45 protein-coding genes and 1 tRNA gene (1 of these 46 cut by a window edge) are annotated in these 57,671 nt (G+C 40.3%); 33 read left to right on the top strand and 13 right to left on the bottom strand.

Translation table 11 applies throughout. From position 1 onward, the window contains the following. The 5 genes from PREBIDRAFT_RS06630 to PREBIDRAFT_RS06605 all read left to right on the top strand — a co-directional run. Positions 1–411, top strand: the end of a protein-coding gene (locus PREBIDRAFT_RS06630; protein WP_004335910.1) for a helix-turn-helix transcriptional regulator. 516 nt of this gene lie to the left of the window's left edge; only the last 411 of its 927 coding nucleotides appear in the window; the start codon falls outside the window, past its left edge; its stop codon occupies positions 409–411. A gap of 109 nt (positions 412–520) precedes the next feature. Then, entirely contained in the window at positions 521–1,798 is a 1,278-nt protein-coding gene (locus PREBIDRAFT_RS06625; protein ID WP_004335911.1) for an SGNH/GDSL hydrolase family protein, read from the top strand. Between the two features lie 748 nt (positions 1,799–2,546). Next, a complete protein-coding gene (gpmI, locus tag PREBIDRAFT_RS06615; protein ID WP_004337482.1) occupies positions 2,547–4,064 on the top strand; it encodes a 2,3-bisphosphoglycerate-independent phosphoglycerate mutase in 1,518 nt (505 codons plus the stop codon). A gap of 74 nt (positions 4,065–4,138) precedes the next feature. Then, positions 4,139–4,804, top strand: coding sequence for a uracil-DNA glycosylase (gene ung, locus PREBIDRAFT_RS06610; RefSeq protein WP_004339530.1), 666 nt, complete (start codon positions 4,139–4,141; stop codon positions 4,802–4,804). Further along, a complete protein-coding gene (locus PREBIDRAFT_RS06605) occupies positions 4,804–5,397 on the top strand; it encodes a DUF3109 family protein (RefSeq protein ID WP_004337480.1) in 594 nt (197 codons plus the stop codon). Before ung ends, PREBIDRAFT_RS06605 begins: the two co-directional genes overlap by 1 nt. Positions 5,398–5,553: 156 nt before the next feature. Here the strand turns inward: PREBIDRAFT_RS06605 and PREBIDRAFT_RS06600 are convergent, their stop codons facing one another. The 4 genes from PREBIDRAFT_RS06600 to PREBIDRAFT_RS06585 all read right to left on the bottom strand — a co-directional run bounded on the left by PREBIDRAFT_RS06600 (position 5,554) and on the right by PREBIDRAFT_RS06585 (position 9,037). Further along, positions 5,554–6,432, bottom strand: coding sequence for an AraC family transcriptional regulator (locus tag PREBIDRAFT_RS06600; protein ID WP_004337479.1), 879 nt, complete (start codon positions 6,430–6,432; stop codon positions 5,554–5,556). A gap of 130 nt (positions 6,433–6,562) precedes the next feature. Continuing rightward, positions 6,563–8,533 carry a DNA topoisomerase (ATP-hydrolyzing) subunit B gene (gene gyrB / locus PREBIDRAFT_RS06595; protein ID WP_004337478.1) on the bottom strand — a complete coding sequence of 657 codons (1,971 nt, stop codon included), beginning with the start codon at positions 8,531–8,533 and terminating at the stop codon, positions 6,563–6,565. 153 nt (positions 8,534–8,686) lie between these two features. Next, entirely contained in the window at positions 8,687–8,941 is a 255-nt protein-coding gene (gene rpsT / locus PREBIDRAFT_RS06590) for a 30S ribosomal protein S20 (RefSeq protein WP_004337477.1), read from the bottom strand. 24 nt (positions 8,942–8,965) lie between these two features. Next, positions 8,966–9,037 (bottom strand) — tRNA-Glu (locus PREBIDRAFT_RS06585). Between the two features lie 112 nt (positions 9,038–9,149). Between PREBIDRAFT_RS06585 and recO the strand changes: the two genes are divergently transcribed. The 3 genes from recO to PREBIDRAFT_RS06570 all read left to right on the top strand — a co-directional run bounded on the left by recO (position 9,150) and on the right by PREBIDRAFT_RS06570 (position 15,626). Further along, positions 9,150–9,875: a DNA repair protein RecO gene (recO, locus tag PREBIDRAFT_RS06580; protein ID WP_004337476.1), complete on the top strand. Its 726-nt coding sequence runs from the start codon at positions 9,150–9,152 to the stop codon at positions 9,873–9,875. A gap of 433 nt (positions 9,876–10,308) precedes the next feature. After that, positions 10,309–12,477, top strand: coding sequence for a helix-turn-helix domain-containing protein (locus tag PREBIDRAFT_RS06575; protein WP_004337474.1), 2,169 nt, complete (start codon positions 10,309–10,311; stop codon positions 12,475–12,477). A 959-nt stretch (positions 12,478–13,436) separates the two neighbouring features. Next, complete coding sequence (locus PREBIDRAFT_RS06570; protein ID WP_004337473.1) at positions 13,437–15,626, top strand: glutamine synthetase III family protein; 2,190 nt, start codon at positions 13,437–13,439, stop codon at positions 15,624–15,626. Between the two features lie 66 nt (positions 15,627–15,692). On the opposite strand, the gene PREBIDRAFT_RS06565 is transcribed toward PREBIDRAFT_RS06570, so the two are convergent. From PREBIDRAFT_RS06565 to PREBIDRAFT_RS06540, 6 genes are all read right to left on the bottom strand, one after another. Beyond that, entirely contained in the window at positions 15,693–16,724 is a 1,032-nt protein-coding gene (locus tag PREBIDRAFT_RS06565; protein WP_004337472.1) for a M28 family peptidase, read from the bottom strand. Positions 16,725–16,759: 35 nt separating this feature from the next. Beyond that, entirely contained in the window at positions 16,760–18,616 is a 1,857-nt protein-coding gene (locus tag PREBIDRAFT_RS06560; protein WP_004337471.1) for a fused gamma-glutamyl-gamma-aminobutyrate hydrolase/peptidase, read from the bottom strand. Positions 18,617–18,725: 109 nt separating this feature from the next. After that, positions 18,726–19,202 carry an Lrp/AsnC family transcriptional regulator gene (locus PREBIDRAFT_RS06555; protein ID WP_004337470.1) on the bottom strand — a complete coding sequence of 159 codons (477 nt, stop codon included), beginning with the start codon at positions 19,200–19,202 and terminating at the stop codon, positions 18,726–18,728. Between the two features lie 402 nt (positions 19,203–19,604). After that, positions 19,605–20,570, bottom strand: coding sequence for an FKBP-type peptidyl-prolyl cis-trans isomerase (locus PREBIDRAFT_RS06550; RefSeq protein WP_004337469.1), 966 nt, complete (start codon positions 20,568–20,570; stop codon positions 19,605–19,607). 85 nt (positions 20,571–20,655) lie between these two features. Continuing rightward, positions 20,656–21,567, bottom strand: a complete 912-nt coding sequence (locus tag PREBIDRAFT_RS06545; protein WP_004337468.1) for an FKBP-type peptidyl-prolyl cis-trans isomerase — start codon at positions 21,565–21,567, stop codon at positions 20,656–20,658. Positions 21,568–21,601: 34 nt separating this feature from the next. After that, positions 21,602–22,207 carry an FKBP-type peptidyl-prolyl cis-trans isomerase gene (locus tag PREBIDRAFT_RS06540; RefSeq protein WP_004337467.1) on the bottom strand — a complete coding sequence of 202 codons (606 nt, stop codon included), beginning with the start codon at positions 22,205–22,207 and terminating at the stop codon, positions 21,602–21,604. A gap of 146 nt (positions 22,208–22,353) precedes the next feature. On the opposite strand from PREBIDRAFT_RS06540, the gene PREBIDRAFT_RS06535 reads away from it, so the two are divergent. The 8 genes from PREBIDRAFT_RS06535 (at position 22,354) to tnpC (ending at position 29,994) form a co-directional block, all read left to right on the top strand. Next, positions 22,354–22,974, top strand: coding sequence for a glutathione peroxidase (locus PREBIDRAFT_RS06535; protein WP_004337466.1), 621 nt, complete (start codon positions 22,354–22,356; stop codon positions 22,972–22,974). Between the two features lie 439 nt (positions 22,975–23,413). Continuing rightward, a complete protein-coding gene (locus tag PREBIDRAFT_RS06530) occupies positions 23,414–24,025 on the top strand; it encodes a hypothetical protein (RefSeq protein WP_004337465.1) in 612 nt (203 codons plus the stop codon). Positions 24,026–24,032: 7 nt separating this feature from the next. Continuing rightward, positions 24,033–24,578, top strand: coding sequence for a cob(I)yrinic acid a,c-diamide adenosyltransferase (locus PREBIDRAFT_RS06525; protein ID WP_004337464.1), 546 nt, complete (start codon positions 24,033–24,035; stop codon positions 24,576–24,578). Between the two features lie 57 nt (positions 24,579–24,635). Then, a complete protein-coding gene (locus tag PREBIDRAFT_RS06520) occupies positions 24,636–24,857 on the top strand; it encodes a DUF2795 domain-containing protein (RefSeq protein ID WP_004337463.1) in 222 nt (73 codons plus the stop codon). A gap of 110 nt (positions 24,858–24,967) precedes the next feature. Beyond that, positions 24,968–25,576, top strand: a complete 609-nt coding sequence (locus tag PREBIDRAFT_RS06515) for a porin family protein (RefSeq protein WP_004337460.1) — start codon at positions 24,968–24,970, stop codon at positions 25,574–25,576. A 54-nt stretch (positions 25,577–25,630) separates the two neighbouring features. After that, positions 25,631–27,928 (top strand): replication restart helicase PriA, encoded by a 2,298-nt coding sequence (gene priA / locus PREBIDRAFT_RS06510; RefSeq protein ID WP_004337459.1) that lies wholly within the window; start codon positions 25,631–25,633, stop codon positions 27,926–27,928. An 83-nt stretch (positions 27,929–28,011) separates the two neighbouring features. Continuing rightward, positions 28,012–28,356, top strand: a complete 345-nt coding sequence (gene tnpB / locus PREBIDRAFT_RS11135; protein ID WP_004339067.1) for an IS66 family insertion sequence element accessory protein TnpB — start codon at positions 28,012–28,014, stop codon at positions 28,354–28,356. Positions 28,357–28,419: 63 nt separating this feature from the next. After that, positions 28,420–29,994, top strand: a complete 1,575-nt coding sequence (tnpC, locus tag PREBIDRAFT_RS06500) for an IS66 family transposase (RefSeq protein WP_004339069.1) — start codon at positions 28,420–28,422, stop codon at positions 29,992–29,994. 215 nt (positions 29,995–30,209) lie between these two features. Here tnpC and PREBIDRAFT_RS06495 read toward each other — a convergent pair whose 3' ends face one another. Both PREBIDRAFT_RS06495 and PREBIDRAFT_RS06490 read right to left on the bottom strand, forming a co-directional pair. Then, on the bottom strand, positions 30,210–31,733 hold the full coding sequence (locus PREBIDRAFT_RS06495; protein ID WP_004336807.1) for a hypothetical protein: 1,524 nt from the start codon (positions 31,731–31,733) through the stop codon (positions 30,210–30,212). Between the two features lie 225 nt (positions 31,734–31,958). Then, entirely contained in the window at positions 31,959–34,034 is a 2,076-nt protein-coding gene (locus tag PREBIDRAFT_RS06490) for an HD family phosphohydrolase (RefSeq protein ID WP_004336808.1), read from the bottom strand. A 106-nt stretch (positions 34,035–34,140) separates the two neighbouring features. On the opposite strand from PREBIDRAFT_RS06490, the gene gltX reads away from it, so the two are divergent. The 5 genes from gltX (at position 34,141) to PREBIDRAFT_RS06465 (ending at position 40,171) form a co-directional block, all read left to right on the top strand. After that, complete coding sequence (gltX, locus tag PREBIDRAFT_RS06485) at positions 34,141–35,658, top strand: glutamate--tRNA ligase (RefSeq protein WP_004336809.1); 1,518 nt, start codon at positions 34,141–34,143, stop codon at positions 35,656–35,658. Positions 35,659–35,690: 32 nt separating this feature from the next. Beyond that, positions 35,691–36,926 carry a 3-deoxy-D-manno-octulosonic acid transferase gene (locus PREBIDRAFT_RS06480; protein ID WP_036875509.1) on the top strand — a complete coding sequence of 412 codons (1,236 nt, stop codon included), beginning with the start codon at positions 35,691–35,693 and terminating at the stop codon, positions 36,924–36,926. Beyond that, the gene (locus PREBIDRAFT_RS06475) at positions 36,923–37,438 is read left to right on the top strand and encodes a zinc ribbon domain-containing protein (protein WP_004336811.1); all 516 of its coding nucleotides are present in this window, start codon (positions 36,923–36,925) and stop codon (positions 37,436–37,438) included. Before PREBIDRAFT_RS06480 ends, PREBIDRAFT_RS06475 begins: the two co-directional genes overlap by 4 nt. 99 nt (positions 37,439–37,537) lie before the next feature. Beyond that, on the top strand, positions 37,538–38,626 hold the full coding sequence (gene trpS, locus PREBIDRAFT_RS06470) for a tryptophan--tRNA ligase (protein ID WP_004336812.1): 1,089 nt from the start codon (positions 37,538–37,540) through the stop codon (positions 38,624–38,626). Positions 38,627–39,016: 390 nt separating this feature from the next. Continuing rightward, positions 39,017–40,171, top strand: coding sequence for a DUF4369 domain-containing protein (locus tag PREBIDRAFT_RS06465; RefSeq protein ID WP_004336813.1), 1,155 nt, complete (start codon positions 39,017–39,019; stop codon positions 40,169–40,171). Positions 40,172–40,360: 189 nt separating this feature from the next. Here PREBIDRAFT_RS06465 and PREBIDRAFT_RS06460 read toward each other — a convergent pair whose 3' ends face one another. Continuing rightward, entirely contained in the window at positions 40,361–41,185 is an 825-nt protein-coding gene (locus PREBIDRAFT_RS06460) for an alpha/beta hydrolase (RefSeq protein WP_004336814.1), read from the bottom strand. A 279-nt stretch (positions 41,186–41,464) separates the two neighbouring features. On the opposite strand from PREBIDRAFT_RS06460, the gene PREBIDRAFT_RS06455 reads away from it, so the two are divergent. The 12 genes from PREBIDRAFT_RS06455 (at position 41,465) to PREBIDRAFT_RS06400 (ending at position 57,504) form a co-directional block, all read left to right on the top strand. Next, the gene (locus tag PREBIDRAFT_RS06455; protein ID WP_004336815.1) at positions 41,465–42,004 is read left to right on the top strand and encodes an NUDIX domain-containing protein; all 540 of its coding nucleotides are present in this window, start codon (positions 41,465–41,467) and stop codon (positions 42,002–42,004) included. Between the two features lie 77 nt (positions 42,005–42,081). Continuing rightward, positions 42,082–44,430: a type I DNA topoisomerase gene (gene topA, locus PREBIDRAFT_RS06450; protein WP_004336816.1), complete on the top strand. Its 2,349-nt coding sequence runs from the start codon at positions 42,082–42,084 to the stop codon at positions 44,428–44,430. A gap of 23 nt (positions 44,431–44,453) precedes the next feature. Further along, positions 44,454–45,035 carry a shikimate kinase gene (locus PREBIDRAFT_RS06445; RefSeq protein WP_004336817.1) on the top strand — a complete coding sequence of 194 codons (582 nt, stop codon included), beginning with the start codon at positions 44,454–44,456 and terminating at the stop codon, positions 45,033–45,035. Positions 45,036–45,086: 51 nt separating this feature from the next. After that, a complete protein-coding gene (gene speA, locus PREBIDRAFT_RS06440; RefSeq protein ID WP_004336818.1) occupies positions 45,087–46,979 on the top strand; it encodes a biosynthetic arginine decarboxylase in 1,893 nt (630 codons plus the stop codon). Positions 46,980–47,137: 158 nt separating this feature from the next. Continuing rightward, positions 47,138–47,650: an RNA polymerase sigma factor gene (locus PREBIDRAFT_RS06435; protein ID WP_004336819.1), complete on the top strand. Its 513-nt coding sequence runs from the start codon at positions 47,138–47,140 to the stop codon at positions 47,648–47,650. After that, positions 47,640–48,119, top strand: coding sequence for a hypothetical protein (locus PREBIDRAFT_RS06430; RefSeq protein ID WP_004336820.1), 480 nt, complete (start codon positions 47,640–47,642; stop codon positions 48,117–48,119). Before PREBIDRAFT_RS06435 ends, PREBIDRAFT_RS06430 begins: the two co-directional genes overlap by 11 nt. A 686-nt stretch (positions 48,120–48,805) precedes the next feature. Then, on the top strand, positions 48,806–48,991 hold the full coding sequence (locus PREBIDRAFT_RS06425) for a hypothetical protein (protein ID WP_004339517.1): 186 nt from the start codon (positions 48,806–48,808) through the stop codon (positions 48,989–48,991). Between the two features lie 120 nt (positions 48,992–49,111). Then, a complete protein-coding gene (locus PREBIDRAFT_RS06420; protein WP_004336821.1) occupies positions 49,112–52,204 on the top strand; it encodes a SusC/RagA family TonB-linked outer membrane protein in 3,093 nt (1,030 codons plus the stop codon). An 18-nt stretch (positions 52,205–52,222) separates the two neighbouring features. Beyond that, complete coding sequence (locus tag PREBIDRAFT_RS06415) at positions 52,223–53,827, top strand: SusD/RagB family nutrient-binding outer membrane lipoprotein (protein ID WP_004336822.1); 1,605 nt, start codon at positions 52,223–52,225, stop codon at positions 53,825–53,827. Positions 53,828–53,863: 36 nt separating this feature from the next. Then, a complete protein-coding gene (locus tag PREBIDRAFT_RS06410) occupies positions 53,864–54,958 on the top strand; it encodes a glycoside hydrolase family 18 (RefSeq protein ID WP_004336823.1) in 1,095 nt (364 codons plus the stop codon). A 16-nt stretch (positions 54,959–54,974) separates the two neighbouring features. Then, positions 54,975–56,135 carry a DUF1735 and LamG domain-containing protein gene (locus PREBIDRAFT_RS06405; protein WP_230584225.1) on the top strand — a complete coding sequence of 387 codons (1,161 nt, stop codon included), beginning with the start codon at positions 54,975–54,977 and terminating at the stop codon, positions 56,133–56,135. A 10-nt stretch (positions 56,136–56,145) separates the two neighbouring features. Beyond that, complete coding sequence (locus PREBIDRAFT_RS06400) at positions 56,146–57,504, top strand: discoidin domain-containing protein (protein ID WP_004336825.1); 1,359 nt, start codon at positions 56,146–56,148, stop codon at positions 57,502–57,504. Positions 57,505–57,671: the final 167 nt, after the last annotated feature.

Here is a 57,671-nt window from a genome sequence, read left to right as displayed (position 1 = left end):
TGTTATGAACTCCGATCAAAGATGAACAAAACCTTTAAAGTGGCTAGAATGAAAGGGGTGGAGCTACTAGATACTCCATGGCTATGCGAAGAAATGCACAAAGAAATATTTACCGACATCTTTATGTTTAGTAGTGAAGAACGCCATCTAGTTACTTTACGCATGGGCAGATTAGCTTTCAATCTTTTTATGGAAGAATATCCCCAAGGTGGACGATTTATCGAAAAAGAAGATGAGAGCCATTGGCGGCTAACCCTCGAAGTATGCGACTATCGTGGCATTGGACGCTTTGTATTAGGATTAAGCAAAGATATAGAAATACTTGGAAACGACGAATTTATTAAGTATATACGTGAAGAAATCATGCAAATGGAGCAAAACTTCTTTAGGGCTATAGATGAAAAGGAATAAATGACACTATGCTGTTATTATACCTAAAGATTGTTAAGTACACCAAACCACGAAAATAAAAATAATACTTTTGCACTACATTTAGAAAAAAAAAGAAATTAGAACAAAAATGCTTTATAGAAAGTTTTTAACGGTATTATTGCTATGTATAACAATTGCTAGCTATGCACAACAAAAAGCAAGATGGATAGGAACATGGGCTTGCGCACAACAACCTGTTGATAAACATTTTATGCCCTACAATAACCAAATGACAAATAGATCGGTGCGCCAAATTGTAAAGGTAAGCATTGGTGGTAGGCTTATACGGCTACTACTGAGCAACGAATTGTCGGCTGAACCTTTAGAAATAACAAGTATCTACGTAGCAAAAGCAAAAGAAGAATACAAAATAGAGCCACTGACAGCTCGTTACTTCTCGTTTCATGGAAAAAAAGGAGTGCATATAGCAGCAGGCAGAGCTATTTTTACAGATGCTTTAAAGTTTGATCTGAAACCATTAGAAAAACTTTCTATTACCATTAATTATCGTAAGGCTCCCAAGAGCCCTACTGTACACATGGGATCACGCACCACATCATATATCCTTAAAGGCACTTCTAACCCGATGACCAACTTTGCTTCAGCCTTAAAGGAGAATCATTGGTTCAATATCTCATCTATAGAAGTATATGATAAAGATGTGGCTGCCATAGCCATTCTTGGCAATAGCATCACCGATGGCAAGGGAAGTACTATCAATGCACAAGATCGTTGGCCCGATAGAATGTCGGAAACACTCAACAATACTAAAGAATACAATCTGCTAAAATCGGGAAGAATGGGGATCCTCAACCTAGGTATAGGCAATAATCGCATACTCTCTGTAGGGCTAGGAATACCCGGAAAAGACCGATTTAATCGAGATATTTTGACACAACATGGGTTATCTTCCGTTATTATCTTCGAAGCTATCAATGATATTGGTACATCTAAAAATCCCGAAGAAACAGCTCAACTACTCATAAGAGAATATGAAAAGATGATCATAAAAGTGCATGAGCGTGGCTTAAAGGTATATGGTGGAACGATAACTCCCTTCAAAGGTTGCAAAGGATATTACACAGAGGAGCGAGAAAAGTGTCGTAAAACGGTAAACGAGTGGATAAGAAGCAGTGGAAAATACGATGGAATCATCGATTTTGACCAACTCCTTTGCGATCCAGCCTCACCAGAACAGCTCCGCAAGGATCTCCACATAGGCGATTGGCTTCACCCCAATGCCGCAGGATATAAGCTAATGGGCGAATATGCTGCTAAGAAAATATTACAGTTTGAGGAGAACAAAAAGACGGAAGTAACACACATAAAAAAAATAAAAGATAAGCCCTTATTAAGCAATAGATAATGTTTTGATAGATAAAAGATAAGCTATTAAAAGGTAAAACATATTCTTTTGGCTAGAAAAATAATTTATTTTTATACTATTTTTAATTTATTTTTGTGTTAAAAATAAATTATTTTTCGCATCAAAAGATAAACTTTTGATATACAATAGGTTATCGTTTACAAATTAAAATATTATATTTTACTCCTAGGAAGCTTATATTATGATAATATTCCCATTTACATTCTCTCCTAAAAATCCACTGAAAGCTAAACAAAAACAACGTATATAAATCGTGGTTAACAGCTATAGAAAGTTATCTAGCAGCTTTATAATTCCTTTGGTTATAAGTAAATCCTTAATGTATATGATACGATATAAGACAAGAAAAAGAAAGCCTTCGATCTTTCAAAATATGAATGTTTCCTTTGCCATATTATGCCTTTTCAGTAACTTTGCATAAGATAGGTTGCACTCGGCAATTTACAAGTAAACTTGTATTGCCCTCATTGGCACTATCTTTGCATAAGATAGGCTGCACTCGGCAATTTACAAGTAAACTTGTATTGCCCTCATTGGCACTATCTTTGCATAAGATAGGCTGCACTCGGCAATTTACAAGTAAACTTATATTGCCCTCGTTGGCACTATCTTTGCATAAGATAGGCTGCACTCGGCAATTTACAAGTAAACTTGTATTGCCCTCGTTGGCACTATCTTTGTACACACAACAACATAGAGGTTTAAAACAAAAAATAGAAAAAGAATTATGGCAAAGAAAGCTTTATTGATGATCCTAGATGGTTGGGGTAACGGCTTGCATGGCAAGGGCGATGTTATTTATAATACTCCAACTCCTTATCTCGATTATTTAAACGCAGTTAGCGCACATTCAGAGCTACAAGCTTCAGGCGAAAACGTTGGTTTACCTAACGGACAGATGGGTAACTCAGAGGTGGGACACTTGAATATTGGCGCTGGTCGTGTAGTTTATCAGGATCTCGTAAAGATCAATAAGGCATGCGAGAGCGGTGAAATCTTGAAAAATCAAGAAATTATTAACGCTTATAGCTATGCACAAAAGACAGGTAAGAAGCTCCATTTGATGGGTCTTACTTCTACAGGTGGTGTTCACTCTTCAATGGATCACTTGTGTAAGTTGATCGAAATTGGCAAGGAATACGGTTTGAAAGATGTTTATGTACACTGCTTCATGGATGGTCGTGATACCGATCCAAAGAGCGGTGCTGGCTTTTTGGGTGATGTTCAGAAAGTTTGCGATGCGAATGGTGCCCACATAGCTTCTGTTATTGGTCGTTTCTACGCAATGGATCGCGATAAACGTTGGGATCGTGTGAAAGAAGCATACGACTTATTGACCGCTGCAAAAGGTAAGTCTGCTACCGATATGGTAAAGGCTGTAGAAGAAAGCTATGCAGAAGGTGTTACCGATGAGTTTATCAAAGCCATCACAAACAGTGGTGTGAATGGTAAGATAGAGGAAGGCGATGTAGTGATTTTCTTCAACTATCGTAACGACCGTGCAAAGGAATTGACACAGGTATTGAGCCAAACAGATATGGAAGCAGAGGGTATGAAAACCATTAAAGACTTGCAATACTACTGTATGACTCCATACGATGCTAGCTTCCAAAACGTTCACATTCTTTATCCAAAGGAGAATGTAACAAACACACTAGGCGAATACCTAAGCACTCTAGGCAAAAAGCAACTACATACCGCAGAGACGGAGAAATATGCTCACGTTACATTCTTCTTTAACGGTGGTCGCGAGCAACCATACGAGGGTGAAGATCGCATCTTGGTGCCTTCACCAAAGGTGGCTACTTACGACTTGAAGCCTGAAATGAGTGCTTACGAAGTAAAGGATAAACTGGTAGGAGCCATTAACACTCAGGAGTACGACTTTATCGTTGTCAACTTCGCTAATGGTGATATGGTAGGTCATACAGGTATCTACAACGCTATAGCAAAAGCTGTTTGTGCTGTGGACAACTGTGTAAAGGAAGTAATCGAAGCTGCTAAGGCTAACGATTACGAGGCTATTATCATTGCCGATCACGGTAATGCGGACAATGCTATCAATGAGGATGGTACGCCAAACACTGCTCACTCACTAAACCCAGTACCATTCATTTACGTTACAGACAACAATTCTGCAAAGGTTAAGAATGGTCGATTGGCTGACGTTGCTCCTTCTATCCTACACATTATGGGACTAGAACAACCAGCAGATATGACTGGTGAGAACCTAATTGAAGATTAATTTATGATTATAAGAACCCGCTTAGAGCTACGGCGCTGAGCGGGTTTATTATTTCTAATCTAACCTTTATGGCTATGGATGTTAAGATAGAACCGTCATGGAAAACTATTTTGAAAGAAGAGTTTTCAAAAGATTACTTCCTTAAATTAACAGTAAGCATTAAGCAAGAGTACGCTTCTCATACTTGTTATCCTCCAGGAAAGCTTATTTTTAATGCGTTTAATCTCTGTCCTTTTAATGAAGTGAAGGTGGTAATCATCGGACAAGATCCCTACCATGAACCTGAACAAGCAATGGGACTCAGCTTCTCTGTACCCGAAAAAACTACCATTCCACCGTCATTGGTAAACATCTATAAGGAAATTGCAGACGATCTTGGCAAGCCTATTCCTACTTCTGGAAACCTCACTAGGTGGGCAGAGCAAGGGGTTCTATTATTAAATGCTACCTTAACAGTACGCGCTCACGAAGCAAATAGTCATCAAAAACTAGGTTGGGGAATATTTACCGATGCGGTGATACAAGCATTAAGCAGAGAAAAAGATCATTTAGTATTTATGCTTTGGGGTGGTTTTGCTCGTTCGAAAAAAGTATTTATCGACACCACAAAACATTATGTACTAGAAAGTGTGCACCCTTCACCACTGTCGGCAAATCGTGGTGGATGGTTTGGACAGCACCAGTTTACACGCTGTAATCAGTATTTGGAGCAACAAGGAATAGTAAAAATAGACTGGTAATGGGTGAGAAGAAGTTTGATCAGATTGTAATGGTAGGCAATGTCTATGTTTCGCCCGACCTTTTTACCGTAAAGTTCTGTTGCGATTTAGATAAATGTCATGGAGTATGTTGCATTGAAGGACAGTCAGGAGCACCTATTACTCTCGATGAAATCATGGAAATCGAGAATGTAGTTGATGATATTTGGGGAAACCTTTCAGCATCAGGACAGGCTGTAATTGACAAACAGGGGGTGGCTTATACTGATATTGATGGCGATATTGTAACAAGTATTGTAAATGGAAAAGACTGTGTTTTCACTTGTTATGATAAGGGTTGTTGCCTCTGCTCACTAGAAAAAGCATTTAGGGCGGGGGTAACAGGGTTTGTTAAACCTATCTCTTGCGCGCTTTACCCCATTCGAGAGAAAGACTTTAAAAATGGTACTTTTGGCATTAACTATCATCATTGGGATATTTGTAAAGATGCTATAACCAAGGGAGAAGCACTAAACCTACCGTTATATAAGTTTCTTAAAGAACCTCTTACTAGGCGTTTCGGAGAGCAATGGTATAAAGAACTTTGCGCTGTTGCTGACCAAGTCTTGAAGTAAAACTTACCAATAAAGCACTAAAAAAGAAAAATGGTGATCATTCTTTTAAACGAATAATCACCATTTTTTATCGATTTCATCGAAGAAATACGCACATTCCTAGCCAAGAAACTTTGCTTTTTGCAAGAGATACTATGGAGTATGCTAAATATTCGATTAGCTTTTTCTAAATTTAGAAGGACTTATACCAACATGTTCACGGAAGTATTTACCCATAAAACTTTGGTTAGCAAAGTTTAGCTGATCAGAAATTTCCTTTACACTAAGATCACTTGAACGAAGAAGTACGCGCAATTCAAGAATTACATAGTAATCTATCCAATCACTCGGAGTACGTTTGCTAATCGATTTAACAACCTCGGAAAGATACTTTGAAGTAATATTAAGACTTTTTGCATACCATGCTACACGCCGTTCTGTTCTAAAATTGTCTTGAACACATTTGATAAATTCATTGAAAAGTATTTCTGCACGAGTCAATTTAGTAGTTGCTAAATGTTGAGCACTATAGATAATATTTCCAAAATCATAAATCATTGCACGCAAAAGACAAGCTATAAGCTCTCTCCGGAAAGGATGAGTATGATCAAATAAACGTTTTCTAGCACGCTTACAGTGCTCCAAAATGTCATCTATTTGCTCTAAAGTAATTCTGAATACAGGATGAGTACGTGAAAACAAAAACAGAGATGACAAGTTTGTCATACCACTAAGAATATAATGAAAGAAATCTAGCGAGACCATAAAGCCGAATCCTCGACAATCATCAGACAAGTGAACATCGCTTAAAACCTGACCTGAAGTTACTATAATTGCATCCCCTGCTTCAATATGTATGCTGTTAGTGTTAAGCTTATAATCAGCACTACCCTTTGTACATACAGCAAATAATACACTCTGAAAACGCACAAAGCCTTTAGGCATAGGAACATTAGACATTTCATCAAACAAGATGAACTCATCTTCTATATATCCTCCTCCCGCATACTTAGTCTTAGCACGCGAAACAGTTATCTCTTCAAAGGAATCAGTCATTATCTTATCAGCTTTAAAAATATAATCTCTAATTACAATTACTCCTATCAATTTATCACACTAAAAAGACTAAAATCCCTAACCATTATGCTGGAAAGGGACTTTAACGATTATATCTTAGTGCAAAATGTTAAGCATCAATATTTGCATAAGTTGCATTTTGCTCTATAAATTCACGGCGAGGCTCTACATCATCACCCATCAACATAGAGAACACCTCATCTGCATCAGCAGCATTTTCAATAGTAACCTGCTTCAAAAGACGTGTCTTTGGATCCATTGTTGTTTCCCAAAGTTGCTCCGGATTCATCTCACCCAAACCTTTATATCGCTGAGTATGGATCGTCTTTCCTTCCTCACCAGCACCATATTTATCAATAAATGCTTGACGTTGTTGCTCTGTATAGCAGTATTCACTTACCTTCTTATAGGTGCACTTATAGAGTGGTGGTGTAGCAATAAACAAGTGTCCTTGCTCTATAACCTTAGGCATATAACGATAGAATAGTGTCATAATAAGTGTGTCAATGTGTGAACCATCGACATCAGCATCAGTCATAATGATAATCTTATCGTATCTTAGCTTATCAATATTTGCTTCAAAATCTGAATCTTCCTCAACACCGAAGCGCACTCCAATAGACTGTATGATGTTCATCACTGACTCTGCCTCAAACACTCTGTGGCGTTGTACCTTTTCAACATTCAAAATTTTACCACGAAGAGGTAAGATAGCCTGTGTATAACGATCACGACCCTGCTTAGCAGAACCACCAGCAGAATCACCCTCCACTAGGAAAATTTCACAGTCTTTAGGATCCTTATTTGAGCAATCAGCCAACTTACCTGGCAGTCCTCCACCTGTCATTACATTCTTACGTTGCACACTTTCACGTGCCTTACGTGCAGCAATACGTGCAGTAGCAGCAAGAACAACCTTATTGCAAATCATCTTTGCTTCCGAAGGATGTTCTTCCAAATAAGCACTTAAAGCCTCTCCCACTGCCTGCTGAACAGCACCTGACACTTCACTATTACCGAGTTTTGTCTTTGTCTGACCCTCAAACTGCGGCTCAGCTACCTTTACAGAGATAACCGCAGTTAAGCCTTCACGGAAGTCTTCACCAGTGATTTCGATCTTAGCTTTCTCTATTTGCTTCGAAATCTGTGCATCATTGTCGGCATAAGTTTTCAAAGTACGTGTCAAAGCTGTACGGAAACCTTGTAAGTGAGTACCCCCTTCAATGGTATTAATGTTGTTTACATACGAGTGGATATTCTCAGTGTAATCAGTGTTATACATGATTGCTACCTCAATAGGCACACCTTGTTTTTCGCTCTTTAGATAGATAACATCATTAAATAAATGCTGACGATGACGATCAACATAGCGCACATATTCTTTTAATCCATCCTTAGCATGAAATATTTCTGTACGAGTTTTTCCTGTTTCTGGGTCAGGGCGAAGATCAATTAAAGTAATTTTAATACCTGCATTAAGATAAGCAAGCTCACGCATACGGCGTGCAACAACATCCCATTGAAAAACAGTTGTCGTAAAAATAGTACCATCAGGCCAGAACTGCTGACGTGTACCTGTCTTTTCTGTTTCGCCAACTACTTTTACAGGATATAGTGGCTTACCCTTTTCATATTCTTGCTGGTAGATCTTTCCTTCGCGGAACACTTGCGACATCATGTGCTTTGACAAGGCGTTAACGCAACTAACACCTACTCCATGCAAGCCACCACTAACCTTATACGACCCTTTATCAAATTTACCACCAGCATGAAGCACTGTCATTACAACTTCAAGTGCACTTTTGTGTAGCTTTTCATGCTCATCAACAGGAATACCACGACCATTGTCTTCTACAGTGATAGAGTTGTCCTCATTAATTGTTACTTCTATATCTGTACAATAGCCCGCCATAGCCTCATCAATAGAGTTATCTACGGTTTCATTGATCAAGTGATGAAGACCTTTCTCACTAATATCGCCAATATACATTGCAGGACGCTTACGAACTGCTTCTAAGCCTTCTAGCACCTGAATATTACTGGCGGAGTAATTGTTCTCGTGTTCTTGAATTTCTGCCATTTTTGTTAGATTGTTCTTTAATTCTAATATGCAAAGATACTATTTTTTTCTTAGGTAAAGAAGTATTTAGACTCTAAAAATACATAAAAGAAAAGGGCTGCAATCCTATTGGATTACAACCCTAATATATTGTCCGCTATGACTAAATACGAATTACCCTAAAGCAGCTACGTGCTTTGCAAGGCTTGACTTCAAGTTAGCAGCCTTATTCTTATGGATAATATTAACCTTAGCTAGCTTATCTAACATCTTCTGAATAGAAGGATAAAGCTTTACAGCTTCTTCCTTATCAGTTAAATTACGAAACTTGCGTACAGCATTACGCATAGTTTTAGCATAATACTTGTTATGTAGCGCCTTAACCTTATCCTGGCGTATTCTTTTCAATGATGATTTGTGATTTGCCATCTTTGTAATTTCTTTTATTATTAGTAGTCTCTAGGGGAATCGAACCCCTCTTGCAAGAATGAAAATCTTGTGTCCTAGCCGATAGACGAAGAGACCGTGCTTTTGTTTTGCGGGTGCAAAGGTATAGCAATTATTTTATTCCTCCAAATTTTTACGCGATATTTTTTAATAAGCCCTTATATTTTTGTACTTTTGCTTCATAAAAGATATGCTACAAAAGACAAAAGCCATTGTGCTACATAGTTTAAAATATGGTGATTCTTCTTTAATAATCGACTTATTAACAGAGGAAGAAGGGCGCTTGACCTTTATTGTTCGTTTACCAAAAACACCAAAAGGTAAAATAAAAAAGCAATATTTCCAACCTATGACCTTGCTGGATATAGCGTTCGATTTCCGACCACATGCTAGCATGCAGCGTATTAAAGATATACGAATAGATATCCCATTTACCACTATTCCTTTCGATCCTATTAAATCATCTATCCTACTTTTTATATCAGAATTCCTTTTATATATTACTCGCAGTGAGCAATATAATAAAGCATTGTATCAGTTTGTGGCTAAAAGTGTGGAATGGCTAGACACTGCCACCGACCACTTAGCCAACTTCCACCTCACCTTTATGCTCCATTTAAGTAAGTTTATAGGCTTCCACCCCAATCTTTCAGAAGCCACCCCATACGCTTTTTTCGATCTTCGCAATGCTGAATTTTGCTATCAGATACCTCTTCACACCGATTATTTAAAACCTAACGAAGCCAACATTGTGCTTAAACTTTTTAGAATGAACTATGAAAGTATGCACCTTTTTCGCTTCTCGCGTGAAGAACGCAACTATATCACAGAAATCATTTTGCGCTATTATACCTTACATATCCCTAGTATGCCTACACTAAATAGTTTTGCGATACTAAAGGAGATATTTGAATAAACCACTACATACTATTACACTACATAAAAAAACCACACTCTCCGCTACGAAGAATGTGGCATATTTTGTTATTCTAAATTTCTAAAATAAAAGATTCTTTGAGAATCTTAAGCAGTTAGCTTGTTATTAACGTTTACTGCTTTTGCTACTGATACCGCAGTAATTGCTACTGCTACTAAAATAATTGTCATCATAATTTTTCTTTTTTTAAGAAGCCCTTTGCTTCTTTATTAATAATATGTTATCCTTAATTTTACACTGCAAAGTTACGACTGTTATCGCACACAACCAAGAAAAAACAGAAAAAACATCCTAAAAGATATGTAATTATTGCCCTATATCAAGGCTTTTGATATATATCAGTGTTTAGAAATAGGTTTTCCGAATTATTTCCTTTAACTTTGCTTGCAACATTATACATATAAAGCAAATAATGAGAGAAAACGAAGAACTAGCCCACGCATGGGACTTTATCGAGAACACCAATACCAGCATATTCCTAACAGGTAAGGCAGGAACGGGTAAAACCACCTTTCTACGCACCCTCAAAGAACATAGCAACAAACGTATCGTGGTGCTTGCACCTACGGGTGTAGCTGCTATCAATGCACAAGGCGTTACTATTCATTCGTTCTTTCAGCTCCCTTTCACACCCTTTGTACCTGAAATGAACATTAGAACAAAGTTCGATTTCAGCAAAGAGAAACGCAAAATTATCAAAACTCTCGACCTATTGATCATTGACGAGATTAGTATGGTGCGTGCCGATGTGCTTGATGCTATCGACTCTGTAATGCGCCGTTTCCGCGACCATGATAAGCCTTTTGGAGGTGTTCAGCTTCTTATGATAGGCGATCTTCAGCAACTCACACCCGTTGTTACTCCACAAGACGAGTCTATCCTTCGGCAACATTACCCTACCCCTTATTTCTTTTCATCAAAGGCTCTTGCGCTTATCAATTATGTTACCATTGAGCTTACCACCGTTTTCCGTCAGCAAGATCCTACCTTTATTCATCTCTTGAACAATATTCGTGAGGGAAAACTAGCAACTGCGGATAGACAATTGCTTAACACACGCTACAACCCCGACTTCAAACCACAAATGGGATCCGACTATATTCTCCTTACGACACATAACAATATAGCCGACAATTATAACACCATGCAGCTCGTGCGCATTGCTGCCCAGAGCTATTCTTTTGTAGCCTCCACCAAAGGTACTTTTCCCGAAACCAGCTACCCAGCCGAAAACACGCTCACACTAAAGAAGGGCGCACAGGTAATGTTTATCCGAAACGATAGCAACGGACTGTATTATAATGGTAAGATAGGACATGTTGTGGGGATAAGTAAGGAAAGCATTTTCGTAAAATGTCCTAACGAAGCGCATGAAATAGAGGTAAAACAAGAGGTGTGGGAAAACACAAAATATACGCTTAACGAAAAGACAAAGCAGATAGAACCTGAGGTGCAAGGCACATTTACACAATATCCTTTACGCCTTGCATGGGCTATCACCATTCATAAGAGTCAGGGACTTACCTTTGAACACGCCATTATTGATGCAGGCAAATCGTTTGCAGCGGGTCAGGTATATGTGGCTTTAAGCCGATGTAAGAGTATAGAAGGATTAGTACTCAAGTCGCTCATCACAGAAGGAAATATCATCAACGACGAGCAGGTGGATCAGTATATGGCATCGCAAGCACAGATTGCCAGCAAACAAGTACACCAGCTAGAAACACTCAAACAAGAATATTACCGCACACTCGTGCTAGAACTCTTTTCCTTTGACGATATTGCCCGCGCAGAAGTGGCTATGCACCGCCTATTAAACGAACATTTCTACAAGCAACAAGCCATTATAGCCCTACACAATAGCTGCATTACCGATTTTGCTTCAAAGCTACAAACCGTTGCCGACAAATGGCGTTTGCTCGTAGAAAAAATGACTTTTGAACAACTCAATATGCCCGACTTTATTGAGCGTATTAAGAAAGGTGCATTGTATTTTCATGCCAATCTTACCGAATTATTCAGCACACTCCTCACGGCTACCAAAGAAGTAGCAGTAAATAATAAGGTGTTAGCCAAACGTTTTGAAACTGCCTACAGCGAACTAGAACAGACCGTGCTTGCCAAACGCTATCTTTTAGAAGATATGACAGCACAAGCTTTCTCCACTGCATATTATCTCCGTGCCAAACAAGAGGCAGTCGTGGCAAGTATGGGCAAGAACGAACAAGCCCAAAAGAAACGCAGAAAAAAGAAGGAAACAGAAAAGAAAGAGCCTAAACAGCCCACTGCTACTATCAGCTTTCAACTATACAAAGAAGGCAAAACAATAGAGCAAATAGCAAAGGAACGCAGCCTCACCACTAACACCATTATGACCCATTTAGGCAAATTTGTAGCTGAAGGCTTGCTACCTATTACTGATATTCTTCCGCAAAACAAGATAAACGTTATTAAGGAAGCTGTGCAACGCATAACACTAGCCAATGGTATGAAACCCATTAAGGAGGCTTGTCCAGACTATATTACTTATGGGGATATCCATTTTTACATTAGTAGTACGCACAACAATAACAAGAAATAAACACTTGAATACCATATAGTTACAAAAGTAAACTATCTTTTAAACCGTAAAATATAACCGTTTAAGTATTAAAACTTCGCCTTTTGTTAGATAAAAGGCGAAGTTTTAAAAGCAAAAATAATTTATTTTTGTTTATTTTTCAATTTATTTTTATTTCGTTTTCAATTTATTTTTACTCCTTTTTTAATTTATTTTTCAAAACAAAAGATCATCAATTGCCGAGTAAAAGATTACTCTTTGCTATTTAAAAGGTAATCTATTTAATAGACAAAAGATGTTTTTCCTATTCGCTTCTGTTTCTCTATAACAGTATGCACATCGCTATTTTCCTTATTTATCCACACGATTCAACCCAAATCGGTCATTAGAGTTCTTCGAGATTTGCGCACTTATTTTGAACTATTTTTGGTTGTTTTGGAAGGCATTTAGCGGGCTAAACAACTGAAAAACAGACAAAAAGAGCCAAAATAAGCAGCAAAGCCGAAGAAAAGCATAAGATTTCAACCATTACAAAACCCTTTGCAGTCTAACGACCGATCGGGGTTCAATATTGTTGTAAGCGTTCTGCAATCGAATATTTTCGGTTTTCTTTGTCAAAAAGATATAACTTTAAAACTTTTTTAAATTAGAAATATTGTTATTCCCAAAAAATAATATATCTTTGCCACGTAAGTAATAAAAAAAGAACTACTCTAGTAGACAAGTAGATTTAGTTTTAATAAAACTCAAAACGAATAGATTAGATTGTGATCATAAACTCCGAGACGGACACCATGGTCATATTACTTAAACACACATTTGAGTTATTTAGTTAAGCAATAAAGTGTACCTTTACGCGAGTAATGGTGCACTTTTTTATTTATTTTCCTTAAAAATCTATCACTATATAACAATTATCATCTGCAAAGATAATTTATTCGTAAATTTGCAACCATTAGTTTTACACAAGGTAAGAAGAAATGGCAAATTTAAGATTTAACGTTGTTGAGCGTGCTTTTAAGAAGCGTCCTCTCAATGTAGACGTGCCTACAACACGCCCATCAGAGTATTATGGTAAGCTTGTATTCAATCGCAAGAGAATGTATAAGTATCTTCCTGTAGATGTTTATGAAAAGTTAGTAGATGTTATCGACAATGGTTCGCGCCTCGATCGCTCTATAGCCGATGCGGTGGCAAAGGGTATGAAGCAGTGGGCACTTGAGCATGGTGTTACACATTACACCCACTGGTTTCAGCCATTAACAGAAGGTACCGCAGAGAAACATGATGCTTTCGTTGAACATGATGGTAAGGGCGGTATGGTGGAAGACTTCTCTGGCAAACTTCTTGTGCAACAAGAGCCTGATGCTAGTTCGTTCCCAAATGGTGGTATCCGTAATACTTTCGAAGCTAGAGGCTACTCGGCATGGGATCCCACAAGCCCAGTCTTTATCATTGACGATACGCTTTGTATTCCTACCATCTTTATTTCTTATACTGGCGAAGCGCTCGACTACAAAGCACCGCTACTAAAATCGCTTCGTGCTATTAACAACGCAGCAACAGAAGTGTGCCAATACTTCAACCCAGATGTAAAACAAGTGCATGTCAACCTCGGTTGGGAACAAGAGTATTTCCTTGTAGATGAAGATCTTTTCTTTGCTCGCCCCGACTTGGTACTTACAGGCAGAACCCTTATGGGACACGACTCGGCAAAAAATCAGCAGATGGACGACCACTATTTCGGCACCATTCCTGAGCGTGTTCAAGCTTATATGCAAGATCTTGAGATAGAGTCGCTTCGCTTAGGTATTCCTGTTAAAACTCGTCATAACGAGGTAGCACCAGGTCAGTTTGAGTTGGCACCTATCTTTGAGGAATGCAACTTAGCTGTCGATCATAATATGCTACTTATGTCGCTCATGAAGAAAATAGCCCATAAGCATAGCTTCCGAGTGCTATTGCATGAGAAGCCATTCGATGGCATCAATGGTAGTGGTAAGCATAACAACTGGAGCTTAACCACAGACACAGGTATCTTGCTTCACCGAAACGGTAAAACCCCAGAGGATAACCTTCGCTTTGTGGTATTCATCGTTGAAACCTTAATGGGCGTTTATAAGCACAACGGCTTGCTAAAAGCCTCTGTAATGAGTGCTACTAACGACCATCGTCTAGGTGCAAACGAGGCTCCTCCTGCTATCATCTCTTCGTTCTTGGGAACTCAACTCACCGACTTGCTCGACCATATAGAACTTGCAGACAAAGAAGCCCTCTTCAATCTTGCAGGCAAACAAGGAATGAAGCTAGATATTCCAGAGATACCTGAACTACTGATTGATAATACCGATCGTAACCGCACCTCACCTTTTGCTTTCACTGGTAATCGCTTTGAGTTCCGTGCTGTTGGTTCAGAGGCTAACTGTGCTTCAGCAATGATCGTACTCAACACGGCTGTTGCAGAGGCTTTAACCAACTTCAAGACACGCGTTGATACGCTTATCGCTAATGGAGAGGATAAAGCTTCGGCTATCCTCGATGTTATTCGCGAAGATATTAAGACTTGCAAGCCTATCCGCTTCGACGGCAATGGATACAGCGACGAGTGGAAAGAAGAGGCTACTAAACGTGGGTTGGATTGTGAGTCGAGCTGCCCACTATGCTTCGATCGCTACCTTGACGAGGACGCAGTGAGAATGTTCGAGACAATGAACGTAATGGCTAAGAACGAGCTAGAGGCTCGAAATGAGGTAAAATGGGAAACCTATACCAAGCGCATCCAAATAGAAGCACGTGTAATAGGCGATCTTGCCATGAACCACATCATACCTGTGGCTACAGAATATCAAACACTTTTAGCAAAGAACGTTAAGAGTATGATAGAGATTTTCGGTCGTGAGGAGGGTAAGGATCTTACCGAGCGTAATATTAGCATTATAAAAGAGATTGCCGATCGTACAAAGATCATCGAAACAGATGTAGAAGAATTGGTTAACGCACGTAAGGTGGCTAACAAGATTGAATGTCAACGTGAGAAAGCAATAGCCTATCATGACACCGTAACGCCTAAAATGGAGGAGATACGTTACCATATTGATAAGCTAGAATTAGTGGTGAGCAACGAACTTTGGACACTTCCTAAGTATCGCGAACTACTATTCATTAGATAGTATAAAAGCAAAAGGCTAACCCTGTATTGATAAGAGGTTAGCCTTTTTTGTTTCTTTATTTTTCCTTTATTTAAAGGTGTATATCACTTGTATCATAGTTTGTCCTACTGCCTTTAATGTGTTTTTATCAATATGTTCCATCGTGTCATTGATAGTATGCCACGTTGGACCAAAAGTACTTTGTTGGCAGTCAGGATAATAAGGAATCACATCTATAGTAGGAATACCTGCTTGCTGATTAACAGGAATGTGGTCGTCGGTAATCATTCCGCCCATATCATCGGGGAAATAAGAGCCATATCCTGCCATTTTTGCAGCATCCCAGACACGATTAACCACCTCTGGTGCATATTGCATAGACATGCCTTCACGATAGAACTGCGCACCTTCGCCACCCACCATATCTAACAAAATGCCAAACTGTGGCTTAACTTTCGATGGAAAATTGGCTGCATAATATTGTGCGCCGAGTGCCCAGCTATCGCCTGTATCAGTAGCGCTATGATCCCAAGTTGGTACACCCCAATCCTCAGCATCAAAGCAAACGAAGTCGATACCAATATCTAAGGGTTTCTTTTCTTTACTTAATACGCGCGCAAGTTCTAACATTACTCCCACCCCACTAGCACCATCATTAGCAGCCATAACGGGCTTTTTATGATTGGCAGAGTCGGGATCGTTGTCTGCCCAAGGTCGAGCATCCCAGTGAGCACAAATCAATATACGTTTTTGTGCTGATGGATTGTATTGTGCAATGATGTTATTCGACTTCAATACCGTACCATCGTAACCCTTTAGGTTGGCTTTTTGCTCTTGAACAGTACAACCATACTCCTTGAATTTCTTTACAATCCATGCACCACACTTATCATGTGCCGCTGAATTCATAATGCGTTCACCAAAGTTACACTGCGCACCCATAAAGTTATAAGCCGAGTCTTCGCTAAAGGTTGGCCCTACAGGCTTCACTGTTGTTGTGGCTGCACCACTATCATTAGTGGCTGCTGTGGAAGAAGTCTTTCCCTTACAACTCATAGTTGAAGTAGCAATAGCTAGCAACATAATGCTTGATAAGAAAAGCTTTGTTCTTTTATTCATATCTCGTTATTTACTAAATGTATCTAATAAAACTGTTATCTCTGTTGCACTTGTGCCATTACACGAAGCCAATTGCCGCCCCATATCTTCTCAATATCTCGCTCACTATACTTTCGTTGGAGTAAATGCAGCGTAAAGTTAATCATCTCACTTGCATCAGCTAGTCCACAAACGGTTCCATCTCCATCAAAGTCGGTACCAATACCTACATGATCTATACCCATAATCTTTATGGCATGTTCTAAGTGATCGATAGCATGAAGGATTGTAGCTTCGCTTGGTGTATGTAAGAAACCGTGATAAAGTGTGATATGGGCTACACCACCTTTAGTAGCAAGGGCGCGCATTTGGTCGTCGGTTAAGTTGCGAGCCACATTACAAAGAGCCTTACTATTAGAGTGGCTGCATACAATTGGCTTTGTACTTATGTCTAAAGCATCATAGAAACTCTTCTCTCCACCATGACTAAGATCCACCATTATGCCATATTTATTCATCTCCCGGATCACCTCTTCACCAAATTTGCTCACACCACCGTGCATATTTGAACCACGCGCTGAGTCGCAAATATCATTGTCTCCGTTATGACATAAGGTGATATACGATACACCTCTTTGCGCAAAATGCTTCACATTTTCTAGTTTCCCCTCAAGTGCCAAGCCATTTTCGATGGCTAAAACGATGCTCTTCCGCCCTTTACGCTTATCTTCATAAAGGTCGGAAGGAGTACGAGCAATGCTCAAATACTTACTATTCTGCCTCACAATCTGCTCTATCTTGTCAAAGATCAAATTGGTATAGCTGAATGGTGTTACATGATTAAGTTGTTCTAAAAGATCAGGATTGTGCTTTTTCAAGCCATCTATATCTATCTTTGAAGAGAAAGTTTCTCCTAGTTTGGGTTGCGGAAGATAAGCCACCATTGACACAGCGTCCTGCCTTCCTTCCGTCATCTTATGCAAGTCGTAGAGAATACGAGGATCCCTCTGCTCGAAATGTACACCTTGTGGGAAGAACATAGGTGTGTCGCAATGGGTGTCTAGGGTAAGAATACGCTTGTGAAGTTGCTTTGCCGCATAGAAATTATCTGCCTGTTTTACGAGCCAAGAGAATAGTTTTCCACCCTCTTCTTTCATCCATTCGGGATGCCACTGTACCCCAAGTAAAGGTTTATATTCAGCACTTTCAATTGCTTCGATAACTCCATCGGGTGCCATTGCTGATACTTTAAAGCGTTTTCCGGGGTTCTTTACCGCTTGATGATGGAAGGAATTAACAAAGATCTTATCTGCTTTATAGATAGAATGAAGCACAGAGCCTTCTAAAATAGCCACACTATGCGTTGCTTCCCCTTTGTCGGCATCTTGTGAATGCTTAATAGTAGCAGCATAAAGCGTTATTGTAGGCTTCGCTTTCTTTGGCTTTTCTTCAGAAGATACTTCCTTTACGAGATAGTCTTCATAGATGTCTTGCTGCACTTCTCCTCCTAGAGCAATAGCCATAGTCTGCACACCTCTACAAATACCCATGATAGGTATTTGACGATTAAATGCTAATTGGGTTATCATTAGCTCTGCCAAATCGCGTTTCGCATTGATATTATGCAATTGGGTAGATGGTTCTTCGCCTATCCAAAGAGGGTTAATGTCGCCTCCTCCAGTGAGTAACAACCCATCAATATGCTCCAAACTATTTAAGATTACATCCTTATCTGCGATGGGAGGAAGCAGAATTGGTGTGCCACCTGCTTTTACAATTTGCTCATAATAAACCTCTCTTAATGTAGCATCTACATCTGAATGGTTAGTGGTTATACCGATAATAGGCATGTGCTTAGCCTCGGGAAACTTCGCATATACCTCATTAAGATGCGCTTGTAAGTCGTAATTCATTCTCTATTTTTTATCTCCTTTCTACTGTTTTCTGTATCTACAGCATAAAATAGGTTGCGTTTAGCAACTAGTAAAACCTTTATATAGCTCTCGCTAGCATTATTTTTGCTTAGTCGTCTTCACCCAAATCCTTTGCAACTGGGATTTCTCTCTTGATGCTTTGCTCAAGCGAAATAAGCGTTTCGGTTGATACTACACCGGGAATACTTTGCATTTGATTATTCAATAAATCCATCAACTGCTCATTGTCTTTTGCATACAACTTCAAGAGCATAGTGTAAGGACCTGTGGTAAAGTGGCATTCTATGATTTCAGGAATGGTGTTCAACCTCGCTACCACTTCTTTATACATCGAACCACGTTCAAGGTTTAAACCTACATAAGTACATGTAGTGTAGCCCAAACTCTTTGGATTGATGTAGTAGCCACTACCTGTTATCACACCATTTTCCACTAAATGTTGTACACGTTGGTGTATAGCAGCACGTGAAACGCCACATTTTGCAGCCACATCTTTGAATGGCATACGAGCATTTTGCGAAAGAATGCCTAGGATTTTCTTGTCCAGTTTGTCAATTTTTTCCATTATTGATTTTGTATTAAGCAATTGGTTTTCCAGCGTTGTTTGATTGATTCTTATAACGTTAGCACAAATACTATTGTGAGTTACTCCTCACTTGAATAGCGGAAGATCACATAGCATAATGTCATATAGAAAGCAAAAGTAAATAATCTATTTTTTACTAACAAGCAAAATGCCAAAAAAATGCGCCTATTAGGCGCATTTTGTTATTTAGAGGGAAAGAGTTGAAGAAGTAAAAGTGGCTATTGCTCTCTTCGTTTCATAATGAATTAAAGCGAAATAAAGAATACTCTTTAGTTAGATAAAGAAGTTATGCGATAATTGTCCACCTAAAATTCATTAACGAACAAAGAAAACTTCATCAACAAACAAAAAGCTATTCATAAACAAATAAAGCCAAACTGATTACTTCTTAACAGCTTTCTTAACGGCAGACTTTACTGGTTCTACCTTTTGTTCTTCTTTCTTCTCAATACCTTTTAATTCCATTGTGAATACAAGGGCTGAGTAAGGAGCTATATCTTCGCCAGCTCCACGAGCACCATAGGCAAGCTCTTGAGGAATGTAGAGTATCCATTTAGAACCTACAGGCATTATGCTTAACGCTTCAGTCCAACCTTTTATAAGGTTAGATACGCCGAAAGTATCATACGCTTTACCATGACGAGCAGTGGCGTCAAAAATCTTTCCGTCGATAGTACGTCCTTCATATTCTACATTTACTTGGTCGTCCTTAGTAGGAATAGCACCTGTTCCTTTTGTCATAACCAAATACTGCAAACCGCTAGGAGTAGTGATTACACCCTCTTTCTTTGCATTCTCAGCAAGAAACTTTTCACCAGCCTCCTTGTTAGCCTTATTCTTTGCTTCCTTTAAAGCCATACGCTTAGCTTCAAAATATGCCTGTGCTTTAGCTTGTGTAAACACAGTACTATCTTTCTCTAATGCTGCAATAAATCCCGCAAAGAGTTTATGCTCGTCTAGCTGAACATCTGTTCCCTGAAACTGCGACTTTACATTGGGTAACATTTGCTTCTGCACTTGTTCTGCAATGGCAAAGCCTGCCCTATAAGCCACAAAGGCTTTATCATCACGACGAGCAAAGGCTTCTCTTACACCTCGAATAAAGTCAGCCTTATTAGCTTCTTCAATGCCATACTTCTGAACCAAGTATTGCTCTAATCCACCCGTAAAAGCAGCACCTGTAGCATAGCTTAATGTGTCAGAAGGAGTAGAAAGCACCACTTTATCGGCTGCTTTCTGCTCCACCATAACAGTCTTATTCTTCTTATTTTTCTTACTTTGCGCACTCACGGTAGTGAATGATGCGTTTGCAATAACGATGATCGCTAAGATTAAAATCTTCTTCATCTTCTATGTTTTACTGATAATACTTGTTGATAACAATAAGGTCGGATCCTAAAACCCGACCTTACCTTATTATATATATCCTAGCTTACTTCTTAGCTGAAGCACCTGGCATAGCTGCACCTTGAGGTGCTTGAGGAGCCTTTTCGATAGCCACCAACTCAATAGTGAAAATTAATGTTGAGAATGGCTTTATCTGAGGACCAGCTTGATTAGCACCATAACCAGCTGCTGCAGGGATAGTTACTTCCCACTTAGCACCTACAGGCATATTTGTCAAAGCCTCGGTAAAGCCTGGAATCACACCACCTACAGGCATTGTAGCACCATCGCGCTGATCGAAAGTCTTACCATCAATGGTCTTACCAACATAGTTGATCTTTACCATATCGGTAGCCTTAGGCTTTGCACCAGTACCCTTCTTAATCTCAAGTACCTGAACACCCTTTCCTAAAGTTTTAACACCAGCCTTCTTAGCATTCTTTACAAGATAAGCTTCGTTCTGTTTCTTGTAAGCACCGTATGTTTTTTCTGCAGCTTTAGCCTTAATAGCTTCACCAACAGTCTGCTCTATCTTACGAGCTTCCTCTACAGTAATCTTCTGTCCCTTACCCTTTGCTGAAGCGGCAAAACCTGCTACAAAGTTATTAATAGAGATGCTCTGTGTAGAGTCTTCACCAAAGATTTGCTTGTTAATTTGCTGCTTAATCATCATACTAACCTGCTGACCAGCACCAACACCAGCATTGTAAGCAGCTTTCTTCTTATCGTCTGCACCCTTAGCAGCATCGTTCAAACCTCTAATAAATTCGTCAATGTAAGCTGTATCAATCTGCATTTGAGTTAAATACTGTTTAACACCTTGACCTTGATCAACGCCGATAGCATAGCTCAATGAGTCAATATCCGACTTTAACTCTGCCTTAGGGCTTGAGTTTCCACATGCTGTAAAAGCTGTAACTGCAACGATAGCAACAGCTACCAATGTAATTTTCTTCATATCTTTATAAGTTTTTTTATATTTCCTAATGATTTTACTTTACTGCAACTAGCTCTACTACGAATACCAAAGCTGCACATGGAGGAATAGAACCACCAGCCCCTTTCTCACCGTAAGCTAATGTATAAGGAATAAAGAAGCGATACTTAGCACCTTCCTTCATAAGCTGTACACCCTCTGTCCAACCTGGAATAACTTGGTTTAAACCAAAAGTAGCAGTCTGACCACGATCGTAAGAACTATCAAACTTAGTTCCATCAATCAAAGTACCTTCGTAATGACACTCTACAGTAGATGTAGCAGAAGGCTGCTTACCAGTTCCTTCGCGCAAAACTTCGTACTGAAGCCCTGAAGCTAACACTGTGATACCCTCCTTCTTACCATTCTCTGCCAAGAACTTCTCGCCCTCTTCTTTGAAAACCTTACCAGCTTCAGCCATTGCAGCAGCCTGCTTAGCCTCTTGAGCTTGGAAGAAATTTTGCACTAGTTGTTGAGCTTCGTTCTGATCCACCTTTAATGATGTGCCAGAGATAACATCTTTGATGGCTTGTGCGAAGTCATCAATATTAAGTTCCTGCGCACCCATTCCTGATAGCTGGGAACCGATACCGATGCCCAAAGCATAGCTTAATTTATCCATTTAAATAGTTTTGTTTTTTAATTATTATTATGTGCAAAGTTACGATTTTTGATACAAGGAATTGCATATTATCTAATTAAAATAATTAAATTTGCGAACATTAACTAGTTATGAGTAGTTATAAAATAAATAAATATTGATATAAAATGAAAAAGAAAAAGATTGTATTGCTTTTTATAGCTTTGTTTTTTGCTATAGTAAGCATGGCGCAGAAGAATGTATATAAGTTTGAAGTAAAAGATGGTGCTGGCAACCCTGTGAAGCTAAAAGAATATAAAGGTAAGGTACTCCTCATTGTAAACACTGCCACAAAATGTGGTTTCACCCCTCAATATGAAGATTTGGAACGCCTATATGCCACCTATCAGGCACAGGGATTTATTGTGCTAGATTTCCCTTGCAATCAGTTTGGCGGTCAGGCTCCAGGTGCTTACAACGAAATACATAGTTTTTGCTCCGATCGTTTTGGCATTACGTTCCCACAATTTAGCAAGATTACTGTAAATGGTATGGGCGAAGCACCACTTTATACCTATCTCAAGAAGCAAGCACCCTTTAAAGGTTTCGACACAACTACTGACATAGGTAAACTCCTAGATGAAAAGTTTCGTAAGGATAATCCTAACTATGCTAAGGATCCAAGTATAAAATGGAACTTTACAAAGTTTTTGATTGATCGAGAAGGGCATGTCATCGACCGCTTCGAACCGTCTGATGACATGCAGAAAGTGGAAACGGGCATTAAAGCAGCTTTACTAATGAAATAGCAAGACAAAACACTTTTTACCATAAAACAAAATAAGACAACAGAAGGATCAACTATCGCTCAATGCAGAATAGTTGATCTTTTTAAAGGTAGAAACTTTTTCTCATCTATATTAAAAACATATCTCCCTATTAGTAAAACATAACTTTCTTTTTAGCAAACAGTTACGTTTCATCTCACAAAAGGTAATGTTTTACTCGCAAAAATAATTTATTTTTCATACAAAAATAAATTAAAAGCAAATCAAAAATAAATTATTTTTCACCCCAAAAGTTTACCTTTTACCACACAAAAGGTAAGCTATTCGCAGAAGAAAGCTTACCTATTACGTTTTCAAACGTTCACACATTATTTTTTAAGGATATTCAAAAATATAAGAATAATTTGCTTATATACTATTAAAAAACTGTATATTTGCAAACTAACAATCTACATACATTATGTTTTATACCCTAAAACGTTCCTGTGTCTGGGTGCGCCGTATGCGCTATTCAAAGGGCTTTGGAGTGCAATCGCCTTGGGCTTACAAGTTTGTACGCGAGGTGGTAAACAATCATACTCGCTATGAGATTTACAATACGCTAAAGCATCATGTCTTTGGCTTAGACAAACGTAAACGCAAACTATGTCGTCTATACTACAGAATGGCAAAGTTTGTAAATCCTAATTATGTCATTGACTTTCATCCAGAGGGAACAGCTTACAAGGCTTACTTCTTGGCTGGTTGTAATAAAAATACCTATCGCCTAGTAAGCAACCACATTGATAGAGAGGCAATGCTAGCATGGCTTAAAGAGATAACCGAAAAAACCGTTTTGGTTCGTGTTACGCTAGAAGGAGGCTACGATGAATTTGTAAACGATGTGCTTGACAATTTATCTGCTACCTCCGTTGTTATCATTGAGCATATTCATAAAGACAAACATACCACACAATACTGGAAACAGCTTGTAGCTGACAGCAGGGTGGGTGTATCATTTGATCTTTATTACTGCGGAGTGCTCTTCTTGAACACTAAAATGTACAAGCAAAACTACATCATCAATTTTTAAGTGTCCTATGAAAATTTACACGAAAACGGGTGATGCTGGTAAAACCTCATTGATAGGCAATACCAAGGTGGATAAAGACGATACTCGAGTAGAGGCATACGGCAATATAGACGAGCTAAATTCTCATATAGGGCTACTCATTTCTACCGCAGGTATTACCGATGAAATCGGCGATTTCTTACACCACGTGCAGGGAAATCTCTTCTTGCTCAGTTCGTTAATGGCATCAGAAAAATATAATGAAAAATACGAAATAGATGCTACCGAGATAGAAAAAGTAGAGGAAGAGATCGACCGTCTCACAGCGATGCTCCCCAAGAAGTTCTCATTTGTTTATCCCGGAGGTAATTTAGCTTCGAGCGAAAGCCACATCTGTCGCACCGTATGCCGCCGTGCTGAGCGCCGTGTTGTAACGATGTCGAGAACGATGAATGCAGGTATGAATACCCTGCCTTACCTCAATCGGTTATCCGACTATTTCTTTACGCTAGCACGCTACATAAACTATCGTGATAACGTGGACGAAAAAAAGTGGGAAATATCTTGCAAATAAGAATAAAGAATATTACTTTTGCAGCCGTATAAGAATTAATTTTTAACAAAAAATATTATGTATTGGACATTAGAATTAGCCTCTAAACTAGAAGATGCGCCATGGCCTGCTACCAAAGATGAGTTGATAGACTATGCGATGCGTTCAGGAGCCCCATTAGAGGTACTAGAGAATTTACAAGAGATAGAGGATGAAGGCGATGTCTATGACAGCATAGAAGACATTTGGCCTGACTACCCATCTAAGGATGATTTCTTGTGGAATGAGGATGAATATTAATTCTGCAAGAAATAGTTTATAACTAGATAAAAGAAAAAGGGTTGCTCGCACAAAAATGGCGAACAACCTTTTTCCGTTTATATTGTCAATAACACATAACAAAAAGTAATATGAAAAGATACGTTTTAGCCACACTAGCACTATTGTTGGTAACTTTTGCGAATGCTCAAAGTTTTAAGTTTGGTATCAAAGGTGGTTTGAACGTTACCGATATGCACTTCAGCAGTAAGGTAATTGACAAGTCGAACCGTGCTGGATTCTTTTTCGGTCCCACTGCTAAACTTAGCTTTCCCCTCATCGGACTTGGTATTGATGCTTCAGCCCTATACGATTATCAATCAGCAAAAGTGGACGATGGCACTGGCGATATGCTCAATGTGAAGCTGCAGCAAATAACTATCCCTGTAAACTTGCGCTATAGTATAGGACTGGGCAGTGTGGCAGACATCTTCTTTTTTGCTGGTCCACAATGGGGAATTAACGTTGGAAACAAAAACTTTAAGTGGAATAGCGGTAGCAGTTACTCTTTAAAAAAGAGCGATTTCAGCGTGAATGTAGGTCTCGGTGCCACCGTTTTAAGTCATCTTCAAGTAAGTGCTAACTACAATATAGTATGTGGAAAGTCGGCTGACATTACCCTCGACACTGCTATTGACAATATAACAAAGAGCAAAAGCCATAATAATTCATGGCAAATTGGTGTGGCTTACTTCTTCTAAAAGGCAAATACCTCAATGAATAAGTGGGTATTATTCTACTAAGAAACTCAGAAAATGGCATACGCTAACATCGTCCTTCCTGTGCCTTTAGATGCACAATTTTCATATATTGTACCCGATGCGCTTGCTGATAAGGTGCAGGTTGGGATGCGTGTGGTAGTGCCTTTTGGCAAAACAAAGACTTATGTAGGTATCGTAAGCCTATACCCTGCTCCCGAACCTGCAAACAGTGTCGATGAAAAGGGCAAAAAAATAACTTTTAAAGAGATATTATCAATCTTTGAGCCAACGCCTATCCTTGTTCCAGAACAGCTCAAACTATGGCAATGGATGAGCAATTATTATATGACGCCTATAGGCGATGTATATAAGGCTGCATTCCCTTCAGGATTAAAGACTGAAGATAAATACAAACCACGAACAGAACTCTACATCACTTTATCTGATATTTATAAGAACAATGAAGCATTAAACTTATTGTTAAACGCCTTTGGAAGAGCTAAGAAGCAACAAGAAGTGTTGATGACTTATTTGCAGTTAGCAGGAGTAGATACTATAAATAGCCTCAACAGCGATAGCCTTTTAAGAGAGGTTACACGCGAAGAATTGCTCAATGAGGCGCATTGTAGCCTATCGGTTATTCATGCTTTAGTAGAGCGAAAGGTATTGCGTACTTACGAAAAGGAGGTGGGGCGATTGCAAATAGGTATTGCTACTCACTATGAAAAGATAAAACCGCTAAACGAAGCACAGACCGATGCTTATAACCATCTTCTTCTACAAATGATGCAACACCCTGTAACGCTCTTACATGGGGTTACCTCTTCGGGAAAAACAGAAATCTATATCCACCTTATTCAGAAAGCGATAGAGGAGCATAAACAGGTACTTTATTTAGTGCCAGAGATAGCTTTAACAGTACAAATGACAAGCCGTTTGCAGGCTGTTTTTGGCGATAAATTGGGCATTTATCATAGTAAATACAGCGATGCAGAGCGTGTAGAGATATGGAAAAAGCAATTGTCCAACCACCCGTATGATGTTATCTTAGGGGCTAGAAGTGCGGTATTCTTGCCTTTTCAGCAATTAGGCTTGGTAATAGTAGATGAAGAACACGAACAAAGCTTTAAGCAGCAAGATCCTGCCCCACGCTATCACGCACGGTCGGCAGCCATCATATTGGCAAATATGTATAAAGCAAAGGTTCTTTTAGGTACTGCTACGCCTTCAATAGAAACCTACTTCAACGCAAAGAATGGTAAGTTTGGCTTTGTGGAACTCTCACGAAGATACAAAGATATTCAGCTTCCTCAAGTAGAGATTGTGGATATAAAGGATTTGCGCCGAAGAAAGATGATGAAAGGACCTTTCTCTCCTCGCTTGCTCTCTGCTGTGAGAGAGGCGTTAGAACACGGACAACAAGCCATCTTGTTTCAAAACCGTCGTGGTTTTGCTCCTATGGTGGAGTGTAAACAATGTGGATGGGTGCCAAAGTGTCCAAACTGTGATGTGTCGCTCACATTGCATAAAAATATGAATAGTCTTAGCTGTCATTACTGCGGATACACCTATAAAGTGCCTACAGCGTGTCCTTGCTGCGAAGGAACAGATATTCGTGGGCGAGGTTATGGCACGGAGAAAATAGAAGATGAGATTAGTAGTTTGCTACCCGAGGCTAAGATAGCACGTATGGACTTGGACACCACACGCACCCATAATGCCTACGATCGTATCATCAACGAGTTTTCGGAGGGCAAGACAAACTTGCTCATCGGCACACAAATGATAACAAAGGGACTAGACTTTGACAAGGTTTCGGTAGTGGGAATATTAGATGCCGATTCTATGTTGAACTATCCTGACTTCCGTGCCTACGAGCAGGCGTTTATGATGATGTGTCAAGTGAGTGGACGAGCAGGCAGAAAAGGCAAACAAGGATTGGTGATTTTACAAACAAAAAATCAGGAGTTGCCCATTATTCAGCAAGTGGTACATAATGATTATCAAAACTTTTATCGTAATGTTTTGGAAGAAAGAAAGGATTTTCACTATCCTCCTTTTTATCGCCTCATCTATGTTTATCTGAAGCATCGTGAGGAAAACGTGGTGGAATCGGCTGGATATGAATTGGGATCTCGTCTTCGTGAAGTATTGGGAAACCGTGTGCTAGGTCCTGATAAGCCTGCCGTTGCGCGCGTAAAAACGCTCAATATTAGAAAAATTGTCCTCAAGCTTGAGAACGGTATAGATATGACAAGAGCGAAACAGGTGCTTCGTCAGGTGCAAGCGGCTATGAGTAAGGATAAGCGTTATGGTGCTTTGGTGGTGTATTATGATGTAGATCCGTTATAATTTTAACGGAATATAAAGTAAGCATCCAATATTAGCCGCCTTTGTGTAGCATTCTTGCTTTACTACCTTTGCCCGAAAAACTTATGTTTGTACTCAACGAAACAAATGTTTTTCGGGTTTGTTGCACTCCTGTGGATATGCGTCAGGGTATTCTTCGCCTGTCCCAATTGGTACGTAGCAATGACTTCAATCCTTCTGATGGTGTTGTCTACGTTTTCTACAATCGATCCCGTAACCGAATCAAATTGCTGCACTGGGAACGCTGTGGTTTTGTCGTCTATCATAAACAGATGGTACAGGGTTGCCTGAGTCCTAAAATCATACGGGCGAGAACTGGATTTTATGAACTTCGCTGGGACGAACTGGTACTCTATATTGAAGGTATAAATCCTAATTGCTACCGAAGAAAAAGATACAACAAATCTTAGTATTTTCTTGCCAGTGTCAGATATTTTTCGCACCTTTACATTGTATAAAGAACTGATAATGTAATGGATATGCCTTATTGCACAATGACATCTGACTACCATTCTCTCACTCGGGAAGCTGTTGTTAAACTTCTTGAGCAAAGGGATGCTGAGCTTAAGGTTAAGGATGCTGAGCTGGAACAAAAGTCCCGTCGTATTCTTGAACTTGAGCGCATGGTATTTGGCAGGCGCAGCGAGAAACGCCTGCCTGAGAGTGCAAGCGACTGGACGGGTACGCTTTTTGACGAGCAGTGGGCCAAAGAGGGTTCTCTGGCTCGGGTAGAAGCCCTTCCCATCATCAAGGAGATAAAACAGCAGTCCGGACAACGCAGGTCATCACGCCGTGTGAGCCGCCCTTCCAGAAAGGGTACGGCCTACGCCTCCTATGTTCCCGAGAACATAGAGCGACAGGTGACGGAGATATACCCAGAGGATTATGATGCTGAGCGCATGGCTATCATCGGACATGACAGAAGTGAGCATCTGTGTCTGCGTCCCTCATCCTTTTATGTCAGGGTAGAAGATCGTGTCATCTGCCGCCTAAAGGAAGCCCGGCCAACGGATGCGAAGGTCGACATCCTGAACGCCCCCTTGAAAAAGCAAGCAGTGGATTGTTTTGCCGACGCTTCCCTGCTCGCCGAAATCATCACCGCCAAGTTCGCCTATCACCAGCCCGAGTATAGGCAATGTGAAAGATGGAAGGAACTGGGCGTGAACATCCCCACCTCAACCGTCAACAGCTGGGTTCACAATGCCGCCGATGCACTTTATCCACTTTACAAACTTCAAGTAAGACAGATCCTGCAAAGTTCTTACCTTCAGGTTGACGAGACCAGCGTGCAGGTTGCCGACCGCAAGGGAAAGACGCGCAAGGGATACCTGTGGGGCGTGCGTGACGCCATGCACTCCCAGGGTGTGTTCTTCCATTGGAAGGACGGGGCGCGGTCGGGCGCTGTGGCAAATGAACTCTTCAAGGGCTACCAGGGTGCCATACAGTCTGATGGGTATGAGGTCTACAGCAGGTTTGAGAACGTTCAGGGCATCGTGCTGTTAGGATGTATGGCACATGTGAGACGTAAGTTCGAACATCTGGCGACTGACGATAAGAACGCCGCCCATATCATCGAAACGATAGCCACGCTTTATGAGTTGGAGGAAAACCTCAAACACAAGAAAGCACCACCCGAGGAAGTGGAGACAGAACGAAAGGCTAAAGCTTACCCCATTCTTAAGTATTTGGAGACCTATATGTTGGATGTACACAAACAGTACACCCCAGGCGAAGCTATGGAGAAGGCGCTGCGTTATGCCTTCGCCGTATGGATACGCATAGGTAGGTATGTGCAGGACGGACGCTTCAACATAGACAACAACCTTATGGAACAGGCCATTAGGCCCATCACGCTTGGAAGAAAGAACTACCTGTTCTGTGGTAACAATGAGGGAGCGGAGAACAACGCCATCTTCTATACCTTCATGGCATGTTGCAGGGAAGCAGACATAGAGCCATACAAATGGATGAAGGAAATCCTTTCAAAGCCCCTGCCCGATATGACGGAGGAGGAACTCACGAAAATGCTACCTTCAAACTTCAAATAACAAATAACCCTTATATGCTGCCAGACGTATAAGGGTTATTTGTTGGTGTGAAAGTCGGCTAATATTGGATGCTTACAATATAAAGAGGTCTTACTCTCACTATTATCCTAAAGTAGATACAAAAAAAGTGCGACTTTATCTGCAATCCCTGCAGTATAAGTCGCACGTCTGTTATAAGAAATGTATAATATTTAGAAGTCTATAGTATTTATTTTTTAGAAATCAATATCTAATCCTACACCAAATACTTTATTAGTACGTGTAAAATCTTCTGAAACATTGACCTCAACAGGTTTACCAGCATTCATTGGTAGCTTAGTATCCTTCTTGAAATGTTCGTAGTCTGTAAGGAAGTAACCCACATTCAAACTAGCATTCTTCATAATCTTAAACTTTGCCCCTATACCGTAGCTAACACTACTTGTAACAAAGCTTATATCAGAAAGGTAAGCACCATCACCAAGTCCGTAACGTGTACATTGTACACCACCACTCACAGTAATAGCAGGAGTTATATCCCATTCTACTCCACCCATATACTCGCGCGTGTTACCAGATAGCAACTTTTGCTTATCTTTATCCATACGAGCATCTTTATCAAAGTAGTAATTGAAGCTGGCAAGTAGTCGAACATTCTTAATACCAGAGTATTGTCCACCAATAGCAAGGATAGCTGGAAGATCGCCCGGGGTGTTTACACCCTCTTTAAACATACCTGTATTATCAACCTTTATCTGGTTTTCAAGGTTCAGACGTGTAGGAAATTCATACTTTGCAGCAACATTCCAAGGACCACTCTTATAGTCAATACCTATAATCGCTGTGATACCCCAACCCTTCTGAGTATTATCAAGATACTTATCGGCTACCTTTTCTTTATATCCTTCTAGCTGCTTTGCAACTGCTGTATACTTAGCAGCTTCAGCTTGAAGCTTTTCTTTCTCTGGAGACTGTGCTGCTTTTGCCTTTGCAGCTATTCCTTCTGCAAGTGCTTTTAAGCCTTTTCCCTTTGCATCAAAGTAAGGATATAGTTTTTCGTTTGTTCCCTTAATATTTGCTGTAATGTCGGTGAGATGTCCTTCATACGTATTGTAGAAATAATTAAAACGTGCACCACCATACACTGCCAAATGCTCATTGATCTTATAAGCAGCACCTAACTGCACACCAAAATCGTATTGCTGACCGCTCATATAAGCATTGTAGCTATAGCTAGGTGAAGTTGTTTTTGTATCAGGATTACTAGCAAGAAGGATAGGAATCATAGCTATATTACGCTCAAAACTTCCCAAGCCATCGCCAAAAGTAGCTTTACCACCGCCACCTACAACACCAAAGCCAAACTGAAAGCTCCACTTATCTTTATTGTATGCTGCCTGAATAGTTGGGAAAATAGGCACAGCAGCTTTAGCTTTAAATGTTTTTGCACCATTCGCATCACCTCCATTTAAGATAAAAGGATGCTCAAATCCTAGCGGCTTTAAAGCAGGAATGGTCATTCCTGTTGTAACAGTACGTGTCTGATAAATGTTTTGAACACCTAAACCAAGGTGAAAACCGTCTGATAAAAAGGCTACACCAGCAGGATTAAAATAAACACCATCAATACCAATTGCACCATTTCGTGCAAGAACACGTAAATAAGAAATACTTTGATTGGTATTGGTTAACAATCCACCTGCGTATGAAGTGAGTGCTGTTGCTAGCAAACCAATAGTTGCAAGTACTTTAGTTTTCATTTGTAAATTGTATTATCCTTATAAAACTTTATGTTTATTATGGGTGCAAAGGTAATCACATTGTTCTAAAAATCCAAATTATTATACTATTTTATACCCTCATTTACCGTAGAAAATATTTTGAGTTCACAGAATGAAAGTATATAAAGTGCTTATATAAAACACATTAAGGCGATTATTTCGTTTCTGAAATAATCGCCTTGATTTATATATTTGGGGTAAGAGTTATGGCTCTTTAGCTTGAGCAGCTTCGTTTTTAAGCTTAGGATATTGTATTCTAGTATGATAAATCGCTTTTAGTCGTTCTATCAAAACACTCTTAGCAGTAGTAATATCAAGGAAAGTTATAGGAGCATCATTAAAGCTCCCTTGTGCTACTTGCCCATCTATTATTTTATTAACAAGTCCACTTATTGACTCTTCCGAGTATTCAGTAAGAGAGTGCGAAGCAGCTTCCACACTATCACTCATCATCAAGATAGCTTGTTCTCGTGTAAAAGGATTAACCCCTGGGTATCTAAAAGGAGCAACATCTACCTTCTCATCAGGGTGTTCATTTTGATAATGAATATAGAAATATTTAGCTATTCCTGCACCATGGTGAGTAGAAATAAAATCTTTTATCATACTAGGAAGCCCATTTTGCTCTGCAAGTTTCAAGCCATCGGTAACATGGCTGATGATGATGCGTGCGCTTTCTAAATCGTTAAGCTTATCATGTGGATTAACACCAGCCTGATTTTCTGTAAAAAAAACAGGGTTAATCATCTTACCTATATCATGGTAGAGCGCACCTGTACGCAAGAGTTGTGCTTTCGCCCCTATCTTATTGGCTATTTCTGCTGCAAGATTTCCCACCGTGATAGAGTGCTGAAAAGTACCCGGAGCAGTCTCACTGAGTTGGCGAAGCAACTGATTATTGGTATTAGAAAGTTCAAACATAGTAACAGTAGAGATGAAACCAAATGTTTTTTCAATAACCAACATCAAAGGATAAGTAAACAACAAGAAGATACCATTTATAGTAAGATGGAGGTAAATAAAATGATCAAGCTGCGAAACATTATCAGCCTGAATGAGTTGTAATGCTAAATACATAGCTGCAGAACCAAGCGTTACCACCAAGGCCGTGATGAATATTTGGCTTCTCTTCGATAGTTCACGCAAGGAATAGATAGCTATTAAACCTGCTGCGAACTGTACTACTATAAATTCATATTGATATTTCACCGCCGCCGCTGCTATCAATATCATCGTGGCATAGGTGATAAAAGCCGTACGTGAGTCGGTAAAAACACGCGTAAAGATGGCTGCCATTGTAAACGGAATGATATAAACACTAAAGATAGTGTGTTCCATCATTAACGATGTTATAATAGGGAAGATAGCTATCGTTACATAAAGTAGCCCTAATGCACGAGGTTTTCCAAAATAATCTTTACGGAAAAGCGTTAAATAAAGCGTGAAAAGCAATAGCAAAATGAACACATAAAGCATTTGCCCTATCGTCGTTAATAACACTTCGTCTTGTGAGGCATTACGCTTTTCCATAGCTTGTTCAAAAGAATCAAGAATGCGATAAGTTTTCCCATCAATAATATCACCACGATCTATGATACGTTGTCCCTCTAAAACCATACCCGAAGCTTGTGGCAAAAGACTCAACATATCACTAGCTTCCGTCTCACTTCTATCTTTATCGTAGATAATATTGGGTTCAATATAACTATTCAAGTTACATTGTTGCAATGCAGCACGATAGGGAGATAGCTGCGGATCCATAAAAATTTGCTCATAAGCTTCAGATGTAGGATACACTGTTTTAAGAGGAGTACTCACAGCTTGCTTCTCTGCAACAACACGTATAAGCATACTTGTGTCCTTTGAGAGACGGTTATACTGCTGTGGATCCATCACACCTACTGAATAAATCTCATGAAAACGTTTGATGACAACATCAGTAAGGTTAGCAGGTACTCCGGGGATTCCTCCCTTATACGCTTCTTTAAAAGCCTTTATATTTTTATCTTCGATGCTCTTTTGCCTATAGTAATAGGGTTGAAAATGCTTTAAAATAGAGTCGCGTTCTTGCTTTATTGTCTCTTCTGTCTTGAAAATAGGAAAATCAAACTTAGCTATCAACTGCCCATAAAGCCATGGTTTTCCCTCCTCATAATGGAATAATTTGCCTTTATTTTTAGGCAAAAAGAAAGAAATGAAGAGGGTAACTCCCACCACAAGCAGCATTCTTATAACAAAGTTACTCCAAGAATTGTTAGTATTATATTTGAATTTTATCATATAAGTCGGTCTTTTCGATTACGATTACAGTATGCGAAAATACTAAAAAAATGGCATATAGTCGAAAAAAAACACTAATTTTGCACAAATTATTAATAATAGAACAATGTCTGAAAGAAGAGTAAGGGTGCGTTTTGCACCTAGTCCAACAGGTGCTTTGCATATCGGCGGTGTGCGTACCGCCTTGTATAACTACTTATTTGCAAAACAAAATGGTGGCGATTTGGTATTTCGTATAGAAGATACCGACTCGCATCGCTTTGTCCCTGGCGCAGAAGAATATATCTTAGAGTCGTTCAAATGGCTTGGAATACAATTCGATGAAGGTGTTAGCTTTGGTGGCGATAAGGGACCTTACCGTCAGAGTGAGCGTCGCGATATTTATAAAAAATATGTCGATGAATTGCTCTCAGCTGGCAAAGCTTACATAGCTTTCGATACTCCAGAGGAGCTAGAAGCCAAACGTAAAGAGATAGAAAACTTTCAATACGATGCTCATACACGTGGTATGATGCGCAACTCGCTCACCCTTTCAGAAAGCGAAGTAAAAACTTTGATAGAAGATGGCAACCAATATGTGGTACGTTTCAAAATCGAACCGGGCGAGGAAGTACATGTAAACGATATGATCCGTGGTGATGTCCGTGTCAAAACAGATATCCTTGACGACAAAGTGCTTTACAAAAGTGCTGACGAATTGCCTACTTATCACCTTGCAAACATTGTAGATGACCACTTGATGGAGATTTCTCACGTCATTCGCGGTGAGGAATGGCTGCCTAGCGCCCCACTTCATGTACTGCTTTATCACGCATTTGGCTGGGAAGATACTATGCCAGCGTTTGCCCATTTACCACTATTATTAAAGCCAGAAGGTAAGGGTAAACTTAGCAAACGTGATGGCGACCGTCTTGGCTTCCCAGTATTCCCATTAGAATGGCACGATCCTAAAACCCACGAAGTTAGCTCAGGCTACCGCGAAAGTGGCTATTTTCCTGAAGCTGTAGTCAATTTTCTTGCTCTTCTTGGCTGGAATCCTGGTACCGAACAAGAAATGTTTTCTCTTGAAGAACTAGTAAAAGCATTCGATATTACTAAGTGTTCAAAGAGCGGAGCTAAGTTCGATTACAAGAAAGGTATGTGGTTCAACCACGAATACATTTTGCAAAAGTCGGATGATGAGATCGCTAAACTCTTTGCACCTATCGTTGCTAATAATGGTATTGATACTACAAAGGAGCGTATTACACAGGTAGTTCACATGATGAAAGATCGTGTTAGCTTTGTGCAAGAACTATGGGATCTTTGTTCGTTCTTCTTCATTGCTCCAACCAGCTATGATGAGAAAACGACTAAAAAGCGTTGGAAAGAATACTCTGCTCAACAGATGACCGAGCTTGCCGATGTGCTTGAAGGTATCGAAGATTTCACTGTTGAGGGGCAAGAGCCTATTGTCATGAAGTGGGTGGAGGAGAAAGCATACAAGCTAGGCGATGTGATGAACGCTTTCCGCCTCACCCTTGTGGGCGAAGGTAAAGGTCCGGGCATGTTTGATATTTCAGCTTTCCTTGGTAAGGAAGAAACCCTTGACCGCATGCGCAAGGCTATAAAGACTTTAGGCTAAGAAAATTATTATCATAGAAGAGACGGCAGCAGATGTATAACATAATTATGTATCTTATCCAGTTTGGTATTGTAGTGGGGAGCTACTTTAACAAAAAACTGCGAAAGATGTTGGACGGTGAGCGTGAAGCTATAAAGCAAATACGTGAGAAAGTCGATCCTGATGCGCAATACATTTGGTTTCATGCAGCCTCGTTAGGAGAGTTTGAGCAGGGACGTCCCCTTATCGAGAAAGTGCATAAGGAGCATCCTGAATATAAAATCCTCCTAACTTTCTTCTCGCCTTCTGGCTACGAAGTGCGTAAAAACTACACTGGAGCCGACATTATAACCTATCTCCCTATCGACACTATTACCAATGCTCGTGCCTTTCTTCGTGCCATTCGCCCTGTAATGGCATTCTTTATTAAGTACGAGTTTTGGTATAATTATCTACACATTCTTCAGTACCGCGGTGTTCCCACCTATAGTGTTTCTAGCATTTTCCGCCCAAATCAGATTTTCTTTAAATGGTATGGACGCAACTATGGTAGAGTTCTCCAATGCTTTACCCACTTTTTCGTGCAGAACGAAGAGAGCCAACAGCTCTTGGCAGGTATAGGTTTTAAGAACAGTACTGTAGTAGGCGACACGCGCTTCGATCGTGTATTGCAAATAAAAGAAGCCAGTAAGCAGTTGCCTATTGTAGATAGTTTTGTACACATTCACGAAGAAAAAAAGCCACTTACCTTTGTAGCTGGTTCTTCATGGCTCCCCGACGAGGCTATTTTCATTGAATATTTTAATACGCATCCATCATGGAAACTGATTATAGCCCCACATGTTATAGGCGAAGATCATCTCAAACAAATCATCTCTTTATTAAAAAATAAGAAAGTGGTACGCTACACACAAACCACCGAAACCGATGCTGCTAATGCTGATGTGTTAATCATCGATTGCTTTGGCTTGCTCTCTTCTATCTATCGCTATGGCGAGGTGGCTTACGTGGGAGGTGGCTTTGGCGTAGGTATTCATAATGTGCTTGAGGCTGCTGTGTGGAGTATACCCGTAATATTTGGTCCTAACAATGCCCATTTTGCTGAAGCTCAAGGATTAAAACATAATGGTGGTGGATTTGAAATCCACAATCTTGAAGATTTCAGTAAATATATCCAACGGTTTGAAGTCGAGACTAACTTCCGTCTTGAACGTGGCATTGCAGGAGGTAAATATGTAGCAGCCCTTGCGGGAGCATCCAATAAAGTATTAAATAATATTCAGCTATGAAATATCAAATAACGTGCGACAACTGCGGTTCTAAGTTTGTAGTAGAGGCTGAAGAAGGCGCTACCATAGAGTGTAAATGTCCCAATTGTGGTGGCATTATGGAAATTACCTTACCACTAGTAAGTCAGGGGCAAGAGTATATTCCTAATCAGGATGCTTATCATGAAGAAGCTTACGTTGCAGCTTCCGAAGAAGAAAGCCCCCACAGTAACAAACACCTTTGGATTTTAGCAGTAATATTGGTGCTTATAGCTGCTAGTGCTGGTGTATATTTCAGCCTAAGTACAGCTGAAGCTGATCAACCCGTGCAACCACAAACTACCGTTATGGACACTATTCCTTACGAGCAACCTCAAGCAGAAGAGCCAGAACCAGTAGTGCCTGACACTGTGGAAACAGCACCACAAACTGCGCCTCAGGAGGAAGTTGCGCCAGAGGAAGATAAGCAAGACTATCCTACCGACTCTATCTTTGGTGAAGACCATCTATCAGAAAATCATACTATTAACTAGTAAATAGTAGTCATTAGCTTATCCAGAGGCAGGTCCCAAAAAGATTGTACTGCCACGTAAGGCTAACTATTTCAGAATAATAAAATAAGAAAACATACAATGGGAAAAATTATTTTAACAGGCGACCGTCCTACAGGTAAACTCCACCTCGGACACTATATCGGTTCGTTGCGTCGTCGTGTCGAACTACAAAACCTTGGCGATTACGACAAAATGTTTGTCTTTATGGCAGACGTTCAGGCTTTAACAGACAATGCTGACAACCCTGAAAAAATTCGTCAGAATATCATTGAAGTAGCACTCGACTATCTATCTGTGGGGTTAGACCCTGAAAAATGTGTGCTTTATATTCAGAGTATGATCCCTGAATTAGCCGAACTAACCACTTATTTCATGAACCTCATCACGGTAAGCCGTGTACAACGTAACCCAACGGTGAAAACAGAAATTAAGATGCGCAACTTTGAGGCTAACATCCCTATGGGCTTCTTTGCTTATCCCGTATCGCAAGCTGCCGACATCGCAGCTTTCAAAGGCACTACCGTACCTGCTGGCGAGGATCAAGAGCCTATGATAGAGGTAACACGCGAGATAGTACGCCGCTTCAATCAGGTGTATTCTCCTGTCTTAGTAGAACCTACTATTATGTTACCACAGAACGCCACAGCACGCCGTTTGCCCGGTACCGATGGTAAAGAGAAGATGAGTAAGAGTCTAGGCAACTGCATTTATCTATCCGATGATGCCGACACTGTTTGGCAGAAAGTACGTGGTATGTACACCGATCCTACACATGTCAATGTTTCCGACCCTGGACATGTAGAAGGCAACGCAGTATTTACTTACCTTGATGCCTTCTCTACCGATGAAGATTTTGCAGAGTTTTGGCCAGAGTTTGCCAACCTAGAAGAGTTGAAGGCGGCATATTCTGCTGGTGGCATTGGTGATATGAAGTGTAAGAAGCTATTGAATAGTGTTCTCAACAAGATGTTAGACCCTATCCGTGTTCGTCGTCATGAGTTTGAGCAAGACATCCCAGAGGTATATAACATATTAAAGAAAGGTAGCGATGTAGCTCGCGCAGAAGCAGCCAAGACTATGGACGAAGTACGTGCTGCAATGCAGATCAATTACTTCCACGATGCAGAACTTATCCGCTCTCAGTCTGAACGTTTTCGTGCAAAATAAGGAGCGTTGAGACTGAATAATGTTGAAATTCTTCAAAATCACATTTTAGCTATAGTCTTTATTTCACGGCATTATAAGTGTCTGGAAATAAAGCAGATAGAAACCGAAAATAAAAGGTCATCTTTTGCCTAGCGAAAGGTGATGTTTTGCTAATTAAAGGGGGAGCTTTGTCCGATACATTCTTCTAAATGCTTTGGCTATTTCTTAAAATATGCTACCTTTGCATAAGGTAGGTTGCACTCGGGAATTTGCAAGCACGCTTGCATTGCGTTCGTTTGCACTACCTTTGCATACGGTAGGCTGCACTCGGGAATTTGAAAGTAAACTTTCCATTCCTCTCGTTTGCACTACCTTTGCAACTATAAACAAAGCAACTTAAAACCAAATAATATGAAGAGAAATATTGCAAACAAAGTCTTTGTGGGCTGTTGCACACTAGGCATAATGATGCTGGCAAGCTGCGCCAAAGAAGGCTTTCATATTGATGGCACTATTGCCAATGCCAAAGATTCGATACTTTACCTAGAGCATAATGGCTTGGAAGGTATCGCTAAGGTCGACTCTGTGAAGCTCGACCAGTTGGGAACATTCTCGTTCTCGGGTGATAAAGCTGATAATCCAGAGTTTTATCGACTTCGTATTGCTGACCAAATTATCAATATTGCGATCGATTCGACAGAGCAAATTGGGGTGAAAGCCACTTATCCCCAAATGGCTACCAACTATACTGTGGAGGGTTCTGCTGATAATGAAAAGCTAAAGGAATTGGCTTTGAAGCAGATTAATCTTCAGAGTCGTTGTCAACAACTTTTGGCACAACGCCCAGAGATAGCCGACTCGCTTATTAGCGCAATGCTTGTCGATTATAAGCGTGATGTTACCACCAATTATATTTTCAAAGCACCTATGAAGTCGTATAGCTACTTTGCTTTGTTCCAATATGTGGTCATCAATAACCAAGCAGTGTTGATTTTCGATCCTTCAAAAGATGCTAAAGACACTAAGGTGTTTGGAGCTGTTGCTACTAGCTGGGATACTTATTTCCCGGGTACGCTGCGCACACAGAACCTTCATAACATTACGATTAAAGGTATGAAGGATGAGCGCATTGTAAAAGCACAGCAGAAACCTATTGAGATAAAGGCAGAGGAGCAAGGGGTAATAGATATTCCTTTGCGTGATAACACAGGTTTGGAGCGTCATCTAACCGACTTTAAGGGACAGGTGGTATTGCTCAATTTCCACGTTTTCGGAGTAAAGGGATCAACGGAATATATCATGCACATGCGCGACTTATATAACAAATATCACAATCGTGGATTAGAAATATATATGGTTTCGCTAGACGAAAACCAACATTTTTGGAAGGAACAAGTGGCTAATCTGCCTTGGGTAAATGTGTATGACGATAAGGGTGTGAGCCAGGCTTACACTGCACCAGCTACCACCTTGCCTATTATTTACCTCATTGATCGTGGTAATAACATTGTGAAAAACCCTTCACAAATTAAGAACTTAGAAGCAGAAATAGAAAAACTTTTGTAGGGGCTTTGATAGCAATTAAAGCCCATAGCTTTGATATAAAAATACGAAAGGGATGCCATTTGACATCCCTTTCGTTATTATAATGATTGAAAAAAATAAGCAGCATTGTTAGCTTCTTGTTGATTTTTCCCTTACTACTTTAGCTTTATTCTTTGCCAACTCTTATTACAACGCCTTTAGCATATCCCTTTAAAAACTCTTCAACCATGCCTTTAGCTCCATCATCATTTCTTCATGATAACGAAAACCTATCTTGCTACCCCAGCCATGACCACCACCGGGATATACGTGGAGTGATGCACGCACATCGTTGCGATAAAGTTCGGTGTAGTAGTTTACACCGTTTGCAGGTGGCACAGTGTTATCATCGTCGCACAAAACAATGAATGCGCGTGGGGTAATACGCGTAACATTAAGGTCGGCACTATATAGCTTTTGGTCGCGTTTATTGGGGCGATGCCCAAGGAAGTTTTCTAAACTGCCTGCGTGTCCATAGCCTTCCATCATAGTGATAACGGGATAGAAGAGAATTTGGAAGTTAGGTTTTGCTTCGCCTAGAGATTTTGTTGCAATGGTAGCAGCAAGGTGTCCACCTGCCGAGAACCCCATGATACCAATGTCGTTGCGATTGATCTTCCAACCTGTAGCATTGAGGCGTACCATTTTAATCGCTTGTTCGGCATCGTCGATAGGTATTTCGGGGTGTCCGTGAGGTAAACGATACTTTAGTACAATGGCAGCAATACCTTGGTTTTGGAAAAATTCTGCCCAGTCGTATCCTTCTTTTTCCATAGAGAGCGAAGCATATCCACCACCGGGGCAGATCACGACGGCACGCCCTGTAGCGTCCTTTTCTTCTGGGAGATAAACACGCACCTTAGCCGAGTCGGTAGGGTCTGGGCTAGTGTGGGCAGGTTGTCCATTATATAAGTTTATATCAAATGAGCGTTGAGCGTGGATAGATAGTGCTGCAATTGTTAGTCCTGTTATTAAAAAGAGTTTACGAAATTTCATCTTATGTCTTATTTATTTTTGGCAGAGCAAATGTTTTCTCTTACGCTGTGGATCATATTTTTATCTCATTTATGCCCAATATAGAGTAAATGGTAAAGAGATAAAAGCAGGGGAGAGAATGCTCTGTGTAGAGGTTATTCGTTTACAAAGATAAGAAAAAGTTTGATTTATAGTGGTTTATCTATGATGTTTTTACTATTTTTGCAGCAGTATATAACATTCAATACGATGCTTAAACGTATTTTAATATATAGCGTTAAGGACTTTAATAGTTTGTAAATGGTACATATATTAGATAAATTTCGCTACTGTCCTGTATGTGGTAGTGAGCATTTTCTGCCACAAAACGAGAAAAGTAAGCGGTGTAAAGATTGCGGCTTTGAGTATTTTCTCAATCCTAGTGCTGCTGTTGCTGCCTTTATATTGAATGATCAAAATGAGCTACTTGTAACGCGAAGAAAGCGTGAGCCTGCAATGGGAACACTCGATTTGCCAGGTGGTTTCTGTGATATTGGAGAAACTATAGAAGAGGCGTTAGTGCGTGAAGTGATGGAAGAGACACGCCTATTAGTGAAGGAATTATCCTTTTTCTGCTCATTGCCGAATAAATACCTATATAGTAATTTTATGGTTCCTACGCTTGATATTTTCTATATTTGTAGGGTATCTAATCCCGAAGAAATGGAAGCTCATGATGATGCTGCCGAAGTTTTGTGGTTGCCTATGGAGCAAATAGACGAGCATGCCTTTGGACTAGCATCTATAAGTAAGGCTGTAGGATTATTCAAGCAAAAACGGATTGAAAACTTAAAAAAGTAGAAATAAACTCTATTTAATAAGGTGTAACGGAAAGTTTAACTAATTTTGCGCCCTTGAAAAAACGTATAAAGTAGATTATGCAAGATAATTTGGTTATAGTAGAGAGCCCTGCTAAGGCAAAAACTATAGAAAAGTTTTTAGGAGATGACTTTAAAGTGATGTCGTCTTATGGTCATATTCGCGACCTAAAGAAGAAAGAATTGAGCATTGACCTTGACACATTGACCCCTAATTATGAAATTCCAGAGGAGAAAAAGAAGGTGGTTAGTGAGTTGAAGAAGAATGCTCAAGCAGCAAAGAAGATTTGGTTGGCATCCGATGAGGATCGCGAAGGTGAGGCTATTAGTTGGCATTTGTGTGAAGTTTTAGGCTTAGATGAGGCTAAAACTAGCCGTATCGTGTTCCACGAAATTACCAAACCTGCTATTTTAGAGGCGATCAACAATCCACGCCACTTAGATATGAACCTTGTTAATGCGCAGCAAGCTCGCCGAATACTCGATCGTATCGTTGGTTTTAAGCTTTCGCCAGTGTTGTGGCGTAAGGTAAAACCATCTTTGAGTGCTGGTCGTGTGCAAAGTGTGGCGGTGCGATTGATCGTTGAAAAGGAAAGAGAAATTCAGGCTTTTAAGTCTGAAAACTATTATAGAGTGAATGCAATCTTTACCGTTGATAATGGTAAAGAAGGCAAATCTGCTGAGGTAAAAGCAGAGTTGAACAAGCGTTTTAGCACACATGAGGAGGCTATCGCTTTCCTTGAAAAGTGTAAAGATGCTCGTTATGAGGTGGCTTCTATCTCAAAGAAACCATTAAAGCGTACACCTGCACCTCCATTTACTACTTCTACACTACAACAAGAGGCTGCTCGTAAACTAGGTTTCACGGTTAGCCAAACCATGATGGTGGCGCAACGTTTGTATGAGGCAGGTCGTATTACCTATATGCGTACCGATAGTGTAAACCTTTCTACACTTGCTATCAACACTTCTAAGGCAGAAGTGGAGAAGCTATATGGAGAAGAATATAGTAAGGTGCGTCAGTATCACACAAGTAGTAAGGGAGCTCAAGAAGCTCACGAAGCTATTCGTCCGACCTATGTGGATAATCAAACCATAGAGGGAACAGCACAAGAGCGTCGCTTATACAACCTTATTTGGAAGCGTACCATTGCTTCACAAATGGCTGATGCACAGATCGAAAAGACCACTGTTAATATCAATGTAATGGCAAATGGATCATCAAGTCCAGAAGAGTTGCTATTTATTGCCAATGGTGAAGTGGTGGCTTTTGATGGCTTCTTAAAGGTGTATCAAGAATCGAACGATGATCAAGCAACAAGTGAAGAAGATGCCCATACATTGCCAACGATGAAGGAAGGCGATGTTCTTAACCGATTAGAAATATCTTCGACAGAGCGTTATTCACAAGGACCTAATCGTTATACTGAAGCTAGTTTAGTACGTAAGCTTGAAGAATTGGGCATTGGACGACCATCAACTTATGCTCCAACCATTTCTACTATACAGCAACGTGAATATGTAGAAAAGGGCGATAAGAAGGGCGAAGAGCGTAGCTATAAGATTGATCAGTTAATAAACGATACAATAAAGTCGACTGAAAAGACTGAAATGGTGGGGGCTGATAAAGGTAAACTCATTCCTACCGACATTGGCATTGTGGTAAACGACTTCTTGATGCAGAGTTTTCCAGAGATTATGGACTATAACTTTACGGCAAAGGTAGAGCAAGAGTTTGATAAGATTGCTGAAGGAAAAGCTGCTTGGGACAAAGAAATGAAGGCATTTTATCAAGACTTTGAACCAAAGGTGGAGGAAGTTATGAATGCACGTTCAGAACATAAAGCTGGCGAAAGAGAGCTAGGCATTGATCCAAAGACAGGCAAACCAGTGTTTGTTAAGATAGGTCGTTACGGGCCAGTAGTACAGATAGGTGCTGCCGATGATAAGGATAAACCACGCTTTTCACAGCTTCCCGCTGGTAAAAGTATGGAAACAATGACACTTGAAGATGCTTTGGAGCTATTTAAACTGCCACGCAATCTTGGTCAGTTTGAGGCACAAGATGTTGTAATTGGTGCTGGTCGTTTTGGTCCTTACGTAATGCATAAGAAGAAATATGTATCTGTTCCTAAGGATCAAGATCCGCTAACCATTACGCTTGATGGAGCTATCCGCCTTATTCAGGAGAAGCGTTTGCAAGAAGCTAAGCGCCATTTGAAAGCCTTTGAGGAGGATACAAAGCTCGAAGTGATGAATGGGCGTTATGGTCCTTACATTGCTTATGATGGTAAAAACTATCGTTTACCAAAGGCATTACATGAAAAGGCAGAGGAACTTACTTACGAACAATGTCTTGATATCGTAAAGAATGCACCTGAGCCAAAGCGTAAAAAGAAGAGTGTTTAAGATAAACAGATACGAAAGCAATAATGGCAGAACCCCTCTGTTTACAGCAAAAAGATAAGGAGAATGCGAAGAAAATACCTCTTCGTATTCTCCTTATTGGCTATATGGGGGCAGGAAAAACAACAATAGGTAAGGCTTTATCGGACGAGCTGCATATTCCTCTCTACGACTTAGATTGGTATATCGCAACGCGTATGCACAGCACTGTAAAGCAGCTTTTCGATGAACGAGGAGAAGAAGGCTTCCGAAAGATAGAGCAAGCCATGTTACATGAAGTGGCAGAGTTTGAACATGTTATCATAGCTTGTGGTGGAGGCACCCCTTGTTTTTTCGATAATATGGACTATATGAACCGTCAAGGAGCTACCGTTTATCTAAAGGCATCGCCCGAAGTGCTGTATGCTCACCTTAAAATGGGTAAGACTGTACGCCCGCTTCTGCTTAATAAGACAGAAGAAGAGATAAAGCGTTTTATCATAGAACAAGTTTCAGAACGTGAAAAGTACTACTTAAAAGCAAAGAATATACTAGATGTTAATATTCTTAGTACCTTTGCACAAACTAAGGTGGCAGTAGCTAATTTGCGGGCATTATTAGGAATATAGATAGATTTCCGATATAGATAATTTACTAAGTGAAGTATATACAATATTAAAATGAAGAAGTGGACGATAGAAGATTCTAAAGAACTTTATAACATTAATGGGTGGGGTACATCCTACTTTGGTATCAATGAAAAGGGCGATGTGTGTGTGTCTCCATGTAAGGATAACACAGAAATCGACCTCCGTGATGTTATGGACGAGTTGGCTTTGCGCGATGTAGCACCTCCAGTGTTACTGCGTTTCCCTGATATTCTTGATAATCGCATTGAGAAAACCGCATCATGTTTTGATAAGGCGAAGAAAGAATACGATTTCAAGGCAGAGAATTTCATTATCTATCCTATTAAAGTAAACCAGATGCAGCCCGTTGTAGAGGAGATTATCACGCACGGACGTAAGTTTAATCTTGGGCTGGAAGCTGGCTCAAAACCTGAACTTCATGCTGTTATCGCTGTGCAATGTCAGAGCGATTCGCTTATTATCTGTAACGGATACAAGGATCAAAGTTATATCGAACTTGCCCTCTTGGCTCAAAAAATGGGTAAGCGCATCTTTATTGTAGTGGAAAAGCTCAACGAAATAGAGGTGATTGCACGTGCTGCAAAGAAGCTAAACGTGAAGCCAAACCTTGGTATTCGTATCAAGTTAGCTTCTAGTGGATCAGGAAAATGGGCAGAGAGCGGTGGCGATGCTTCAAAATTTGGATTGACTTCTTCTGAACTTTTGCAAGCTCTTGAACTATTGGATAGCAAAGGCTTGCACGATAGTTTGAAGCTTATCCACTTTCATATTGGATCCCAAATAACAAAGATACGACGTATTCAGGTGGCTTTGAACGAGGCAGGACAGTATTATGTCAACCTTCGTAAGATGGGGTATAATGTAGAATTTGTCGATTGTGGCGGTGGTCTTGGTGTTGATTATGATGGCACTCGCTCGTCAAGTAGCGAAAGTTCTGTCAACTATAGCATTCAAGAATATGTTAACGACTGTGTTTATACCTTTGTAGATGCTGCTAATAAAAATGATATTCCGCATCCAAACATTATCACCGAAAGTGGTCGAAGCTTAGCTGCCCACCACTCTGTGTTGGTAATAGATGTGCTAGAAACTGCTTCCTTACCAGAAATGCCTGAAGAGTTTGAGGCAAAGGAAACCGATCATCAGCTAGTGCGCGACCTATATCATATATGGGATAATATCGACAAACGTAACATGCTTGAGGATTGGCACGATGCCGAACAGATACGTGATGAGGCGCTAGAATTGTTTTCTCATGGTATGGTCGACTTAAAAACACGTGCAGAGATAGAGGCAATGTACTGGAGTGTATGCCATGAAATCAATAGTCTTGCTAAAACAATGAAGCATGTGCCTGACGAGCTTCGTGATATGGATAAGTTGTTGGCAGATAAGTATTTCTGTAATTTCTCGCTCTTTCAGTCATTACCCGACTCATGGGCTATCGACCAACTTTTCCCAGTTGTCCCAATCCAACGATTGAATGAACGTCCAACGCGTAATGCCACGCTTCAGGATATTACCTGCGACAGTGACGGAAAAATTGCCAACTTTGTGGCTGACGGCAAGAGTAGCCATGTGCTTCCCATTCATGCTTTGAAGCGTAACGAGCCTTACTATCTTGGCGTGTTTTTGGTGGGTGCGTATCAAGAAATTCTCGGCGATATGCACAATTTGTTTGGCGATACCAATGCCGTTCATATTTCAGTGAAGAATGGCGACTACCATATCGATCAAATTTTTGATGGTGAAACCGTAGAGGAAGTGCTAGAATATGTACAGTATAACCCTAAAAAGCTTGTTCGTCAGCTCGAGATATGGGTAACGAAAAGTGTCAAAGAGGGGAAGATCTCTATCGAGGAAGGTAAAGAGTTTTTGAGCAATTATCGTAGTGGACTTTATGGTTATACCTACCTTGAGTAAGCTAAAGATATGATAACGAGGAGAATATAAAGGTGGTGGTGGGAAAGATCCTACTACCATTTTGTTTTTATAGAGATGTGAATAAGAGTTAAATATTCACCTTTCTTCTCCTCATCTGTAACTTTCCCCTGTAACTAATCGTCATTTAAATATACAAGATGAAGAAAATCAGTTTCCGAAACGATGTCTTACCGTTAAAAAATGAACTTTATAGGTTAGCCCTTCGAATAACAATGAGTAGAGAAGAGGCGGAAGATATTGTGCAAGACACACTGATAAAAGTCTGGGATAAGCGATCTGATTGGGGCGATATTGGCTCCATCGAGGCTTACAGCTTGCGCATCTGCCGTAACCTATCACTTGATAGAATCAAGAAAAAGGAGAACAACAATGATTTGTTAGATGAGAGTTCCTTTGCTTTGCTCGCTTCTACTACCTCTCCGCAAGATAAGATGATAGAAAAAGATCGCGTTATGCTTGTTCGCGAAATCGTAGCTTCACTACCCGAAAAACAGCGTAGTTGTATGCAGCTTCGAGAGTTTGAGGGAAAGTCTTACAAAGAGATAGCAGAAGTACTTAATATCTCTGAGGAGCAAGTTAAAGTGAATATCTTTCGTGCCAGACAAGCTGTAAAACAATTATATTTGAAATTAGACAATTATGGATTATAAGTACATAGAACAACTTTTGGAACGCTATTGGCGCTGTGAAACTTCTCTTCAGGAAGAAGAGATCCTTCGCTCATTCTTCGCTCAGGAGCGTGTACCAGAAAGTTTGTTACCATACAAGTCGTTGTTTAGCTTTGTGCAAGAAGAAAAGGACGAAAACGTTCTTAGTGATAAGTTCGATGCTAAGATCTTATCCCTTATTGATGACGAACAGCCTGTTAAGGCAAAGGTCATCACAATGCGTCAACGCTTGGCACCATTGTTTAAGGCTGCTGCTGTAGTGGCTATTGTGCTTACATTAGGTAATGCTATTGGCGGTGCTTTTTCTGCACAAGACGAAGCTGCTGTGCCTGCAAGTGTGGCTAATGCAAACAAAACATCGGAAGGACCATCGGTTGCTAAGGCTGACTCGCTTCATCGTGATTCGCTCCAGCATAATATGTCAACAAGCCCTTCTTCGATTACAAAATAGGAATTTTTTCTTTGATTTTTCTATAGAATAATTATTTTATTAAAACACAGAGACCGAAAGGCTCACCCCTCAAAAAGAAAATCTTAACGTTATGTTAGTGATGGCGATACTTCAAAGTGGAGTATCGCCTTTTTGATGTCTGACCGTGTTCCACAGATTACATCGTTTAAAGAAAAATATCAACAAATGTCTATTGCGTTTCGTGTTGGTAAGCTATTGCATCGTAGAACATAACCTTTTGATGAGTAAAAGGTCATGTTTTACATAGCAAAAGGTTAGCCTTTATATGGAAAAAGGTAAACTTTCGTCTCCATTTTTAATTTATTTTTGCATTGATAATAAATTATTTTATACCCTTTTTTAATTTATTTTTCCACACAAAAGATTACCTTTCATCATTTAAACGACCATTGTTTACAAAACAAGCCACCACCTATTGCCTTTTAATATACTACTTTTGAAGATAATTTTCAAATACGATGAGCCTAAAATTCACATTGAGCAACGCCTTTTATTCTAAAATTCGCATATAACATCCTAATTTCTATTAAGAACATAAGGGCATTTTTTTACTTTTGTAGCCGCTTTGAAAAAAGCAAAAAAGGAAACTTTATCCACTAAAGCCAAAAATAAATAATTGGGCAAATAAAAAAAATAAGTTTACCCCCAATAAAACAACAACAACGATGATCTTAAAAAAGAAAAAGTATGCATCACCAAGTATTGCTGTGCATAAAGTGAAAATAGAAGCCACTATGATGGCAGCATCGGGCGAAACCACTATTAACAACTCTGACCACGCATCAGGCAAGGTAATTCATGTGTATGAGCAAATGGCTTTTTTTAATTTTATTTCCTTTCGTTTTGAATAAAACGTTAAATTTTATGAAAATAGTCTTTCCTTTCAATTTAAATACCTACTTTTGTTTTAACTAATATCAAAAGAGTATTTTTTCAAACCTAAATATAAGTTTAGTAATAGTAATCTTTTTATGCGATTTAGCAAGTATCAGCATCATGTTGCACTGCTCCTAGCACTAGGGGTAAGTTCAACTGTGTGGGCGAACAAGACATCAGCCCAATTTAAGGTAGCCAACCACGTGATGGCTACACAGCAAAAGCATGTAGTAAAAGGTATCGTTACCGACAAAAACGGTGAGCCTCTTATTGGTGCAAGTGTACAAGTTCAAGGCACCTCTAACGGTGCTATGACCGACATTGATGGTCGTTTCGAGCTTCAAGCAAGCAAAGGCGATATCCTCGTAGTATCTTACGTGGGCTATACACCTAAGAACATTACCCTAGGCGATCAAACCGAAGTAAACTTTGTTCTTGAGGAAAACAGCAAGCAGCTCAATGAGGTAGTTGTTACCGCTTTGGGTATTAAGCGCTCGGAACGTGCTTTGAGCTACAACGTACAGAAAGTGGGTGGCGACCAGCTAACAGGTGTGAAAGAGGTAAATTTTGTGAACAGCCTCAATGGTAGCATCGCTGGTGTAAACATCAATGCTTCTACAACGGGTGTAGGTGGCCCTACCCGTGTTGTTATGCGTGGTTCTAAGTCGATCACGGGTAGCAATGGTGTGCTTTACGTTATCGATGGTGTGCCAATGCTCAACCCAAACAGCGGCGATGTAGGCACAGGCGCTTTTGCAGCCCAATCGGGTTCTGAAGGCATTTCCGACTTAAACCCTGAGGACATCGAGTCGGTAACCGTTTTAACAGGTCCTTCTGCTGCGGCACTTTACGGTTCGGCAGCTGCCAATGGTGTTATTATGATCAACACCAAGCAAGGCAAGGAAGGCAAGGTACAGCTTAGCTTCTCTAGCAGCAACGAGTTTATGCGCCCATTCATTTTGCCTAAGTTCCAAAACACTTACGGTAGCCGCGATGGTGCTTTCACGAGCTGGGGCGACAAGCTCGCAACCCCTTCTAATTTTGACCCTACCGACATTTTCAAGACAGGTCATAACTATACCAACTCGCTCACCCTCACAACAGGTACTAAGACCAACCGCACCTTTGTATCGGTAGCAGCTACAAACGCAGCAGGTATCTTACCCAACAACGAATACAATCGTTACAACTTTTCAGTGCGTAACACCTCCGACTTCCTGAACGATCGCCTCCACCTAGATGTTAGTGGTAGCTATATCATTCAGAAAACTCAAAATATGTATCGTGCTGGTCAGTACTATAACCCACTTGTTCCTACTTATCTTTTCTCACCGGGCAACGATTGGGGTGCTATTCAGCAATATAAGCGTTATGATGCCGAGCGCAAATTCCCTACCCAATATTGGAATTACGGCGATCAGGGTATGCAGATGCAGAACCCATACTTTATCATGAACGATATGATGACCCCTTCAAAGCGTAAGCGTTATATGTTTGCCGCTAGCTTGAAGTACGACATATTGTCTTGGCTGAACGTGGCAGGTCGTGTACGTGTGGACAATGCTACCACCGAGAGCGAAAGTCGCTACCATGCTACAGGTACTGGCATTCTATATGCAGGCGATGCTTATAAGAATGGTATGTACGCCCACTCTATGAGCCAGCAGCAACAAACCTATATGGATATTATGCTGAATGCCGACAAGCAGCTCCACCCCGACTGGCACTTAACAGCCAACCTTGGTGCATCGCTCGAAGACATTTACACCGCTAGCGTAGGCTTTGGTGGTAATATCTTGAAGGTGCCTAATATCTTCTCTTCTGATGCCCTCGATCCTTCTAATAATCATGGCTACGATAACAACTTCCGCAAGCGTGGTACTGCCGTCTTTGCAAGTTCAGAATTGAGCTATAAAGATATGCTTTACCTCACTGTTACGGGTCGTAACGACTGGAGTTCGCTCCTTGTCAACGCTAAGGAAGAAAGCTTCTTCTACCCTTCTGTAGGTATATCGGCAGTATTGAGCCGTTTAATGAAGTTGCCTAAGTTTGTTTCTTTTGCTAAGGTTCGTGCCTCTTACACCGAAGTAGGTTCGCCTATTCCTGATCGCTATCGTGGCGTAACACGCGGCACTATCACGTTAGGACTATCTAACGGTGTGCCTGCTGCACGTACCATTATGCCTTTCTACGACTTTAAGGCAGAGCGTACTCGTTCCTACGAATTGGGTTTAAACCTACGTATGTTTGAAAGCAAACTAAACTTTGACCTTACATGGTATCACTCTAATACCTACAACCAGACTTTCCCTGTAACCCTTTCAAGTTCGGCTCCTTATTCAGCCCTCTATGTTCAGTCAGGTAATGTTCAGAACCAAGGTATAGAAATGTCGATCGGTTACAATGACAAGTGGGGCGATTTCGGTTATAGTACCAACCTTGTTTATGGTCGTAACGTGAATAAGATAAAAAGGCTGGTTCATGGTTATGATACTGGTTTTGGTCAGGTTATCGACTTCAATCATATCACAACCGCTGGTGCTTATCTCCGTGAAGGCGACTCAATGAATGATGTGTATGTTACTAAGGTTATAGCACGCGATAAGACGGGCGAAATAGCAGTAGACAAAGAAGGCAACATTTCGTCAATGGATCTTCCAAATGGTGAACACTTGAAGATTGGACACACCAATCCTGACTTCACAATGGGTTGGCGCAACACCCTCACATGGAAAGACCTTAGCTTCTCATTCTTGATCAATGGTCGCTTTGGCGGTATCGTTACCTCAAGCACACAAGCCATTATGGACCAGTTTGGCGTGTCTCAGGCATCAGCCGATGCGCGTGATGCAGGCGGTGTAGTGGTTAAAGGTGGAAAAGTAATCGACCCTAAAAAGTACTACGCTGTTGTGGGTGGTCAGCAACTCACAGCTTACTATAATTACGATGCTACCAACATACGTTTACAAGAAATGAGCCTAAGCTATGCGCTTCCTCGCACATTGCTAGGACAAGGATGGCCAAAGATTACGCTATCACTCATCGGTCGCAACCTGATTATGTTCTATAACAAAGCACCATTCGACCCAGAGGTGGCAGCATCGACAGGTACATACGGTTATGGTAGCGACTACTTTAGTCAGCCTTCACTACGCAGTATGGGCTTCAGCGTAAAGGTAAACTTTTAATATCAGTAAGAAACAACAATGAAAAGAATTAAGAATATAGCCCTTATGGGCATTGCGTTGTCTGCTGCAACGCTTACTGCATGCCAAACTGATTTTGCTGAAATCAATACCGATCATCGCCATCCTACCGAAAAGGATCTTGAGATGGACAATCTTAACTCGGGCGGTTTGGTAACAGCACTAGAAGAGAATATCTTCCCTGTAGGCAACAGTGGAACAGCCTATGTAAACGAATATCAAGTGGCTTACACCTTATCAAGTAGTTGCTGGATGGGGTATATTGCACCTACACAGAACAAATGGGAAGGCACTTTGCCTCCTACATTTGCACTAAAGCAAAGAAGTAAGCAAACTTATGATGATATGGCGGGTAAGGTGTACCAGAGCTGGCTAGAGCTAAAAGATAAGCTAAAAAACGATCCAGCAGCATTTGCCGTAGGTCAGATTATCAAGATAGCTGCAGTGCATAAGGCTGCCGATACTTTTGGTCCTATTCCTTACTCAAAGGCTGCGATAAAAGGAAGTGCGCAAGCAGAATACGATGCTCAAGAGGATGTGTACAAGCAGATGCTAGAAGAACTTGATGCTGCCGTAACAGCCTTGAGCAATAATAAGCACAATGTTTTCACACGCTACGATGTAATCTATGAAGGCGACTACAACAAGTGGATGAAGTTTGCCAACTCGTTGATGCTTCGTTTGGCTATGCGCTGCTATTATGCTAACGAAGAAATGTCAAAGACATACGTTCAGAAAGCATGTACTAACCCAGGCGGTTTGATCGCTGTAGCTAGCGAAGGAGCGCAACTTTGCAAGGGAGCAGGTATTCAGTATAAAAACCCATTGGTAATTATCAACGATCCTGGCTATAACGATGCACGTATGGGGGCAGAGATAGGTACTTATCTACAAGGATACAACGATCCTCGCCTAAGTGTTTACTTTACAAAGGGCAACTATAAGGGCAAACCTGGTTACTATGGTGTGCGTACCAATATGCCAAAGGTAGACTCTTATATAAAGGTAGGCGAGTTTTCACAACTCAACGTGCAGAACGAAACACCATTATATATTATGCGTGCTTCGGAGGTAGAGTTCTTATTGGCTGAAGCAGCGTTGCGCAAGATGCCGGGTGTGCAGGGAGATGCTAAGAGCCATTACGAAAAGGGTATCAAGCTAAGTTTTGAGGAGAATGGTATTGCAGCATCTGAATTTGGTAAATATATAGCTCAAAAAGATGCAAAACAAGCTAAGTTTGAGGATGTAGCAAATAGCCAATATAGTACAGCTGCTGTAAGCGAAATTACTATTCCTTGGGCTAACAATGCTGACTTAGAAACAAACCTAGAGCGTATTATTACCCAAAAATATCTAGCGCTTTACCCTGACGGACAGGAAGCATGGAGCGAATATCGCCGCACGGGTTATCCTAAGATATTCCCAGCGGTAGCTAATCACACCGACTGTGGTGTAGATGGTAACAAACGTCCTACACGTATCCCCTACTCTAATGAAGAGTATACCGACAACAACGCTAATATTCTGAAGGCTGTTCAGCTACTTGGTGGTGCTGGCGACCTAGGAAGCACACGTGTTTGGTGGGATAAAAAGCCTAATAAGTAACGATATAACTAAGAAATAATAAAGAATAACTACTATATGAAAAGTATAAAATACCTCGTTGGTATGCTAGTGGCAGTATGCACTCTTAGTGCTTGCAGCACCACACCAGAGGCTAACAATATAGACGATGCTTTAGTAAATGCTGATGCACAACTAAAGATAGCGCATGAGAAGTATCTTGAAAACTTACGTGCATATAAAAAGACCGATCATAGCTTAACCTTTGGATGGTTTGGTGGTTGGACTGCCGATGGTCCTGAAAACCGCTTTTTGAGTTCTATTCCAGACTCTGTCGATTTGGTTTCTATCTGGGGCGGCTGGTCTAATCTGTCGGAAGCTAAGATCAAAGATCTACGCGAGACACAGCAAAAGAAGGGTACTAAGTTTATGCCTTGTGTGTTACTAATGGACTTAGGTAATGCCATTACTCCTAATGATCCAGAAGGAGGTTCATGGGGACAGTATGCACGCAAGTTTTGGGGATGGGTTGATGGCGATGATGCCAAGATCAAAGCAGCTATTGAGAAATATGCAAATGCGCTTTGCGACACCGTATTCAAATACGACTATGATGGCTTCGACATTGACTGTGAACCTAGTTATGCACAGCCTTTCCGTACAGAAAAGAATATGTGGCTAGGCGATCGCCCAAAATGGTTCTTAGATGCAATGGCAAAACGCATAGGTCCTAAAGCTGAAGACGAGAAGGGTAGATCAAAATTATTGGTGGTAGACGGTGAAGTAACTTATTACGATAAGTTTGGTCATGGCTATGGTGCTGACATTTTCAACTACTTCATTCGTCAATCATACGGAGCACACAGTTCTTATACACTTGACGGCGAAGCAAGAACCCTAGCTGCTTACTTAAGCAAAAAAGGAGTTTCAACTGCCGATGCTTATAAGAAACTGATTGTAACCGAAGAGTTTGAAAAGTATAGCTCAAAAGGTGGTGTAGACTTCTCTCTTCCTGATGGCACGATAACACGCTCTTATCTAGGTATGGCAAAATGGTGTGCAACGGGTATGCGTAAGGGTGGTGTAGGTGCCTACCACATGGAAAAAGACTATGCTGCAAATTACAAATATGTGCGCGATGGTATTCAGATAATGAACCCTGCTAAAAAATAAGAGGAGACTTAATATAATGAAAAAATATAATTACTTAATGGCTGCTCTCGTAGCATGCAACTTATTTGCTACAAGCTGTGCCAATGTAGATAACGATGGGGTGAATAGCGAAACCAATTTGCCTAACGCTGTATATATTGATGGTGCAGACAAGCAGATTATGAATAAAGTGTCGGTAAAGGAGAATGGTGGAGAAGCAGAGTTTACGCCACGCACCTCTAACCTAGCAACCGAAAATGTAACTGTTGCTATAACAAGCGATGAAGAAGCTTTAAACCGCTTTAACAAAGAAAACGGAGCAAGATACACCCTTCTTCCAAAGGAATATTATGAGTTGTCGGCAGAAGAAGTTACTATCGAGAAAGGCAATGTAAGCGGAAATCCTATCAAGGTTACCATTAAAGCTACAGCTGCTACCGAGCTAGATGCTACAAAGAAGTATGCTTTGCCGCTATCAATTGTAAGCAAGAGCAATTTGCAAGCACTGAAAAGTTCTAGTACAAAGATTTTTGCGCTAGACCGCATTTTAAAGACTTCAGCATTAATTCATAGAGGTTTCAACTTAAAGATGAGCTTCCCTGAAGACAAACCATTGTTTATGGAAGAGTGGACTTTGCAGTATGCTATCTGTGCTGATAATCCAACCGCATCAGGTAACCAAGCAGTTATTTCAACTGCCACTGAAGATCTAGGTTTCTATTCTCGTATGGTAAATTCTGGTAATATCCAGTTTAAGACTGCTGGATCAGATGAAGATAACACCTACCTTTATGCTAAAGGAAGCGTGCCAGCAAAGAAGTGGATAATCATTACTTGGGTGTATAAAGACCAGCACATCACTGCTTATGTAAATGGTGTACAAACTAACTATTTCATTGCTAAAGCTGTGAAATTCCCTTGGATAGCTACAGGTTGGGGAGCTTCTTATAGAGGTCTTATGCGCGATGTACGTTTGTATAACAAGGCTATGACAGCTTTCCAAATAAGCGAAGCACTATATGTAGAAGATCCTGCTAATGAGAATTTGGTATTCTATGCGCCATTGGATAAGATTAATCAACTAAAGAATGTTGCTACAAGCAAAGCTTCAAAAGATAGTGGCGCATCAGACTTTAGCATAAGTGTGAACCCTAATGCTACACTTTCTTACGAAGATTCTACTTTCCCTGCTGAATAAAAAACAAGATATGAAAAGTATTTTAAAATATAGTTTAATAGCAATGGGCTGCATCGCATTTGCAGCCTCTTGCTCAAACGATGTCAGCTACGATAGTGAATATGACATCAAAGGCTATTACAATGGTTCTGACCCTCGCCAAAACTTAGCTTCATTTGGCGAAACTAAGATAGATGTGCCTGTAAGCATTTTGGGCGACATTGCTGTAAGCAAAGATGAGGTGGAAAAGAACTTAGTGATCAATTTGACTCGTCCTACAAAAAATGGTAAGATCGAGTTTGTTATCAATGAAGCTGCACCCGAACTTGCTACCACGTATAAAGACTATGAGGTAGGTAAAATGGAGAACATTCAGTTTGAAAGTTCATCGATAGCTATTCCTGAAGGTCAGAGCAGTTTTGAAGTGAAAGCTACGCTCAAAAACTTAGGTAAGATAAGCAAAAACACTGTTCTTCCTTTGAGCATCAAACTTTCAGGGGATAACATTCAGAATGCTACCGATCAGTCGTCAGTATGCTACATCACGCTAAGCCCTAAAAATGTTTTAAAGGTAGAAGCTGAAAATACTAGCTTTAACGTTTCACTAAGCGATGGTGAGGCAACATACACTAGCGAAAACAGTTTGCGTATAGCAGCTCAAGCTGATGGTAATATTACAGAAGGGTACACAATAGAATTAGTTGCAAACAAGGCTTTGTTTGACAAGCGTCCTAAAAACCTTGAAAAGGCTACTTTGGCACCTGAAGGCATCGTCGCATCTGTAGCTGCTCAACCTTTAACAAAGCGTGTGCTTATGACAGCTAACTTCGTGAAGCCTGAAAGCTTTAAAAATACAGGCACTTACGTGTTGCCGTTACAGCTCGTAGTAACAGATAAGGCAGGAGTGAAACATCCTATAACGGCTGACAAGCAAATTCTCTTTGCTACTTTTACCGTTACCAAGTCAATGTTTACAGCATCGGAAAATAGCTTAACAGAAACGGTTCTTGATGCAAGCAGTTGGAAGATAACAAATAGATATGGAACTTCTGAAGGTGATATAAAAAAATTATTTACCACTTCTACAGATGAAACCGATGGCTATTACGTTCATGAAAGTGATCATCATGAAATTACAGTTGATTGTATGGTAGAGACTGGTGTAAAAAGTATAGAAATAGACGCTAGTCAAGATCAACCAAAGGATGTTACGATCTATTTTAGTGCAGACGGACAAGATTGGAAGCAGGTTACAGCAACCGAAAATATGCTAGACAAAGAAGTATTGTCATTCCAATCGGGTAAAGAACGTAAAACACGTTACATAAAATTTAGCTTCAATCTATTCCAGGAATCTATGACCCTAGATAAGATAACAATACTAAAGTAAATAAGGATTTTTGCACATTAGTATAAATTAGCAGGAGGGAGATATGTCGTTGAGATATGCTCCCTCCTATTTTGTTATAAATAATGTATTTTTTCAAAAATACTTGGGAATGTTTTATACACACAAAATTCTAATATTTTCTCTCTACCGCATAACATACAGACAAT

The organism is Prevotella bivia DSM 20514, assembly GCF_000262545.1.
GTDB lineage: Bacteria > Bacteroidota > Bacteroidia > Bacteroidales > Bacteroidaceae > Prevotella > Prevotella bivia.
The sequence above is the reverse complement of the archived record's forward strand: the minus strand, read 5'-3'. Positions and strand labels throughout refer to the sequence as shown.

Bases quoted from the DNA above. Each gene is read 5' to 3' on its own strand.
- PREBIDRAFT_RS06625 (WP_004335911.1), top strand. From the start codon at position 521: ATGCTTTATAGAAAGTTTTTAACGGTATTATTGCTATGTATAACAATT.
- gpmI (WP_004337482.1), top strand. From the start codon at position 2,547: ATGGCAAAGAAAGCTTTATTGATGATCCTAGATGGTTGGGGTAACGGC.
- ung (WP_004339530.1), top strand. From the start codon at position 4,139: ATGGATGTTAAGATAGAACCGTCATGGAAAACTATTTTGAAAGAAGAG.
- PREBIDRAFT_RS06605 (WP_004337480.1), top strand. From the start codon at position 4,804: ATGGGTGAGAAGAAGTTTGATCAGATTGTAATGGTAGGCAATGTCTAT.
- PREBIDRAFT_RS06600 (WP_004337479.1), bottom strand. From the start codon at position 6,432: ATGACTGATTCCTTTGAAGAGATAACTGTTTCGCGTGCTAAGACTAAG.
- gyrB (WP_004337478.1), bottom strand. From the start codon at position 8,533: ATGGCAGAAATTCAAGAACACGAGAACAATTACTCCGCCAGTAATATT.
- rpsT (WP_004337477.1), bottom strand. From the start codon at position 8,941: ATGGCAAATCACAAATCATCATTGAAAAGAATACGCCAGGATAAGGTT.
- recO (WP_004337476.1), top strand. From the start codon at position 9,150: ATGCTACAAAAGACAAAAGCCATTGTGCTACATAGTTTAAAATATGGT.
- PREBIDRAFT_RS06575 (WP_004337474.1), top strand. From the start codon at position 10,309: ATGAGAGAAAACGAAGAACTAGCCCACGCATGGGACTTTATCGAGAAC.
- PREBIDRAFT_RS06570 (WP_004337473.1), top strand. From the start codon at position 13,437: ATGGCAAATTTAAGATTTAACGTTGTTGAGCGTGCTTTTAAGAAGCGT.
- PREBIDRAFT_RS06565 (WP_004337472.1), bottom strand. From the start codon at position 16,724: ATGAATAAAAGAACAAAGCTTTTCTTATCAAGCATTATGTTGCTAGCT.
- PREBIDRAFT_RS06560 (WP_004337471.1), bottom strand. From the start codon at position 18,616: ATGAATTACGACTTACAAGCGCATCTTAATGAGGTATATGCGAAGTTT.
- PREBIDRAFT_RS06555 (WP_004337470.1), bottom strand. From the start codon at position 19,202: ATGGAAAAAATTGACAAACTGGACAAGAAAATCCTAGGCATTCTTTCG.
- PREBIDRAFT_RS06550 (WP_004337469.1), bottom strand. From the start codon at position 20,570: ATGAAGAAGATTTTAATCTTAGCGATCATCGTTATTGCAAACGCATCA.
- PREBIDRAFT_RS06545 (WP_004337468.1), bottom strand. From the start codon at position 21,567: ATGAAGAAAATTACATTGGTAGCTGTTGCTATCGTTGCAGTTACAGCT.
- PREBIDRAFT_RS06540 (WP_004337467.1), bottom strand. From the start codon at position 22,207: ATGGATAAATTAAGCTATGCTTTGGGCATCGGTATCGGTTCCCAGCTA.
- PREBIDRAFT_RS06535 (WP_004337466.1), top strand. From the start codon at position 22,354: ATGAAAAAGAAAAAGATTGTATTGCTTTTTATAGCTTTGTTTTTTGCT.
- PREBIDRAFT_RS06530 (WP_004337465.1), top strand. From the start codon at position 23,414: ATGTTTTATACCCTAAAACGTTCCTGTGTCTGGGTGCGCCGTATGCGC.
- PREBIDRAFT_RS06525 (WP_004337464.1), top strand. From the start codon at position 24,033: ATGAAAATTTACACGAAAACGGGTGATGCTGGTAAAACCTCATTGATA.
- PREBIDRAFT_RS06520 (WP_004337463.1), top strand. From the start codon at position 24,636: ATGTATTGGACATTAGAATTAGCCTCTAAACTAGAAGATGCGCCATGG.
- PREBIDRAFT_RS06515 (WP_004337460.1), top strand. From the start codon at position 24,968: ATGAAAAGATACGTTTTAGCCACACTAGCACTATTGTTGGTAACTTTT.
- priA (WP_004337459.1), top strand. From the start codon at position 25,631: ATGGCATACGCTAACATCGTCCTTCCTGTGCCTTTAGATGCACAATTT.
- tnpB (WP_004339067.1), top strand. From the start codon at position 28,012: ATGTTTGTACTCAACGAAACAAATGTTTTTCGGGTTTGTTGCACTCCT.
- tnpC (WP_004339069.1), top strand. From the start codon at position 28,420: ATGGATATGCCTTATTGCACAATGACATCTGACTACCATTCTCTCACT.
- PREBIDRAFT_RS06495 (WP_004336807.1), bottom strand. From the start codon at position 31,733: ATGAAAACTAAAGTACTTGCAACTATTGGTTTGCTAGCAACAGCACTC.
- PREBIDRAFT_RS06490 (WP_004336808.1), bottom strand. From the start codon at position 34,034: ATGATAAAATTCAAATATAATACTAACAATTCTTGGAGTAACTTTGTT.
- gltX (WP_004336809.1), top strand. From the start codon at position 34,141: ATGTCTGAAAGAAGAGTAAGGGTGCGTTTTGCACCTAGTCCAACAGGT.
- PREBIDRAFT_RS06480 (WP_036875509.1), top strand. From the start codon at position 35,691: ATGTATAACATAATTATGTATCTTATCCAGTTTGGTATTGTAGTGGGG.
- PREBIDRAFT_RS06475 (WP_004336811.1), top strand. From the start codon at position 36,923: ATGAAATATCAAATAACGTGCGACAACTGCGGTTCTAAGTTTGTAGTA.
- trpS (WP_004336812.1), top strand. From the start codon at position 37,538: ATGGGAAAAATTATTTTAACAGGCGACCGTCCTACAGGTAAACTCCAC.
- PREBIDRAFT_RS06465 (WP_004336813.1), top strand. From the start codon at position 39,017: ATGAAGAGAAATATTGCAAACAAAGTCTTTGTGGGCTGTTGCACACTA.
- PREBIDRAFT_RS06460 (WP_004336814.1), bottom strand. From the start codon at position 41,185: ATGAAATTTCGTAAACTCTTTTTAATAACAGGACTAACAATTGCAGCA.
- PREBIDRAFT_RS06455 (WP_004336815.1), top strand. From the start codon at position 41,465: ATGGTACATATATTAGATAAATTTCGCTACTGTCCTGTATGTGGTAGT.
- topA (WP_004336816.1), top strand. From the start codon at position 42,082: ATGCAAGATAATTTGGTTATAGTAGAGAGCCCTGCTAAGGCAAAAACT.
- PREBIDRAFT_RS06445 (WP_004336817.1), top strand. From the start codon at position 44,454: ATGGCAGAACCCCTCTGTTTACAGCAAAAAGATAAGGAGAATGCGAAG.
- speA (WP_004336818.1), top strand. From the start codon at position 45,087: ATGAAGAAGTGGACGATAGAAGATTCTAAAGAACTTTATAACATTAAT.
- PREBIDRAFT_RS06435 (WP_004336819.1), top strand. From the start codon at position 47,138: ATGAAGAAAATCAGTTTCCGAAACGATGTCTTACCGTTAAAAAATGAA.
- PREBIDRAFT_RS06430 (WP_004336820.1), top strand. From the start codon at position 47,640: ATGGATTATAAGTACATAGAACAACTTTTGGAACGCTATTGGCGCTGT.
- PREBIDRAFT_RS06425 (WP_004339517.1), top strand. From the start codon at position 48,806: ATGATCTTAAAAAAGAAAAAGTATGCATCACCAAGTATTGCTGTGCAT.
- PREBIDRAFT_RS06420 (WP_004336821.1), top strand. From the start codon at position 49,112: ATGCGATTTAGCAAGTATCAGCATCATGTTGCACTGCTCCTAGCACTA.
- PREBIDRAFT_RS06415 (WP_004336822.1), top strand. From the start codon at position 52,223: ATGAAAAGAATTAAGAATATAGCCCTTATGGGCATTGCGTTGTCTGCT.
- PREBIDRAFT_RS06410 (WP_004336823.1), top strand. From the start codon at position 53,864: ATGAAAAGTATAAAATACCTCGTTGGTATGCTAGTGGCAGTATGCACT.
- PREBIDRAFT_RS06405 (WP_230584225.1), top strand. From the start codon at position 54,975: ATGAAAAAATATAATTACTTAATGGCTGCTCTCGTAGCATGCAACTTA.
- PREBIDRAFT_RS06400 (WP_004336825.1), top strand. From the start codon at position 56,146: ATGAAAAGTATTTTAAAATATAGTTTAATAGCAATGGGCTGCATCGCA.